50 protein-coding genes, 1 pseudogene and 1 riboswitch (1 of these 52 running past the window's edge) are annotated in these 57,671 nt (G+C 69.7%); of the genes and pseudogenes, 22 read left to right on the top strand and 29 right to left on the bottom strand.

Annotated elements, in window-relative coordinates; translation table 11 throughout:
* Positions 1-537 carry the final stretch of an alpha-amylase family protein gene (locus tag JDV09_RS21615; protein ID WP_221371190.1) on the top strand. 768 nt of this gene lie to the left of the window's left edge, so 537 of the gene's 1,305 nt are visible here — the last part of the coding sequence; the start codon falls outside the window, past its left edge; it ends in the stop codon at positions 535-537.
* 210 nt (positions 538-747) lie between these two features.
* Positions 748-1,752 carry an esterase family protein gene (locus tag JDV09_RS21610; protein WP_221371189.1) on the top strand — a complete coding sequence of 335 codons (1,005 nt, stop codon included), beginning with the start codon at positions 748-750 and terminating at the stop codon, positions 1,750-1,752.
* Positions 1,753-1,821: 69 nt separating this feature from the next.
* Here JDV09_RS21610 and JDV09_RS21605 read toward each other — a convergent pair whose 3' ends face one another.
* A complete protein-coding gene (locus JDV09_RS21605) occupies positions 1,822-3,099 on the bottom strand; it encodes an ATP-binding protein (RefSeq protein ID WP_221371188.1) in 1,278 nt (425 codons plus the stop codon).
* Positions 3,100-3,265: 166 nt separating this feature from the next.
* Between JDV09_RS21605 and lon the strand changes: the two genes are divergently transcribed.
* The 3 genes from lon to JDV09_RS21590 all read left to right on the top strand — a co-directional run bounded on the left by lon (position 3,266) and on the right by JDV09_RS21590 (position 6,689).
* Entirely contained in the window at positions 3,266-5,611 is a 2,346-nt protein-coding gene (gene lon, locus JDV09_RS21600; RefSeq protein ID WP_221371187.1) for an endopeptidase La, read from the top strand.
* Positions 5,612-5,647: 36 nt separating this feature from the next.
* Positions 5,648-5,980, top strand: coding sequence for a TfoX/Sxy family protein (locus JDV09_RS21595; protein WP_221371186.1), 333 nt, complete (start codon positions 5,648-5,650; stop codon positions 5,978-5,980).
* A gap of 61 nt (positions 5,981-6,041) precedes the next feature.
* Positions 6,042-6,689: an endonuclease gene (locus JDV09_RS21590; RefSeq protein ID WP_221371185.1), complete on the top strand. Its 648-nt coding sequence runs from the start codon at positions 6,042-6,044 to the stop codon at positions 6,687-6,689.
* On the opposite strand, the gene JDV09_RS21585 is transcribed toward JDV09_RS21590, so the two are convergent.
* Positions 6,686-8,161, bottom strand: a complete 1,476-nt coding sequence (locus JDV09_RS21585) for an acetyl-CoA acetyltransferase (RefSeq protein WP_221371184.1) — start codon at positions 8,159-8,161, stop codon at positions 6,686-6,688. The two genes, JDV09_RS21590 and JDV09_RS21585, sit on opposite strands and share 4 nt — an antisense overlap.
* Positions 8,162-8,288: 127 nt before the next feature.
* Between JDV09_RS21585 and JDV09_RS21580 the strand changes: the two genes are divergently transcribed.
* Both JDV09_RS21580 and JDV09_RS21575 read left to right on the top strand, forming a co-directional pair.
* Positions 8,289-10,790, top strand: coding sequence for a phosphoketolase family protein (locus tag JDV09_RS21580; RefSeq protein ID WP_221371183.1), 2,502 nt, complete (start codon positions 8,289-8,291; stop codon positions 10,788-10,790).
* A gap of 71 nt (positions 10,791-10,861) precedes the next feature.
* The gene (locus tag JDV09_RS21575) at positions 10,862-11,632 is read left to right on the top strand and encodes a CPBP family intramembrane glutamic endopeptidase (RefSeq protein ID WP_221371182.1); all 771 of its coding nucleotides are present in this window, start codon (positions 10,862-10,864) and stop codon (positions 11,630-11,632) included.
* A 6-nt stretch (positions 11,633-11,638) separates the two neighbouring features.
* Here the strand turns inward: JDV09_RS21575 and JDV09_RS21570 are convergent, their stop codons facing one another.
* The 3 genes from JDV09_RS21570 to JDV09_RS21560 form a co-directional block, all read right to left on the bottom strand.
* Positions 11,639-12,640, bottom strand: coding sequence for a zinc-binding alcohol dehydrogenase family protein (locus tag JDV09_RS21570; RefSeq protein ID WP_221371212.1), 1,002 nt, complete (start codon positions 12,638-12,640; stop codon positions 11,639-11,641).
* 49 nt (positions 12,641-12,689) lie between these two features.
* Complete coding sequence (locus JDV09_RS21565) at positions 12,690-12,992, bottom strand: GlsB/YeaQ/YmgE family stress response membrane protein (protein WP_221371181.1); 303 nt, start codon at positions 12,990-12,992, stop codon at positions 12,690-12,692.
* A gap of 134 nt (positions 12,993-13,126) precedes the next feature.
* On the bottom strand, positions 13,127-14,095 hold the full coding sequence (locus JDV09_RS21560) for an alanine and proline-rich secreted protein Apa (RefSeq protein ID WP_221371180.1): 969 nt from the start codon (positions 14,093-14,095) through the stop codon (positions 13,127-13,129).
* 378 nt (positions 14,096-14,473) lie between these two features.
* Here JDV09_RS21560 and JDV09_RS21555 point away from each other — a divergent pair, with 378 nt between their 5' ends.
* From JDV09_RS21555 to JDV09_RS21545, 3 genes are all read left to right on the top strand, one after another.
* Positions 14,474-15,154 (top strand): SDR family oxidoreductase, encoded by a 681-nt coding sequence (locus JDV09_RS21555; RefSeq protein WP_221371179.1) that lies wholly within the window; start codon positions 14,474-14,476, stop codon positions 15,152-15,154.
* Positions 15,155-15,172: 18 nt separating this feature from the next.
* On the top strand, positions 15,173-16,102 hold the full coding sequence (locus JDV09_RS21550; protein WP_221371178.1) for an LLM class F420-dependent oxidoreductase: 930 nt from the start codon (positions 15,173-15,175) through the stop codon (positions 16,100-16,102).
* A gap of 106 nt (positions 16,103-16,208) precedes the next feature.
* Positions 16,209-17,582 carry a type II NADH:quinone oxidoreductase Ndh gene (locus JDV09_RS21545; protein WP_221371177.1) on the top strand — a complete coding sequence of 458 codons (1,374 nt, stop codon included), beginning with the start codon at positions 16,209-16,211 and terminating at the stop codon, positions 17,580-17,582.
* A gap of 20 nt (positions 17,583-17,602) precedes the next feature.
* Here the strand turns inward: JDV09_RS21545 and JDV09_RS21540 are convergent, their stop codons facing one another.
* From JDV09_RS21540 to JDV09_RS21505, 8 genes are all read right to left on the bottom strand, one after another.
* The gene (locus JDV09_RS21540; protein ID WP_221371176.1) at positions 17,603-18,229 is read right to left on the bottom strand and encodes an urease accessory protein UreD; all 627 of its coding nucleotides are present in this window, start codon (positions 18,227-18,229) and stop codon (positions 17,603-17,605) included.
* The gene (ureG, locus tag JDV09_RS21535; protein ID WP_221371175.1) at positions 18,230-18,934 is read right to left on the bottom strand and encodes an urease accessory protein UreG; all 705 of its coding nucleotides are present in this window, start codon (positions 18,932-18,934) and stop codon (positions 18,230-18,232) included. It abuts the gene before it with no gap.
* Positions 18,935-18,952: 18 nt separating this feature from the next.
* A complete protein-coding gene (locus JDV09_RS21530; protein ID WP_221371174.1) occupies positions 18,953-19,588 on the bottom strand; it encodes an urease accessory protein UreF in 636 nt (211 codons plus the stop codon).
* The gene (locus JDV09_RS21525) at positions 19,588-21,309 is read right to left on the bottom strand and encodes an urease subunit alpha (RefSeq protein WP_221371173.1); all 1,722 of its coding nucleotides are present in this window, start codon (positions 21,307-21,309) and stop codon (positions 19,588-19,590) included. The genes JDV09_RS21530 and JDV09_RS21525 overlap by 1 nt, the downstream gene beginning before the upstream one ends.
* Positions 21,306-21,623: an urease subunit beta gene (locus JDV09_RS21520; RefSeq protein WP_221371172.1), complete on the bottom strand. Its 318-nt coding sequence runs from the start codon at positions 21,621-21,623 to the stop codon at positions 21,306-21,308. The genes JDV09_RS21525 and JDV09_RS21520 overlap by 4 nt, the downstream gene beginning before the upstream one ends.
* A 10-nt stretch (positions 21,624-21,633) precedes the next feature.
* The gene (locus tag JDV09_RS21515; protein WP_221371171.1) at positions 21,634-21,936 is read right to left on the bottom strand and encodes an urease subunit gamma; all 303 of its coding nucleotides are present in this window, start codon (positions 21,934-21,936) and stop codon (positions 21,634-21,636) included.
* 54 nt (positions 21,937-21,990) lie between these two features.
* Entirely contained in the window at positions 21,991-22,395 is a 405-nt protein-coding gene (locus JDV09_RS21510) for a PaaI family thioesterase (RefSeq protein ID WP_221371170.1), read from the bottom strand.
* A gap of 145 nt (positions 22,396-22,540) precedes the next feature.
* Positions 22,541-23,320, bottom strand: a complete 780-nt coding sequence (locus JDV09_RS21505; protein WP_221371169.1) for an iron reductase — start codon at positions 23,318-23,320, stop codon at positions 22,541-22,543.
* A gap of 236 nt (positions 23,321-23,556) precedes the next feature.
* Here JDV09_RS21505 and JDV09_RS21500 point away from each other — a divergent pair, with 236 nt between their 5' ends.
* Genes JDV09_RS21500 through JDV09_RS21485 form a run of 4 tightly spaced genes read left to right on the top strand, consistent with a single transcriptional unit; the run spans position 23,557 to position 27,895 of the window.
* On the top strand, positions 23,557-23,973 hold the full coding sequence (locus JDV09_RS21500) for a BlaI/MecI/CopY family transcriptional regulator (protein ID WP_221371168.1): 417 nt from the start codon (positions 23,557-23,559) through the stop codon (positions 23,971-23,973).
* Positions 23,974-23,987: 14 nt separating this feature from the next.
* Positions 23,988-24,947 (top strand): M56 family metallopeptidase, encoded by a 960-nt coding sequence (locus JDV09_RS21495; RefSeq protein ID WP_221371167.1) that lies wholly within the window; start codon positions 23,988-23,990, stop codon positions 24,945-24,947.
* A 49-nt stretch (positions 24,948-24,996) separates the two neighbouring features.
* Positions 24,997-26,457, top strand: a complete 1,461-nt coding sequence (gene gnd / locus JDV09_RS21490) for an NADP-dependent phosphogluconate dehydrogenase (RefSeq protein ID WP_221371166.1) — start codon at positions 24,997-24,999, stop codon at positions 26,455-26,457.
* Between the two features lies 1 nt (position 26,458).
* Positions 26,459-27,895 carry a GuaB1 family IMP dehydrogenase-related protein gene (locus JDV09_RS21485; protein WP_221371165.1) on the top strand — a complete coding sequence of 479 codons (1,437 nt, stop codon included), beginning with the start codon at positions 26,459-26,461 and terminating at the stop codon, positions 27,893-27,895.
* Here the strand turns inward: JDV09_RS21485 and JDV09_RS21480 are convergent.
* The 3 genes from JDV09_RS21480 to JDV09_RS21470 are packed head-to-tail and all read right to left on the bottom strand — an operon-like array spanning position 27,848 to position 31,497.
* A complete protein-coding gene (locus JDV09_RS21480; protein WP_308124196.1) occupies positions 27,848-28,933 on the bottom strand; it encodes an ABC transporter ATP-binding protein in 1,086 nt (361 codons plus the stop codon). The genes JDV09_RS21485 and JDV09_RS21480 overlap by 48 nt on opposite strands.
* Complete coding sequence (locus JDV09_RS21475) at positions 28,926-30,470, bottom strand: ABC transporter permease (protein ID WP_221371163.1); 1,545 nt, start codon at positions 30,468-30,470, stop codon at positions 28,926-28,928. The genes JDV09_RS21480 and JDV09_RS21475 overlap by 8 nt, the downstream gene beginning before the upstream one ends.
* 4 nt (positions 30,471-30,474) lie before the next feature.
* Positions 30,475-31,497, bottom strand: coding sequence for an iron ABC transporter substrate-binding protein (locus JDV09_RS21470; protein ID WP_221371162.1), 1,023 nt, complete (start codon positions 31,495-31,497; stop codon positions 30,475-30,477).
* A gap of 350 nt (positions 31,498-31,847) precedes the next feature.
* On the opposite strand from JDV09_RS21470, the gene JDV09_RS21465 reads away from it, so the two are divergent.
* From JDV09_RS21465 to JDV09_RS21440, 6 genes are all read left to right on the top strand, one after another.
* Positions 31,848-33,203 (top strand): hemolysin family protein, encoded by a 1,356-nt coding sequence (locus JDV09_RS21465; protein ID WP_221371161.1) that lies wholly within the window; start codon positions 31,848-31,850, stop codon positions 33,201-33,203.
* A complete protein-coding gene (locus JDV09_RS21460) occupies positions 33,203-34,264 on the top strand; it encodes a hemolysin family protein (protein ID WP_221371160.1) in 1,062 nt (353 codons plus the stop codon). Before JDV09_RS21465 ends, JDV09_RS21460 begins: the two co-directional genes overlap by 1 nt.
* A complete protein-coding gene (locus tag JDV09_RS21455; RefSeq protein ID WP_221371159.1) occupies positions 34,257-35,183 on the top strand; it encodes a 3-methyladenine DNA glycosylase in 927 nt (308 codons plus the stop codon). The genes JDV09_RS21460 and JDV09_RS21455 overlap by 8 nt, the downstream gene beginning before the upstream one ends.
* Before the next feature lie 82 nt (positions 35,184-35,265).
* Positions 35,266-37,494, top strand: a complete 2,229-nt coding sequence (locus JDV09_RS21450; protein ID WP_221371158.1) for a malate synthase G — start codon at positions 35,266-35,268, stop codon at positions 37,492-37,494.
* 44 nt (positions 37,495-37,538) lie between these two features.
* Positions 37,539-39,455 (top strand): vWA domain-containing protein, encoded by a 1,917-nt coding sequence (locus tag JDV09_RS21445; protein ID WP_221371157.1) that lies wholly within the window; start codon positions 37,539-37,541, stop codon positions 39,453-39,455.
* Positions 39,456-39,497: 42 nt separating this feature from the next.
* The gene (locus tag JDV09_RS21440) at positions 39,498-41,120 is read left to right on the top strand and encodes a peroxidase family protein (protein WP_221371156.1); all 1,623 of its coding nucleotides are present in this window, start codon (positions 39,498-39,500) and stop codon (positions 41,118-41,120) included.
* A gap of 1 nt (position 41,121) precedes the next feature.
* Here the strand turns inward: JDV09_RS21440 and gcvP are convergent, their stop codons facing one another.
* The 11 genes from gcvP to secA2 form a co-directional block, all read right to left on the bottom strand.
* Positions 41,122-43,986 carry an aminomethyl-transferring glycine dehydrogenase gene (gene gcvP, locus JDV09_RS21435; RefSeq protein WP_221371155.1) on the bottom strand — a complete coding sequence of 955 codons (2,865 nt, stop codon included), beginning with the start codon at positions 43,984-43,986 and terminating at the stop codon, positions 41,122-41,124.
* 167 nt (positions 43,987-44,153) lie between these two features.
* Positions 44,154-44,251: riboswitch (glycine riboswitch) on the bottom strand.
* Positions 44,252-44,273: 22 nt separating this feature from the next.
* Positions 44,274-44,897: a MerR family transcriptional regulator gene (locus JDV09_RS21430; protein WP_221371154.1), complete on the bottom strand. Its 624-nt coding sequence runs from the start codon at positions 44,895-44,897 to the stop codon at positions 44,274-44,276.
* A 227-nt stretch (positions 44,898-45,124) separates the two neighbouring features.
* Positions 45,125-45,619: a bifunctional nuclease family protein gene (locus JDV09_RS21425; RefSeq protein ID WP_221371153.1), complete on the bottom strand. Its 495-nt coding sequence runs from the start codon at positions 45,617-45,619 to the stop codon at positions 45,125-45,127.
* Between the two features lie 93 nt (positions 45,620-45,712).
* On the bottom strand, positions 45,713-46,459 hold the full coding sequence (gene ftsR, locus JDV09_RS21420; protein WP_221371152.1) for a transcriptional regulator FtsR: 747 nt from the start codon (positions 46,457-46,459) through the stop codon (positions 45,713-45,715).
* Between the two features lie 47 nt (positions 46,460-46,506).
* The gene (garA, locus tag JDV09_RS21415; RefSeq protein WP_221371151.1) at positions 46,507-46,977 is read right to left on the bottom strand and encodes a glycogen accumulation regulator GarA; all 471 of its coding nucleotides are present in this window, start codon (positions 46,975-46,977) and stop codon (positions 46,507-46,509) included.
* Positions 46,978-47,126: 149 nt separating this feature from the next.
* Positions 47,127-47,522, bottom strand: a complete 396-nt coding sequence (gene gcvH, locus JDV09_RS21410) for a glycine cleavage system protein GcvH (RefSeq protein ID WP_221371150.1) — start codon at positions 47,520-47,522, stop codon at positions 47,127-47,129.
* 23 nt (positions 47,523-47,545) lie between these two features.
* A complete protein-coding gene (locus tag JDV09_RS21405) occupies positions 47,546-48,382 on the bottom strand; it encodes a DUF881 domain-containing protein (protein WP_221371149.1) in 837 nt (278 codons plus the stop codon).
* Positions 48,379-48,711: a small basic family protein gene (locus tag JDV09_RS21400; RefSeq protein WP_221371148.1), complete on the bottom strand. Its 333-nt coding sequence runs from the start codon at positions 48,709-48,711 to the stop codon at positions 48,379-48,381. Before JDV09_RS21400 ends, JDV09_RS21405 begins: the two co-directional genes overlap by 4 nt.
* Complete coding sequence (locus tag JDV09_RS21395; RefSeq protein WP_221371147.1) at positions 48,708-49,598, bottom strand: DUF881 domain-containing protein; 891 nt, start codon at positions 49,596-49,598, stop codon at positions 48,708-48,710. The genes JDV09_RS21400 and JDV09_RS21395 overlap by 4 nt, the downstream gene beginning before the upstream one ends.
* Positions 49,595-50,221 carry a CDP-alcohol phosphatidyltransferase family protein gene (locus JDV09_RS21390; RefSeq protein WP_221371146.1) on the bottom strand — a complete coding sequence of 209 codons (627 nt, stop codon included), beginning with the start codon at positions 50,219-50,221 and terminating at the stop codon, positions 49,595-49,597. Before JDV09_RS21390 ends, JDV09_RS21395 begins: the two co-directional genes overlap by 4 nt.
* A 10-nt stretch (positions 50,222-50,231) precedes the next feature.
* Positions 50,232-52,604 carry an accessory Sec system translocase SecA2 gene (gene secA2, locus JDV09_RS21385; protein WP_221371145.1) on the bottom strand — a complete coding sequence of 791 codons (2,373 nt, stop codon included), beginning with the start codon at positions 52,602-52,604 and terminating at the stop codon, positions 50,232-50,234.
* A 151-nt stretch (positions 52,605-52,755) separates the two neighbouring features.
* Here secA2 and JDV09_RS21380 point away from each other — a divergent pair.
* Together JDV09_RS21380 and JDV09_RS21375 are read left to right on the top strand one after the other, a co-directional pair.
* Positions 52,756-54,662, top strand: a pseudogene (locus JDV09_RS21380) (ABC transporter ATP-binding protein/permease).
* Between the two features lie 46 nt (positions 54,663-54,708).
* Positions 54,709-56,622 (top strand): ABC transporter ATP-binding protein/permease, encoded by a 1,914-nt coding sequence (locus tag JDV09_RS21375; RefSeq protein ID WP_221371144.1) that lies wholly within the window; start codon positions 54,709-54,711, stop codon positions 56,620-56,622.
* 24 nt (positions 56,623-56,646) lie between these two features.
* Here JDV09_RS21375 and JDV09_RS21370 read toward each other — a convergent pair whose 3' ends face one another.
* The gene (locus JDV09_RS21370) at positions 56,647-57,105 is read right to left on the bottom strand and encodes a PaaI family thioesterase (protein WP_221371143.1); all 459 of its coding nucleotides are present in this window, start codon (positions 57,103-57,105) and stop codon (positions 56,647-56,649) included.
* Positions 57,106-57,183: 78 nt separating this feature from the next.
* Positions 57,184-57,645: a hypothetical protein gene (locus JDV09_RS21365; protein ID WP_221371142.1), complete on the bottom strand. Its 462-nt coding sequence runs from the start codon at positions 57,643-57,645 to the stop codon at positions 57,184-57,186.
* Between the last annotated feature and the right edge of the window lie 26 nt (positions 57,646-57,671).

The raw sequence follows: 57,671 nt of genomic DNA, 5'->3' as shown, positions 1-57,671 counted from the left end.
ACGTTCGTGCCGATGACGTTCATCGGCAACCACGACGTCACCAGGATCGCCAGCCAGCTGGTCGAGCCCGAGCACGTCGAGCACGCGCTGACGATCCTGCTGACCACCGGCGGCACGCCCAGTATCTATGCCGGCGACGAGTTCGCCTACCGCGGGGTCAAGGAGGAACGCTTCGGCGGCGACGATGCGGTGCGGCCCGAATTCGGTTCTCCCGGAGAGGGAGTCGGAGAGCACGGCCGGCAGGTCTGGCGATCCCACCAGCATCTGATCGGGTTGCGGCGGCGCAATCCCTGGCTGCACACCGCGCGCACCACTGCGCTGAAGGTCACCAACCGGGGATACGTCTACACGACGCGCAACGGCGACGACGCGCTGATCGTCGCGCTGAACATCGACGACGATCCGATGGCGGTGTCGCTGACCGATCTGGGGGCCGGGCCCGCCGAGGTCGTCGCCGGCTCGGGTGCTCCCCCGCCGGAGGTCCGCACCGACATCGTGGTCGCGCCGCACGGCTGGCTCGTCGCCGCGCCACGCTGAACCCCTTTCATCACTCTATTCCCACTGGTCACAGCTCCTTTCGGCGGTCGCGAGTCCACGCCGAGTCGTAATCGTTAGCCAACCGCGATATCGAATTGCTGTGTCGAGCACGGATTCCCACCGTCGGAGCCGGTTTCATTACGCCTGCAGCACGACGGCGTATTTGCGAGACATGCTGGTCATGTACAGAAAGGTGGGTTGGTTGCCGTTATGAAGTGGAAAGAGAAGTGGCGAGGCACCGCGAGGGCAGCGGCGCGGCGGACGGCAGTTGCCGCCATGGCCGCGGTCACGTTGCCCGCGCTGATCGGCTTCGCCGGGGGTTCGGCGACCGCGGGGGCGTTCTCCCGGCCAGGTCTTCCCGTCGAGTATCTCGACGTGTTCTCGCAGGCGATGAACCGGGATATCCGGGTGCAGTTCCAGGGCGGTGGGCCGCACGCGGTCTACCTGCTCGACGGTCTGCGCGCCCAGGACGATTACAACGGCTGGGACATCAACACCCCGGCGTTCGAGTGGTACTACCAGTCCGGCCTGTCGACGGTGATGCCGGTGGGCGGGCAGTCCAGCTTCTACACCGACTGGTATCAGCCGTCGCGGGGTAACGGCCAGAACTACACCTACAAGTGGGAGACGTTCCTGACCCAGGAGCTGCCCGCCTGGCTGGAAGCCAATCGTGGTGTGTCGCAGACCGGTAACGCCGTCGTCGGCCTGTCGATGGCGGGCAGCGCGGGCCTGACCTACGCGATCTACCACCCGCAGATGTTCATCTATGCCGCCTCGCTGTCGGGCTTCCTGAACCCGTCCGAGGGCTGGTGGCCGATGCTGATCGGGCTGGCGATGAACGACGCCGGCGGCTTCAACGCCGAGAGCATGTGGGGTCCGTCCTCGGATCCGGCGTGGAAGCGCAACGATCCGATGGTCAACATCAACCAGTTGGTGGCCAACAACACCCGGATCTGGGTCTACTGCGGTACCGGCACCCCGTCGGACCTGGACGCCGGTACGCCCGGCAACAACCTGATGGCCGCGCAGTTCCTCGAGGGGTTCACGCTGCGCACCAACATCAGCTTCCGGGACAAGTACATCGCGGCGGGCGGCACCAACGGTGTCTTCAACTTCCCGCCCAACGGCACACACAGCTGGGGCTACTGGGGTCAGCAGCTCCTGCAGATGAAGCCGGACATCCAACGGGTGCTGGGGGCTCAGCCCGCCTTATAACGACCACCCACCCAGGGAGCCTGCCGTTACCCCCGACGGCAGGCTTCCTGCCGTCCGGGGGTCTCACGGTCACAATCGGGTGCGGGTCTCGATGTCCTCGGTGAACTCGCCGAGCATGGCGTCGGTGAGGGTGGGCCGGGTTTCGGCCACGGCGGCCAGGAAGTCGTCGGTGCGCGCGGGTTCACCACGGCGGAACTCGATCTCGCGCTCGAACGCGCACTGGGCGCCCTTGCGCGCGGCGAACTCGATATCGGCCGGGGTGAACATCTCGGTGGCCTCCACCAGCTTGTCGAGCTCCACCATCTCGGCGGTCGCTCCCAGATACCGATTCCAGATCGCCTTGCGCGCAACGGCATCGGGTGGGCCCACCGGAATGATGTAGTCGAACCGGCCCGGGCGCAGGAAGGCCGAATCCAGCGAGCGCACCGAGTTCGTCGCGCAGATCAGCAGTCGATCATCCTGCTGGCGGAACGTCGGGATGAGCTTCAGCAGCTCGTTGGTCACCCCGTGCGCCGGATCCGACGGTATCCCCGATCTCGAGCCCGCGATCTCCTCGACCTCGTCGATGAACACCACGGCCGCCTCGAGCTCGTTCAGGGTGCTGAACATCTCCCGCAGCGCGGTGGGCATCGTCACGCCGGGTGAGGCGAGCCGGGACGGGAAGATCTCGATGAACGGCCAACCGAGCCGTCCCGCAACGGCTTTGGCGAAGCTGGTCTTGCCGGTGCCCGGTGGGCCGAACAGGATGGCCGCCTTCGGCGGTGACACGCCGTAGCGCGCAGCCATGTCGGGCTGGGCCAGTGGCAGCACGATGCGCCGCTCGATCATCCGCTTCTCGGTCTCCATGCCGGCCATGTTCTGCCACAGGCCGTGCCCGATGATCCGGCCGCCCAGGGCGGAGAGCAGCCCGGAGTCCGACGGCCCGACGTGGTCGACCTTCTCGAAGTAGTGCAGGTCCGAACGCTCCGAGTAGCCCGAGTTGCGCAGCGCGGTGGTGCCGGTCGCCTCGGCGGGCAGCAACACGCTGATGCGCCGTGCGCCGAGCGTGCGCAGCCGGACCTCCAGTTCGGCCAGCAGGGCGCTACCGATGCCGCGGTGCCGCCAGCGGCTGCTCAACGCCACCATGGTGATCCAGGCGCGATCGCCGTTGACCTGGGCGACCGCCATGCCGACGAGCTGGTCGGCGACCACGGCGACGACGGCCGGCTGGCCGGCGCGGGCGGCCGAGACCACCTCCGAGACCGGGAATGCGGGAGCGGCCTCGGTGGGCTCCCTGCTCTGGTCCCAGACAGATATCGCCTGGTCGAGGTCGTCGTCGTGGAAATCGCGTAAGCGCCAAGGGGGCATGCCGACAGATCCTGCGGTCCCCGAAGGGTCCGGACATGCCCCGATCGGGTGGCTGCCCGGGGGATGTGTGCGGCCGACCGCCGGTTCTGCCAGGGGCGAAACCGCCGGCGGGAACAAAGGCGACGCCACCAGGGTTGAGCGCATCAGGATCAACTTTGGAGGATTGATGCCCGAAGTTCTGCAAGTTCCCGTGCTCTTCGTCGGCGAGTCGATCGTGCTGCCCGGAATGGTGGTGCCGATCGAACTGGACGACGAGGCGGCGCGGGCTGCGGTCGACGCCGCGCAGGCCAGCGACTCCGGCAAGCTGCTGATCGCGCCCCGGCTCGGCGACCGCTACCCCACCTACGGGGTGCTCGCCTCGATCGTGCAGGTCGGCCGGGTCCCCGGCGGTGGTGCCGCCGCGGTGGTCCGCGGTGAGAAGCGCGCACAGATCGGCGCGGGCGCCGGCGGTGAGGGCTCCGAGCTGTGGGTCTCGGTGACCGAGGTCGCCGAGGCCGAGGTCACCGACGAGGCGAAGGCCCTGGCCGCCGAGTACAAGAAGCTGCTGCTGGCGATGCTGCAGCGCCGGGAGGCGTGGCAGATCGTCGACGTGGTCAACAAGATCACCGACCCGTCGGCGCTGGCCGACACCGCCGGCTACGCGTCCTATCTCGACGACGTACGCAAGCGCGAGCTGCTCGAGACCGAGGACGTGACCGCCCGGTTGCGCCTGTTGATCGACTGGACCGCCGAACATCTGGCCGAGGTCGAGATCAACGACAAGATCGCCGAGGACGTCCGCGTCGGCATGGACAAGCAGCAGAAGGAGTTCCTGCTGCGCCAGCAGCTGGCCGCGATCCGCAAGGAACTCGGCGAAACGGGCCCCGGCGACGACGGCTCCGATGATTACCGGTCCAGAGTCGAGGCCGCCGATCTGCCCGAGAAGGTTCGTGAGGCCGCGCTGCGCGAGGTCGGCAAGCTGGAGCGGTCCAGCGAGCAGAGCCCGGAGGGCGGTTGGATCCGCACCTGGCTGGACACCGTGCTGGGCCTGCCGTGGAACGTCACGACCGAGGACTCGACCGACCTGACCGCGGCCCGGGAGATCCTGGACGCCGACCACCACGGTCTGGAGGACGTCAAGGACCGCATCGTCGAATACCTGGCGGTGCGCGCCCGGCGTGCTCAGCGCGGCATGGCCGTTGTCGGCGGCCGCGGCTCGGGTGCCGTCATGGTGCTGGCCGGCCCGCCGGGGGTCGGCAAGACCTCGCTGGGCGAGTCGGTCGCGCGAGCGCTGGGCCGTGAGTTCGTGCGCGTGGCCCTGGGCGGGGTGCGCGACGAGGCCGAGATCCGCGGTCACCGGCGCACCTATGTCGGCGCGCTGCCCGGACGCATCGTGCGGGCCATCGGCGAGGCGGGGTCGATGAATCCCGTCGTGCTGCTCGACGAGATCGACAAGGTGGGTTCCGACTTCCGTGGTGATCCGGGCGCGGCGCTGCTCGAGGTGCTCGACCCGGCGCAGAACCACACGTTCCGCGACCACTACCTGGACCTGGATCTCGACCTGTCCGATGTGGTGTTCCTGGCGACCGCCAACGTCGTCGACAACATCCCGTCGGCGCTGCTGGACCGCATGGAGCTGGTGACGATCGACGGCTACACCGAGGACGACAAGGTGGCCATCGCCCGCGACTACCTGCTGCCGCGCCAGCAGGAACGGGCGGCGTTGTCGCACGACGAGGTCACCGTGACCGATGCGGCGCTGCGCAAGATCGCCGCCGACTACACCCGCGAACCGGGCGTGCGCCAGTTCGAGCGGCTGCTGGCGAAGGCACTGCGTAAGGCGACCACCAGGCTGGCGGGCGGCGAGATCACCGGTCTGGTCATCGACGAGCCGGATCTCGTCGAGTACCTGGGCCGGCCCCGGTTCACCCCGGAGTCCGCCGAGCGCACCGCGGTGCCGGGCGTGGCGACCGGTCTGGCGGTCACCGGCCTGGGCGGCGACGTGCTCTACATCGAGGCGGGCGCCGACGGGTCGGAGGGCGAGGCCTCGCTCACGCTGACCGGTCAGCTGGGCGACGTGATGAAGGAGTCGGCGCAGATCGCGCTGTCCTACGTGCGCAGCCACGCCGCGGAGCTGGGAGTCGATCCCACCGCGCTCGACCGCCGCATCCATGTGCACGTGCCCGCGGGCGCGGTGCCCAAGGACGGTCCGTCGGCGGGTGTGACCATGGTGACCGCGCTGGTCTCGATGGCGACCGGCCGCCCGGTGCGCGCCGACGTCGGCATGACCGGCGAGGTCACGCTCAACGGGCGGGTGCTGCCGATCGGCGGTGTGAAGCAGAAGCTGCTCGCCGCTCAGCGCGCCGGTCTGTCAACGGTTTTCATCCCGCAGCGCAACGAGCCGGACCTGGATGACGTGCCAGCCGAGGTGCTGGCCGCACTGGACGTCAGGCCGATGACCGACGTGGCGGAGATCGTCGCGCTGGCACTGGAATCCGTGGCCGCACCCGGGCGGGTCGCGACGGCGGCCTGACACGCGGGGGTGAAGGTGCGGCGCTAGCGTGGGTGGGTGGCCTACGACGTCGAACTGGCCGACCGCGTCCGTGAACTCCTCGCCGCCGAACGTGGCGTCGAGGCGAAGCCGATGTTCGGCGGACTGGCGTTCCTGATCAACGGCAACATGTCGGTGGCGGTCAGTTCCCGGGGCGGTCTGATGGTCCGGCTGCCACCCGCCGACGCCGAACGGCTGCTGGCGCGTCCGCACGTCGAGCCGATGATCATGGCGGGCCGCCAGACCCGGGGCTGGCTGCGGGTGGCCACCGGAGGTCTCAAGACCAGACGGCAGCTGGCGGCCTGGGTCGCCCGCGGAATCGACTTCGCCAAGGGCCTGCCGCCGAAGTAGCCCCGGATAACCGACCGATACCCGGTTGTCTACGGGCCGCCGGTTCGGGTACTCCCGTCATATGGAATCGCCGTCGGCACAGCACGTCGTGGAGCGCCTGCTGGCCCGGGCCGGCCGGACCTACGCCGCGGAAGCCGGCATCCGGATGCGCGACAAGCCGATGCCGCTGTTTCAGCTGCTGATCCTGTGCATGCTCGCCAGCAAGCCGATCAGCGCGGCAATCGCGATGCGGGCGGCCCGGGAACTGTTCGCGGCCGGGCTGCGAACCCCGCACGCGATGCTCGACGCCGAACGCTCAACGCTGATCGCGGCGTTCGGCCGCGCCCACTACGTGCGCTACGACGAGAGCTCGGCCACCAGGGCGGTCGCCATCGCCGCCGCGGTCAACGACGAGTACGGCGGCGACCTGCGCAGACTGGCCACCGCCGCCGGCCGCGACATCGGTGAAGCCAGGCGGCTCCTGCACCGGTTCACGGGTATCGGCGACACCGGCGCCGACATCTTCCTGCGCGAGGTGCAGGACACCTGGACCTGGGTGCGGCCGTACTTCGACCAGCGCGCCAGAGATGCCGCGGCCGGCCTCGGCCTGCCCGACGACCCGGCCGAACTGGCCGCGCTGGCACCACGGCAGGCCGCGACGCTGGCCGCTGCGCTGGTGCGGGTGTCGCTGGATCACGACCTGGCCACCGAGGGCCTGAGCGGCGGCTAGCGCAGCGCGGCCGTGCCGTCCGGGTGAACCTGCACCGGCGCACCCGCGATGTCGTCGCGCACCGTCGTCTCGGCGTCCGTCGGGTCGGTGATCACGGCGAGCACCCGGGCATCCTCGGGCGTGCGCACCGCCAGGAACGCCTTCTCCGGTCGCCCGTCGCGGTCGACCGGCGTGGTCCACGACTCCACCGTGCCCACGCCGGTCCACTCCACCAGCGCGGTGCGGGTGGGCTCCCGGTCGACGGTGGATTGCACATCCTCCCAACGGAATTCGTGGGTGGGCGGCTCGGTGCCGTACACCCCGAAGCTGTGTTTGGTCAGATAGCCGCCGTTGGCGGTGATCAGCCCACGCGTTCCCGGCCGGGCGGTCAGCAGCTCGGCCATCGTGGCGATCGAGTGGCTGACGTAGTTGTTCCACGGACCGCCGGCGAAGGTGAGCCCGCCGGTCACCGTCAGCGGGCGGCCCGGATCCCCTACCGGCAGCCCGAGCTCGCGCGCGGCGACCTGCACCGCCGACGGGAAGCAGGAATAGACGTCGACGAGCTCGACGTCGTCGACGGATGCGCCGGCCAGCTCCAGGGCACGCCTGCCGGCGATCCTGATCGCCGGTGAGCCGTGGAACTCGGCCCGCTCCCCGATCGCGTAGGTGTCGTGCGCGTCGGTGCCGGCGTACGGGAACACCCAGCGCTCCGTGGGGATCTGCAGATAGGTGGCTTTCTCTACCGAGGTCAGGATCAACACCGCGGCCTGATCGACCATGTTGTTGGAGTTCATCAGCTTGGTGTACGGCCAGCTGATCATCCGGTTCGCCGGCGAGGGCTGCCAGATCTGCTCGGCGCTGAGCGCCTCCCGGCTCCATGCGTGCGGATTGGTCGCGGCCACGGCGCTGAACTGCGACCAGAGTTCGCCGATGCGCCGCCGGTGTTCGTCGGGGGTTTCCCCGGCGGCGATGCGGACCGCCTGTTCGAACATCGGATACACGTAGGCGGGCCGGTCGAGTTTGATCCGGATCTCCGCGGGCCCGGCCATCGGCACACCTTCGTCGGAGCCGGGCGCGACGGGCACCGATTCGTCCTGGCGGGTCCAGTCCGGTTTGGCTCCGCGGGCGCGCATCCGGCTCCTGGTCCGCCACGTCTCGGAGCCGCCGATGAGGACCACATCGGCGGCCCCGTGCTGGATGTCCAGGCAGGCCAGGTTGACCAGCGTCTGCGGGACGTTGCCGCCCACCCCGGTGTAGCGGGTGACCGCCTTGTCGGCCCGGATCCGCTGTGCGAGAAGAAGACCCGGATCCCGGTAGCGCCAGGACAGCAGTTTGACGATGCGCACGGCGTCGACGGCCTCGAGCACCCGCGGGTCGGCGGCGGCGCGGGCGGCATGCACCATCAGGTCGATCGGCTCCACGGCGGGGTTCTCGTCGCGCTGGCTCACCTGGCCGTAACCGACGAGTACCGGGGTCCTGGGGTCGAGGGGCATGCAGGGGGCCTTTCCTGGTCGGTGAGACGCCCACGATATTCGGTGCGAGAAGAAGTTAACGATCTGGATATGGGGATGCCATCGTCTACCGGTTGGGCAACCGCCGAATGCGCGGTTGGATGGGGAGATGACCACCACCGGTTCCGAGAGCACGTCGACGAACACCTGGAAGGCCGTGGAGCGCACCCCGCTCACCGACGAGCTGGTCACCAAACTCGACCGCTGGTGGCGGGCGGCCAACTACCTGTCGGTCGGCCAGATCTATCTGCTGAGCAATCCCCTGCTGCACACCCCGCTGTCGCGCGACGACGTCAAACCCCGCCTGCTCGGGCACTGGGGCACGACGCCGGGCCTGAACTTCATCTACGCGCACCTCAATCGGGTGATCGAGGAGCGCGGGCAGTCCACGATCTACATCACCGGCCCCGGCCACGGCGGTCCCGGACTGGTGGCCAACGCCTATCTGGACGGCACCTACAGCGAGGTGTATCCCGACATCACCCAGGACGCCGAGGGGATGAGGCGGCTGTTCCGGCAGTTCTCGTTCCCCGGGGGCATTCCGTCGCATGTGGCGCCCGAGACCCCGGGCTCGATCCACGAGGGCGGCGAACTCGGATACGCGCTGTCGCACGCCTATGGCGCCGCGTTCGACAATCCGGACCTGCTGGTCGCCACGGTGATCGGCGACGGTGAGGCAGAGACCGGGGCGCTGGCCACCGGCTGGCACTCCAACAAGCTCACCAACCCCGCCCAGGACGGTGTGGTGCTGCCGATCCTGCACCTCAACGGGTACAAGATCGCCAACCCGACGGTGCTGGCCCGGATCCCCGAGGAAGAGCTGCGCGCCCTGATGGTGGGTTACGGCCACAATCCGTATTTCTTCGAGGTGGCCGACGGCGGCGACGCAACCGCCGAGCACGCCGACGCCCACCGGCGGTTCGCGACGCTGCTGGAAGACGTCCTCGACGAGATCGCCGCCATCAAGGCCAGGGCCGCCGGCGGTGACGATTCCCGGCCGGCGTGGCCGATGATCGTGTTCCGTACGCCCAAGGGGTGGACCGGCCCGGACTACATCGACGGCAAGAAGACCACCGGATCGTGGCGGGCGCACCAGGTGCCGCTGGCCAACGCCCGCGACACCGCCGAGCACCTGGGTGTGCTCGCCGACTGGCTGGCCTCCTACCGGCCCGGGGAGCTGTTCGACGCCGACGGCAGGCTGCTGGCCGACATCGCCGAGCTGGCCCCGTCCGGCCACCTGCGGATGAGCGACAACCCGCACGCCAACGGTGGGCTGCTGCTCAGGGACCTGCGGCTGCCCGACTTCCGTGATTTCGGTGTCGAGGTACCCGCCCCGGGCGCCTCGATCGCCGAGGCCACCCGGGTGCTCGGACAGTGGCTGACCGAGGTGGTCAGGCTCAACCCCGACAACTTCCGCATCTTCGGCCCCGACGAGACCGCGTCGAACCGGCTGCAGGCGGTGTTCGACGCCACCGACAAGCAGTGGAACGCCGAGCTCATCGGGCCGGAGGTCGACGAACATCTCGCCCGCGTGGGCCGGGTGGTCGAGATGCTCTCCGAGCACCAGTGCCAGGGCTGGCTCGAGGGGTACCTGCTGACCGGCAGGCACGGGCTGTTCAACTGCTACGAGGCGTTCATCCACATCATCGACTCGATGTTCAACCAGCATGCCAAGTGGCTGAAGGTGACCGACCACATCCCGTGGCGCCGGCCCATCGCCAGCCTGAACTACCTGCTGAGCAGCCATGTGTGGCGCCAGGACCACAACGGGTTCTCCCATCAGGACCCCGGCTTCATCGACCACGTGGTCAACAAGAGCGCCGGCGTGGTGCGGGTGTACCTGCCGCCGGATGCCAATACCCTGCTGTCGACCTATGACCACTGCCTGCGGTCGCGCCAGTACGTCAACGTCGTGGTTGCGGGCAAGCAGCCGCACCCGAACTTCCTGACGATGGAGCAGGCGGTGGCGCACTGCACCCGGGGGCTGGGCATCTGGGAATGGGCGGGATCCGAGGTGCTGGGTACCGACCCCGACGTGGTGATCGCCGCGGCCGGCGATGTGCCGACGCTGGAGGCGCTGGCGGCCGTCGACATGTTGCGCACCCACCTGCCCGACCTGAAGGTCCGGTTCGTCAACGTGGTCGACCTGATGCGGCTGCAGGACGAGTCCGAGCATCCGCACGGGATGTCCGACCGCGACTTCGACATGATCTTCACCAGGGACAAGCCGATCATCTTCGCCTACCACGGCTATCCGTGGCTGATCCACCGGCTGACCTACCGGCGCGCCGGGCACAACAACCTGCACGTGCGCGGCTACAAGGAAGAGGGCACCACGACGACGCCGTTCGACATGGTGATGCTCAACGACCTCGACCGCTACCACCTGGTGATCGACGTGATCGACCGGGTGGAGTCGCTGGGTTCGACGTGCGCCACGCTGCGCCAGCAGATGGCCGACAAGCGGATCGCCGCCCGCGAGTACACCCGCACCCACGGCGACGACATCCCGGAGGTCAGGGACTGGGTGTGGCCTGCGGCGCGCCGGTTGGGTGTGGCGGCGGCCACCGGCGTCACCGGCGCCACCGCCACCGGCGGCGACAACGAATAGTGCGCCGACTTCAGTGACTTGAGCCACAGCGGGCAGGCGTCGACGCTGCGGGCCGGTAACCTGGAGCGGTTATGTCTGACGTCAGCGCGGCCGCCGTAGCGGGAGAGCAGCATCATCCGTGGCTCGCGCAGCTGTCTGCGCTGCACCACGTCCGGATCTACGTGGACATCGCGGTGGTCGTCGTCGTGCTGGCCCTGACCAACCTGCTGGCGCATTTCACCACTCCGTGGGCCAACGTCGCGGTTGTTCCGGCGGCGGCGATCGGATTGGTGTGGCTGATTCGTCACCGGGGCCTGGGCTGGTCCGAACTCGGGCTCGGTCGCGAACACTGGAAGTCCGGTCTCGGGTACGCGCTGGCGGCGGTCGGGCTGGTCGGCGCGGTGATCGCGGTGGGCGCCCTGCTGCCGTGGACGCGGCCGATGTTCCTCAACAACAACTACGCGACGCTCTCGGGCGCGCTGATCGCGTCGATGATCATCATCCCGCTGCAGACCGTGATTCCCGAGGAGTTGGCGTTCCGCGGGGTGCTGCACGGTGCGCTGGACCGGGCGTGGGGGTGGCGCGGGGTGGCCGCCGCCGGCTCGCTGCTGTTCGGGCTGTGGCACATCGCCACCTCGATGGGTCTGACCGCCAGCAACGTCGGTTTCACCAAGATTCTCGGCGGCGGTGTCTTCGGCATGGTTGCCGGTGTGGTGGGGGCCGTGCTGGCCACCGCCGCGGCCGGATTCGTGTTCACCTGGCTGCGCCGCCGCAGTGGCAGCCTGATCGCGCCGATCGCGCTGCACTGGTCCCTCAACGGACTCGGGGCGTTGGCCGCCGCGATGGTGTGGCACCTGTCCTGAGCCGTTTCAGACGATCAGCACCGCCGCTCCCGACACCCGCCCCGCGCTCAGGTCGCCGAGGGCCTCGTCGGCGCGGTCCAGCGGGTACTGCGGGCAGGTGACTTCGAGCCGGTGACGTGCGGCGAACTCCAGGAAGGCGTGGGCGTCGGCCCTGGTGTTGGAGGTGACGGAGCGGATCTGGCGCTCCTGGAACAGGTGGTGCTGGTAGTTCAGCACCGGGATGTCGCTGAGGTGGATCCCGGCGATCGCCAGCGTGCCGCCGCGGTCCAGCGCCTCCAGGGCGGGTAGGACCAGGTCGCCGACCGGCGCGAAGAGGATTGCGGAATCCAGCGGCACCGGCGGCGGGTCGGCGGCGCCCTGCACCGAGGCGGCGCCCAGGTCCCGGGCGAGCTGCCGGGCCGCGTCGCCGCGGGTCATCACGTGTATCTCCGCACCGCCGGCGAGCGCCACCTGGGCGGTCAGGTGGGCGCTGCCGCCGAACCCGTAGATGCCCAGCCGGCCTCCCGGTGGCAGCTCCGCGCGCAGCAGCGACCGGTAACCGATGATGCCCGCACACAGCAGAGGCGCCAGCTCGGTGTCGGCGTACCCGGCCGGCAGCGGCAGGGCGAACGCCGCGGGCACCGTGGCGAACTCGGCATAGCCACCGTCGGCGTCCCACCCGGTGTAGCGCGACTGCGGGCACAGGTTCTCCCGGCCGCGACGGCAGTACTCGCACTCGCCGCAGGTGTGGCGCAGCCACGCGATGCCCACCCGGTCGCCCACCGCGAGCTCGGTGTCCACACCCGGCCCGATCTGGACGACCTCCCCGACCACCTCGTGGCCGGGGACGACGTCGCGGCGATGCACCGGCAGGTCACCCTCGGCGACGTGCAGGTCGGTGCGGCACACGCCACAGGCGCGCACCGCGACCAACAACTCACCCGGCCCGGGGCGCGGGACGTCGACGGTGGTACGCACCAGCGGGGTGCTGGACATCGGGCCTGGGCGGCGTACCTGCCAGGCACGCATCGTGGAGTCGCTCACCCTCCCACGATGCCACGGGTCACCGGTGCGGGCGTCAGGCCTTCTTCTGGAACAGCCCGACGATCCAGAGCAGGATGACCGCGCCCAGGATGGCCGTGAACAGGGTGAACCACCAACCACCACCGGCGGTGTCGAGGAAGAAACTCAGCAGGAACCCGCCGATCAGGGCACCGACCACGCCGATCACGATGTTCATCAGGATGCCCGAACCGGAGCCCTTGACGATCTTGCCCGCGATCCACCCGGCGATGGCGCCGATGATGATGTAACTGATCCACCCCACGCTCGTCAGGGTGGAGGAGCGTGCGAGGAAATCGGTAGCCGCAACGATGTCCATGAAAAGTCTCCCGCCTGTCACCAGCCGATACCCGGAGCGGGCGCAACCGGGCTATGTCCTAGGTATACGCCCGCTGGGTAACGGTTGGGCGGTGCATACGGAAACGATCGGGCGAGAGGTCCCGTCCTGTCCCGCTACGCCGGCGGCAGCATTCCCGGCGCGGTGGCCGGGTCGACCGGAACGGGCACACCGACCCCGGCGGGTGCTGGCGGCGGCGGCGGCGCGTTCGGATCCGGCGGCGGCGCGTTCGGGTCCGGCGGGGGCGCGTTCGGATCCGGCGGCGGCGGAGGTGGCGGAGGTGGTGGCGCCCACGGCCGGATCGAGCTGGCCAGCGCGACCGCGTCGGCCTGTGGGATCGGATTGTTCGCGGTACCCAGCCACACCACGAACCAGCGTTCCGGCGCCCGCTGGCCGCGGGGGGTGCCCGCTGGGGTGGGCGCGCCGACGACACCGGCCCAGATCTGCCCGTTGGGCTTGTTGGTGTCGGTGAACTTCACCTCGTAGTAGGACGCGACGCCGGTCATGCCGTCGGCGTCGAGCGGGACGACCTGCTGGTTGATCCTGGTGCCGGGGAACGGCATGAAGAACTCGCCCATGTCCGAGGACAGCCGCTGGGCGGCCTTGGTGTTGTCGTCCTCGGCGCCGGCGAACAGCTTCAGGTCCAGCCGGCCGAGCAGCACGCTGGTGTCGTTGGGCGGTTCGGCGCCGTCCGGGGTGACCTTGGTCAGCAGGGCCTGCCCGTAGGACAACTGGGTGGCGTCGGCGACCTCCCACCCGGGTGGCACCACGTAGCTGAACCCGCCTGCGGCGTTGTCGACACGCCCGGGCTCCGGCGGCGGTGGGGCGTTCGGGTCGGGCGGGGGCGCGTTCGGGTCGGCCGGCGGCGGCGCGGGCGCGTTCGGGTCGGCCGGTGGCGGCGACTCCGGCGGTGGTGCGCCCTCGACCGCGGTGTCCGGCGGTGGTGGCGGCGGGGCAGGGGCGGGTTGGGCTTGGGCGACCCCGGGCAGCGTCAAGGCCGCCACGGTGGCGCCCGTCAGCGCCACCAGCCCGAGGGACTTGGGCAGACCCCTGCGTCGGCGAGGGTGTGCGTCCGGCTGATCCATGGAGAAGAAACTACCGTGTTACCACCGTGACGCAAGTGTGAGTTGCTGAAAATGTTTTCAGCTGAGATCTTGCTGTAAGCACAATATCAGCTGTTCAGAGGATATTAATGAAGTAACTGGCAGCACAAAGGCCCCCACCCGTGTGGCGCGGGGGTCTGCGCCTCGTCGGAGCTGCAGGGGCGAACGATCGCTGCGGCTTCCTTCTCCCTTCATCGCGCCGGCCGAACGTGTCGTTACCCACATGTGTCACCGGCCGCCCGAGGGGTCGGGCGCGCCGAACGCCCGCACCTTGCTACTGTCCGGTAACACTTGCTACTGTCCGGTAACATTGGCCGGACCCGCTGGGGTTCAGCGTTGAACACGACAGGAGGGCCGACGATGGATGTGTTGATCACGGGCTGCGACACCGATCTGGGCCGGACGATCGCGGAAGGCTTCTGCGCGGCCGGGCACACCGTGGTGATCGCGGGTGCCCATCGCGAAGAACTCGAGGTCCTCGCGAAGGAACTCGAGCTCGCCGAGGGCCGGGCGATCGTGGTCGACAACACCGACCCCGCCGCCATCGCCGCAGCGCACGGCCAGTTCCCCGCCCACCTGGACACCATCGTCAACGTCCCGGCCCCGGTGAGGCAGGGCGGCGATCCCCGTACCTACACGCTGGCCGACCACGCCGCGGAGTGGCGCGGGCTGTTCGATGCCGCGGTGGTCTCGGCGATGTTGACGGTTCAGGTACTCGGTGACCATCTGCGCTCCGGCGGCTCCGTGGTCACGGTGATCCCCGATCCGGCGGTCGAAGGCAGTGCCGGCGCCGCGGTCAAGGCCGCGGTCTCGGAGTGGACCGCGGGTCAGGCCCAGTCCTTCGGCACCCGGGGGATCACGGTCAACGCGGTCGCCGCCGGACGTGGCGCCGAGCGGGGCTACGACGGGCTGGACAGTGCGACGCCGACGGTCAGCGCCGAGATCGCCCGGCTGTCGCTGTTCCTGACCACCCCGGCCGCCCGCCACATCACCGGGCAGACGCTGCACGTCAGCCACGGGGCGTTGGCGCACTTCGGCTGACGGTCTACGGTCGATGGAGTGAGCATTCGTCTCGGACTCCAGATCAACAACTTCAGCTACGGCACCGGGGTCGGTGAGCTCTTCCCCACCGTCATCGCCCAGGCGCAGGAGGCCGACGCCGCCGGCTTCGACGCCGTCTTCGTGATGGACCACTTCTACCAACTGCCCGGGATCGGCACGCCGGATCAGCCCATGCTCGAGGCGTACACGGCGTTGGGCGCGCTGGCCACCGCCACCGAGCAGGTGCAGCTGGGCACGCTGGTCACCGGCAATACCTACCGGAACCCGACCCTGCTGGCGAAGGCGATCACCACGCTCGACGTGATCAGCGCCGGCCGGGCGGTGCTGGGCATCGGCACCGGATGGTTCGAGCTCGAACATGATCAGCTCGGCTACGAGTTCGGCACCTTCACCGACCGGTTCGACAAGCTCGGCGAGGCCCTGCAGATCATTCTTCCGATGCTCAAGGGCGAGCGGCCGACGTTCTCCGGCAGGTACTACCGCACCGAGCAGGCGATGGCCAATCCCCTTTTCCGCGAACACATTCCGCTGATGATCGGTGGCAGCGGCGAGAGGAAGACGATCCCGCTGGCGGCGCGACACTTCGACCACCTCAACGTGATCGCCGACTTCGACGAACTGGCCCGCAAGGTCGCCGTGGTCAAGCAGCGGTGCGAGGAGATCGACCGGGATCCGGCCACGCTGGAGACCAGCATGCTGGTGGGCGCGGTCGTCGGTGAAGGCGTCGGCCCGGAGCTGATCCCTGAGGACGTCAGGCAGCGCGTGGTCGCGGGCAGCGCCGAGCAGGTCGCCGAGCTGATCAAGGCCAAGGTGCTCGACGCCGGCATCGACGGGGTCATCGTGCACATCCCGACCCAGGTGGTCGGATTCCAGCCCGGGCAGATCACCGCGCTGGGCGAGGCGCTCAAACCGCTCGTCGCCGGGTGAACAACGGGTGCGGTGGTTCAGCTCACCGCGCTTGCCGGGAGGGCTCCCACTAACCTGTTCGTTGTACGAGGTAGATGAGGAACGGCTACGTCCGCAAGGAGCAGCAATGAGCCATCCCGGAGCCACGGTTTCCGATCGGCACAAAGTGGTCATCATCGGGTCCGGATTCGGCGGATTGACCGCGGCCAAGACGCTCAAGAAGGCCGACGTCGACATCAAGATGATCGCCCGCACCACCAATCACCTGTTCCAGCCGCTGCTGTATCAGGTTGCGACCGGCATCATCTCCGAGGGCGAGATCGCGCCCGCGACCCGGGTGATCCTGCGCAAGCAGAAGAACACCCAGGTGCTGCTCGGCGACGTCACTCACGTCGACCTGGATGCCAAGACGGTCCGCTCGGAGTTGCTCGGGCACACCTACGTCACGCCCTATGACAGCCTGATCATCGCGGCCGGCGCCGGGCAGTCCTACTTCGGCAACGACCATTTCGCCGAGTGGGCCCCGGGCATGAAGTCGATCGACGATGCGCTGGAGTTGCGCGGCCGCATCCTCGGGGCCTTCGAGCAGGCCGAACGCTCCAGCGACCCGGTGCGCCGGGAGAAGCTGCTGACCTTCGTCGTGGTCGGCGCCGGGCCGACCGGCGTCGAGATGGCCGGGCAGATCGCCGAGTTGGCCGACCACACGCTGAAAGGCACATTCCGGCACATCGATTCGACCAGGGCCCGGGTCATCCTCCTCGACGCGGCTCCGGCCGTGCTTCCCCCGATGGGCGAGAAGCTCGGCAAGAAGGCGGCGGCGCGGCTGGAGAAGATGGGGGTGGAGATCCAACTCAACGCCATGGTGACCGACGTGGACCGCAACGGCATCACGGTCAAGGACCCCGACGGCACCATCCGGCGGATCGAGGCTGCGTGCAAGGTCTGGTCGGCCGGGGTGTCGGCCAGCCCGCTCGGTCGCGACCTCGCCGAGCAGTCCGGCGTCGAACTCGACCGGGCCGGACGCGTGAAGGTGCTGCCGGACCTGTCGGTCCCGGGTCACCCGGACGTATTCGTCGTCGGCGACATGGCCTTCGTCGACGGGGTTCCCGGCATGGCCCAGGGCGCGATCCAGGGTGGCCGTTACGCCGCCAAGGCGATCGTCGCGGGGATCAAGGGCGCCGACCCGGCGGCCCGTGAACCGTTCAAGTACTTCGACAAGGGCTCGATGGCCACGGTGTCGAAGTTCAGCGCGGTCGCCAAGATCGGCAAGATCGAGTTCGGCGGGTTCATCGCGTGGCTGGCCTGGTTGTTCCTGCACCTGATCTATCTGGTCGGGTTCAAGACCAAGATCGTCACGATGCTGTCGTGGACGGTGACGTTCCTGGGCCGCAGCCGCGGTCAGCTGACCATCACCGAGCAGCAGGCCTACGCGCGGACCCGCATCGAGGAACTCGAGGAGATCGCCGCGTCGGTACAGGACAGCGAGAAAGCCGCGAGCTGACACCACCGGCGGGCGCCGGCTCAGAGCCGGTCACCCTGCCAGGTGCTCAGACATCCGCCCCCGGCGAGGGCCAGCGTCACGCCGGGACCGTCGGCGGTGTTGTGCGGGTAGTTCAATTCGCTGACATACGCCAGCGGTGCGGCGATCTCGTCGTCGGCGATTGACCCCCGGCCCAACTCCACCCGGTGCCTCAGCAACGGAGCCCGGTCGGCGTCGGCGTGCAGCGAGCCCGACCAGAATCCTTCGCGCTCACCGGATCTGCCGATCTGTACCCGTTCCCGGAACCGGATGCTGCCCGCCTCGGTGAGGCTGAGCCGGGTGGTGGTGATGTGCCGTGACGACGCGGCGACGATGGTCGGCTGCGGGTCGATGTCCAGCTCCCCGGCCACCTCCAGCGTCCAGGACGCCTGCGATTCGGCGGTCACCGGACCCGGCAACGTCATCGTGGCCGCGACCGTGCGCAGCGTCAGCCGGGCACCGGGCTCCACCACGACGCGTACGTGGATCGAGTCACCGCCCAGCGGAGTCTGCGCCGACGACACCAGGTGCACGGTGTCGACGCCGGTGCGGCGCGCGGCGATGCCGCCCGTGCATTCGATGTGCGGCGAGCGCCCGGGCCGGGCGACGAGGACGACGTCTGACCGCACCTACACCGCCTGGGCGACCCGCAGCTGCTCGCGGACCCACCCGAGCACCGCGGTGGCGGCCGGATCCTCGGTCAGCGAGATCAACGCGGTGGGCCGACCGCCACGGACCGCCGCGGCGTCGCGGCGCATCACGTCGAGGTCGGCGCCGACCAGCGGGGCGAGGTCGGTCTTGTTGACGACCAGCAGGTCCGAGAACGTGACCCCGGGGCCGCCCTTGCGGGGCACCTTGTCCCCGCCGGCCACGTCGATCACGAAGATCTGCACGTCGACCAGGCCCGACGAGAACGTCGCGGTGAGGTTGTCGCCGCCGGACTCGACGAGGATCAGGTCGAGCGTGGTGCCAGGCCCGGAATGCGACGCGATCAGATCGTCGATCGCGTCGAGGTTGGCGGTGATGTCGTCGCGGATCGCGGTGTGCGGGCAGCCGCCGGTCTGAACGGCGGCGATCCGGTCGTCGGGCAGCACCGCGTTGCGGCGCAGGAAGTCGGCGTCCTCGGTGGTGTAGATGTCGTTGGTCAGCACCGCCAGCGAAAGCTCGTCGCGCAGCTGCCGGCACAGCGCAGCCACCAGCGCGGTCTTCCCGGAGCCGACCGGACCGCCCACCCCGATCCGCAGCGGCTCCCCCGGCGTGCGCACCCGTCGGGGCCGCTCGGTGTGGTCATGGGGCCGGCCAGCCGAGTCGGACGAGAGGAAATGCGGGGGCATCGGGTCAATCCTTACTTCTCACGACGCGAACAGCGGGCGATCGCGTTCGATGTGGCGCTGAGCGAGGACGTCCAGCAAGGGGTCGGACAGGTCGGCGAGTTCCTTGGTGGCCTCGGCAGCCGTCTGCTCGCACAACTGTGAGAGCCCGAACGTCACCGCCGAGACGTCGCCGGGGTCCAGCGCCAGCAGCCGCTGCGCGGCCGTCGCGGCGCCCGTCATCGTGGTGTAGACGACCGACAGGGCGGTGTGTTCGGGGGCCAGGCCGCTGGCCCGGCCCACCGCACCTGCGGCCACCGCGAGATGTGGTGTCGCACCGAGTTCGGCCCAGTCGTATTCCGGCCAGACCCGGCGGGCCAGCCGCAGCAGCCCGCGCCCCTGCGCGCGGGAGGCCTGCCGGGCCGCGGGAGCCGGTGTCCGGGCGTCGGTTTCGGCGTCGCCCTGCGGCACGTCGAGTGCTCCTCCGTGCACCGCGGCGGCCAACGACGCCGTCACCAGCCCCTGGGTGCGGATCCGGCGGCGCAGGTACGCACGCAGTGTCGGCAGGTCCCCCACCAGACCGCTGGTCACCGCTTCCTCGACACCGCCGGAGTGTACGTGGCCGCCGGTCGGCAGCCGGGAATCGGCAAGCGCGAGAAGGGTGGTCAGCTGGGACATCAGAACAGGAAATACCGCTGTGTCATCGGCAGTTCGGCGGCCGGCTGCTCCTGCCACACCTCGCCGTCGATGCGCACCGTGAACGTATCGGGGTCGACCTCGATGTCGGGAAGCGCGTCGTTGAGCGGCATCTGGGCCTTGCCGATGCTCCGCACGTCGGTCACCGGAACCAGCCTGCGGTTCACCGCGATGCGGTCGGCCAGGCCGTCCTCGACCGCCTGCGGCGCGACGAAGTGCACCGAGGTCGCGGCCGCCGCGGCCGGGGCCGCGCCGAACATCGGCCGCGGCAGCACGGGCTGCGGCGTCGGGATCGATGCGTTGGCGTCGCCCATCGCGGCCCAGGCGATCATGCCGCCCTTGAGCACGGCGTGCGGACGCACCCCGAAGAACGCCGGCTCCCACAGCACCAGGTCGGCGAGCTTGCCGACCTCGACCGAGCCGATCTCGGAGTCCAGACCGTGCGCCACCGCCGGACAGATCGTGTACTTCGCGACATAGCGCCGGGCGCGGGCGTTGTCGGAGACGGTATCCCCCGGCAGGAAACCGCGGCGCCGCTTCATGACGTGGGCGGTCTGCCAGGTCCGTATGACCACCTCACCGATACGGCCCATCGCCTGGGCGTCGCTGCCGATCATCGAGATGGCGCCGATGTCGTGCAGCAGGTCCTCGGCGGCGATGGTCGACGGGCGGATCCGGCTCTCCGCGAACGCCAGATCCTCGGGCACGCTGGGGTTCAGGTGGTGACACACCATCAGCATGTCCAGATGCTCGTCGAGGGTGTTGACGGTGTGCGGACGGGTCGGATTCGTCGAACTGGGCAGCACGTTGGCTTGCCCGGCGACGGTGATGATGTCGGGTGCGTGCCCGCCACCGGCGCCCTCGGTGTGGTAGGCGTGGATCGAGCGGCCCTTGATCGCGGCGAGGGTGTCCTCGACGAATCCGGCCTCGTTGAGGGTGTCGGTGTGGATGTTGACCTGCACCCCGGAGGCCTCGGCGACGGTCAGGCACGCGTCGATCGCGGCCGGGGTGGTGCCCCAGTCCTCGTGCAGCTTGAAACCGGCTGCACCGCCCCGTAATTGCTCCCACATCGCCTCTGAGCTGACGGTGTTGCCCTTGCCGAGCAGGGCGATGTTGAGCGGCCAGGTGTCCAGCGCCTCCAGCATCCGGGCCAGGTGCCAGGCGCCGGGGGTGACGGTGGTGGCCTTGCTGCCCTCGGCCGGCCCGGTGCCCCCCGCGACGATCGTGGTGATCCCGCCGCCCAGGGCCTCCTCCATGATCTGCGGGCAGATCAGGTGGACGTGGCAGTCCAGGGCGCCGGCGGTGACGATGCGTCCGTTGCCCGCGATGATCTCCGTCGACGGGCCGACGACCAGGTCCGGGTGCACTCCCGACATGATGTCGGGGTTGCCGGCCTTGCCGATCGCGCTGATGCGGCCGTCGCGGATGCCGATGTCGGCCTTGATGATTCCCCAGTAGTCGAGGATGACCGCGCCGGTGATCACCGTGTCGGGGGCGCCCTCGGCGCGGGTCGCACGCGACTGGCCCATCGACTCGCGCAGCACCTTGCCGCCGCCGAAGACGGCTTCGTCACCGGCCAGGCCCGGCCCGCCGCTGCGATCCTCGGTGATCTCGATGAACAGGTCGGTGTCGGCCAGCCGGATCCGGTCGCCGGTGGTGGGGCCGAACAGTGCGGTGTAGCGGGCGCGGGACAGCTCGCTCATCGACCCTCGTCCAGCCTGCCCGGAGGGGTGAGGCTGAGCCCGTACACCTCGCGGCTACCGCCCAGTGGCACCAGGCTGACCCGTTGGGCCACGCCGGGCTCGAATCTGATCGCGGTGCCGGCCGGGATGTCGAACCGGTATCCGTGCGCGGCCGCGCGGTCGAACAGCAGGGCGGAGTTGGCCTGCGGCACGTGGACGTGACTGCCGACCTGGACCGGCCGGTCCCCGGTGTTGACGACCTCGAGCTCCAGGCGTGCCGCGCCCGCGTTGATCTCGATGTCGCCGTCGCCGAACAGGATTTCCCCAGGAATCACAGCTACCGCCTCACGGAATCGGGTGGTGCACGGTGACGAGCTTGGTGCCGTCCGGGAAGGTGGCCTCCACCTGCACGTCGTAGAGCATTTCGGGAACGCCCTCCATGACCTCGTCGCGGCTGAGGACCTCGCGGCCGCTGACCATAAGCTCGGCGACCGAGCGACCGTCGCGGGCGCCCTCGAGGATGTGATCGGTGATCACCGCGACGGCCTCCGGATGGTTGAGCTTGAGGCCGCGGCCCTGCCGACGGCGGGCCAGCTCGGCTGCATAGGAGATCAGCAGCCGTTCCTGTTCATGCGGGGTCAGGCGCATAGTGCGCGATACTGCCACGGCGCGCGGCAGTCAGCAGCGTTCACGCGCCGCCGGTCATTCGGTCGGCAGGTTCTGCAACCGCACCTGCCCCCGGGCCACCACCCGGTCGTTCTCGTCGGCGATGGTGATCAGCCACAACTGCTGGCGCCTGCCGCGGTGGATCGGTGTCGACGTGGCGATGACGGTTCCCGTCGAGATCGCGCGCAGGAAGTCGGTGTTGTTGTTGACCCCGACGACGGTGCCGCCGCCGTTCTCGGTCAGCCACGTGTGCCCCGAGACGCTGGCCAGGCTCTCGATCACCGCACAGTAGACGCCGCCGTGCACGATTCCCCAGGGCTGCAGCAGCTTGTCGGTGATCTGCAGCCGGGCCCGGCCGCCGTCGGGGGTGACCTCGAGGAAGGTCAGTCCGAGCTCGGAGTCGAAACCGTCGCCGAGGCCGGGGGGTACGTCTGTGCTCACGGCTTGTGTTTACACGCTCGCTACGCCGCGCAGCCACGGGGGTCGGTGCGGCGGCCGGGGGTCTCTGCAGCCCTCAGGACTCCGGCGCGGTCCGCTGGTTCGAGTTCGCAATCCGGACAGCAGAATAGTAGGCAAGGCTGCTGCCCTAATTCATCAAGACCTTCCCCGGAAGGGTCCGCGATGTGCCGCGTACCGGCACCCCGAAGCCGACGAACGCATCGAGCACGGCTTGGCCGCGCCGCATGCCGACCGCCTCGCTGGACCCCGCGAGCAGCGGGACCCGGGTGGCGGCGCCGACCACCGCGCCGCCGACGATGTGCCACATCGCCGGTACCGTCATCGCGCCAGCGCCGACCGCCGCGAGCCTGTCGAACAGCGGCGCGAGTGCGCGATGGCTGCGGTGTGCGGCCCAGGTCGTCAGCGCGGCCTCGCTGGGCAGCGCCACGATCCCGTCCCGGGCCGCGTGTCCGACGCCGACGGTCCTGCGGCCGGCGAAGAACGGGTCGTCGGGCAGTGCCCGTACGGTGGGGTCCGCCACGCCGACCCAGTCGATGGCCCCCTCGGAGTCGACGTGCACCCACAGGTTCTCCGGTCCGGTGTCCCACGCGCGACCCTCGAGTACCAGCAGTGGCACCACCCGCCCGATGACGACGTCGGCGAAGGTCGTGGCGATCTGCTGGGCGGCGGCCGCGGCGCTGCCGGTCTCGGCCAGTCCCGCCGCGAACATGGCCGGCAGCCGGTCGGTGGTGAGGACCTCGGCCAGTGGCCACCAGCGTCGCCGGGACAGGTCGCCCATCACCGCCACGCCGAATACGCGCGGGCTCTCGCGGTACAACTCGCGCAGGCGGCGACTGGACTGGTGGATCGGCAGCGGGCGGGTGATCGTCATGCTCGAGATGAGCGGATCGTCGACGACGACGGGCATGGAACCTCCGATCGGACAACTAAATTAGGGTAGGCTTACTATAGTTACGGAGGGCGAAGGAGCGATGCCCTGTGACCGGACTCACACGACAGCTCGAAAGCACCGGTGACCGGCATGGCGACGGTCTGGCCAGGGGTGCCCGAGGGGGCCTTTCACCTGCGCGGAATTTGGATACGACGCTTGGTAGTAATCGCGTAGTAGGCTTTCAGCTACAGCCGGTAGGAGATGAACGCACGATGGCCAAGCTGACACGGCTCGGGGAGCTGGAGCGCTCCGTGATGGACCACCTCTGGTCCACCGGGGAGCCGCAGACGGTGCGCCAGGTGCACGAGGCGCTCGCCGCCCGACGCGATCTCGCCTACACCACGATCATGACGGTGCTGCAGCGGCTGGCGAAGAAGAACCTGGTCGTCCAGCACCGCGACGACCGCGCCCACCGCTACGCCCCCACCCACGGCCGCGACGAGCTGGTGGCCGGACTGATGGTCGACGCACTCGACCAGGCCGCCGATTCGGGGAGCCGCGAGGCCGCGCTGGTGCATTTCGTGGAGCGCGTCGGTGCAGACGAGGCCGCGGCGCTGCGTCGCGCGCTCGCCGAACTCGAGGACAAGGACCGCGCCACCCCGCCCGCTGGCGATCCGGGTACCGCCTGAGAGACACTGACAGCGTGTCCGCGCTGGCCTTCACCATCGTCGCTCTGCTCCTGTCGGGGCCGATGCCCGCGATGCTGGCGCGAGCCACCTGGCCGATGCGCGCTCCGCGCGCGGCGATCGTGCTCTGGCAGTCGATTGCGCTGGCCGCCGTGCTGTCGGCCTTCTCGGCGGGCATCTCGATCGCCAGCCGGCTTTTCGAACCGGGTCCCGACGGCCGCCCCACCGCCACCCTCACCGGCGGAATCGCGACCCTCGGCTGGCCGCTGTGGGGTGCGTACGTGGTGGTCCTGGCGCTCACGCTGACGATCGGTGTGCGGCTGATCGGCGCGGTGATCAACGTCGCCATCGCGACCCGCAGACGTCGCGCCCGCCACCGGACGTTGGTGGACCTGGTGGGGGCGTCGCACCACCCCGCGCACCTGCCCGCACCCTGTCCGGCGCCGCTGGCCGGCGGGTTGCGCATCCTCGACGTCGCCGAACCGCTCGCCTACTGCCTGCCCGGCGTGCGCAGCCGCGTCGTGCTCAGCGAGGGCGCCCTGAACACGCTGTCGGCCAGCGAGATCACCGCGATCCTGACCCATGAACGCGCCCACCTGCGGGCCCGCCACGACCTGGTGCTCGAGATGTTCACCGCGGTGCACGCCGCCTTCCCGCGCTGGGTTCGCAGTGCGCACGCGCTCCATGCGGTGCGGCTGCTGATCGAGCTGCTGGCCGACGACGCCGCCGTGCGCAGCGCGGGTCCCACTCCCCTGGCGCGCGCACTGGTGGCGTGTGCCTCCGCGCGGGCCCCGCGTGGCGCGCTGGCCGCGGGCGGACCCACCGCCGTGATCCGGGTGCGGCGGCTGGCCGGGCGGCCCAACAGCCGGATCCTCGCCGCGGGTGCCTACGGTGCCGCGGCGGGCGTGCTCGTCATCCCGACCCTGGCGCTGGCGGTGCCCTGGCTGACGGAGCTGCATCGGCTGTTCATCGCGTAGAGGTGTTGTCCCACGGTCCCGCACGACCCCATAACGAAAGGCTGCCCGCATGAACGATCCGACCTCCCCTTCGACCGGAACCGCGCAGATCGGGGTCACCGGACTGGCCGTGATGGGGTCGAACATCGCGCGCAACTTCGCCAGGCACGGCTACACCGTCGCGCTGCACAACCGGTCGATCGCCAAGACCGACGCGCTGCTCGCCGAGCACGGCGCGGAGGGTTCGTTCGTGCGCAGCGAGACCATCGCCGAGTTCCTCGACGCGTTGGAGAAGCCGCGCCGGGTGCTCATCATGGTCAAGGCCGGTGACCCGACCGATGCGGTGATCAACGAGCTCGCCGACGCCATGGAAGAGGGCGACATCATCATCGACGGCGGCAACGCCCTCTACACCGACACCATCCGCCGGGAGAAGGCGATAGGTGAGCGGGGACTGCACTTCGTCGGCGCCGGGATCTCCGGTGGTGAGGAGGGCGCCCTCAACGGGCCCTCGATCATGCCCGGGGGTCCCGCCGAGTCCTACGAATCCCTCGGGCCACTTCTCGAGGAGATCTCCGCGCACGTCGACGGGGTGCCGTGCTGCGCCCACATCGGGCCCGACGGTGCCGGGCATTTCGTGAAGATGGTGCACAACGGCATCGAGTACTCGGACATGCAGCTCATCGGCGAGGCCTACCAGCTGCTACGCGACGGCTTGGGCATGTCGGCGCCGGAGATCGCCGACGTCTTCGACGAGTGGAACTCCGGGGACCTGGACAGCTTCCTGGTCGAGATCACCGCCGAGGTGCTGCGCCAGATCGACGCCAAGACCGGCGAGCCGTTGGTCGACGTGATCATCGACGAAGCCGAGCAGAAGGGCACCGGCCGCTGGACGGTGAAGTCCGCGCTGGACCTCGGCGTCCCGGTGACCGGCATCGCGGAAGCGGTGTTCGCCCGCGCGCTGTCCGGATCGGTCGCACAGCGCAGGGCCACCACCGGCCTGGCGTCGGGTCGGCTCGGGGACAAGCCCGCCGACGCAGCGCAATTCATCGAGGACGTGCGCCAGGCGCTGTACGCCTCGAAGATCATCGCCTACGCCCAGGGCTTCAACCAGATCCAGGCCGGCAGCATCGAGTACGACTGGGACATCACCCCCGGGGTGCTGGCCACCATCTGGCGCGGCGGCTGCATCATCCGGGCCAAGTTCCTCAACCGCATCAAGGACGCGTTCGACGCGGACCCGGAGCTGCCGTCGCTGATCGTCGCGCCGTACTTCCGGTCCGCGATCGAGGCCGCCATCGACAGCTGGCGCCGCGTCGTGGTCACCGCCACGCAGTCGGGCATCCCGATCCCCGGGTTCTCCTCGGCGCTGTCGTACTACGACGGTCTGCGCACCGAACGCCTGCCCGCTGCGCTCACCCAGGGGCTGCGCGACTTCTTCGGCGCGCACACCTACGGGCGCATCGACGCCGATCCGGACAAGCGCTTCCACACCCTGTGGAGCGGCGACCACACCGAAGTCGAGGTCTGACATGCGGTTTCTCGACGGTCACCGGCCGCCATACGACCTGACCTACAACGACGTCTTCATCGTGCCGGGCCGCTCCGACGTCCCGTCCCGCTTCGACGTCGACCTGTCCAGCGTGGACGGCTCGGGTACCACCATTCCGGTCGTGGTCGCCAACATGACCGCGGTGGCCGGGCGCCGGATGGCCGAGACGGTCGCCCGCCGCGGCGGGATCGTCGTACTGCCGCAGGATCTTCCGCCCGCGGCCGTCGGGCACACCGTCGAGTTCGTCAAGAGCCGCGACACCGTCGTGGACACCCCGGTGACGCTGTCCCCCGACGCGTCGGTGTCCGACGCCAGCGCACTGATCCACAAGCGCGCGCACGGCGCCGCCGTGGTGGTCTTCGAGGACCGGCCGATCGGCCTGGTCACCGAGGCGTCCTGCGCCGGCATCGACCGCTTCACCCGGGTGCGCGACGTGGCGATCACCGACTTCGTCACCGCACCGGTCGGGACCGATCCGCGCAAGGTGTTCGACCTGCTCGAGCACGCACCCGTCGACGTGGCCGTGCTCACCGAGGCCGACGGCACGCTGGCCGGCGTGCTCACCCGCACCGGCGCGGTCCGTGCGGGCATCTACACCCCGGCCGTGGACCGGCTGGGACGGCTGCGCATCGCCGCCGCGGTCGGGATCAACGGCGACGTCGCCGCGAAGGCCCGCGACCTGGCCGAGGCCGGGGTGGATCTGCTCGTCATCGACACCGCACACGGTCACCAGCAGAGGATGCTCGACGCGATCGCCGCGGTGGCCTCGCTGGATCTGGGCCTGCCGCTGGCCGCGGGAAACGTGGTCTCCGCTGCGGGCACCCGCGACCTGATCGAGGCCGGTGCCTCGATCGTCAAGGTCGGGGTCGGCCCCGGCGCCATGTGCACCACCCGGATGATGACCGGCGTCGGGCGCCCGCAGTTCTCCGCCGTCGTCGAATGCGCTGCGGCGGCGCGCGAAGCCGGCGGACACGTGTGGGCCGACGGCGGTGTCCGCCATCCCCGCGACGTTGCGCTGGCCCTGGCGGCGGGGGCGTCCAACGTGATGATCGGCAGCTGGTTCGCCGGCACCTACGAGTCGCCCGGCGACCTGATGCGCGACCGTGAGGACCAGCCGTACAAGGAGAGCTACGGGATGGCGTCCAAGCGCGCCGTCGCGGCCCGCACCGCGGCCGACGGAGCGTTCGATCGGGCCCGCAAGGCCCTGTTCGAGGAGGGCATCTCCACATCGCGGATGGATCTGGATCCCTTCCGCGGCGGTGTCGAGGACCTGATCGACCACATCACCTCCGGCGTGCGCAGCACGTGCACCTACGTCGGGGCGGACACGCTGGCCGAACTGCACGAGAAGGTGGTGCTCGGCGTGCAGTCAGCGGCCGGCTTCGCCGAGGGCCACCCGCTGCCCACCGGCTGGTGACGGGTAGGCCAGCACGTCGCCGGTGACCTCCACGGCGACGTCGGTGCCGGGGTCCGGTCCGGTGTCACCGGGGCTGCGCAGCGCGAGTGCGGCGCCGCCGGCCAGTTCGACGTGCACCACGGTGTCGGCGCCGTAGAACCGGCACGCCGTCACCCGAGCGGGCACCCCGCACGATCCGGTGCCGATCCGCAGCTGTTCGGGGCGCAGCGCGACCACCGTAAGACCGTCGGGCACCGGCAGCCGGGCCCGCAGCACGCCCAGCGGCGTGTGCACCACACCGGATGCGGCCATGCCGGCCAGCTCGACGGTGGTGCCGATGAACCGCGCGTTGGCCAGGCTGGTCGGCTGCGAGTACAGCTGTGCCGGCGTGCCGTGCTGGGCGATCGTTCCGTCGATCAGCAGCGCCACCGAGTCCGCCAGCGACAGCGCCTCGGCCTGGTCGTGGGTGACCAGCAGCGCCGTGGTCCCGGTGTCGCGCAGGATCGCCGCGATGTCCTCGCGCACCCGTACCCGAAGGGCCGCATCCAGGGCGGCGAACGGCTCGTCGAGCAGCAGCACCCGGGGCCGGGCGGCCAGCGCACGTGCCAGCGCCACCCGCTGCTGCTGCCCGCCCGAGAGTTGATGGGGCCGCGCGTCGGCCAGGCCGTCCAGTCCCACCACCGACAGCCAGCGCGCCACGGCAGTGCCGGGCCGGCTGCGGGCGGCCCGGTCCATCCCGAACGCGACGTTCTCGGCGACGCTGAGGTGCGGGAACAGCGCCCCCTCCTGCGGCATCAGGCCCACCCGCCGCCGGTGCGCCGGCACCGCGGCCGACTCGCCGGCGACGGTCTGTGCGCCGATGCGCACGGTCCCGGCGTCGGGATCCTCGAACCCGGCCAGGATCCGCAGCAGGGTGGTCTTGCCGCAGCCGGACGGCCCCAGCACCGCGGTCAGCGTCCCCGCCGGCACCTCCAGATCGACGCCGCAGAGCACGCGACGCCCGCCGAAGGCCTTGTGGATGCCGTGCGCCGCCACCGTCGAGGCGTCGGCCTCAGTCACTGCGCACCTCGCCCGCTGTGGTGCTGGACATGCCGAGCAGCGCGGTGGGGATCGCGGCGAACACCAACAGGGCCGCGGCATACGGTGCGGCGGCGGCGTAGTCGCTGACCGAGCTGTGGTTCCACAGTCGGGTGGCCAGGGTGTCGGTGCCGGTGGGACGCAGCAGCAGAGTCACCGGCAACTCCTTCATGCAGGTCAGCAGCACCAGTGCGGCACCGGCTGCGATCCCGGGAAACGCCACCCGGGCCGTCACCGAACGGAATGCCTGGAGTGGTGTGCGGCCCAGTGCGCGCGCCACTTCCTCCAGCCGAATGGGTGCCGACTCGACCGCGGCGCGAACCGATCCGATCGCCAGAGGCACGAACAACACCGTATAGGCGAGGATCAGCAGCGGTTCGCGCTGATAGATCGGCCGCAGCACGAGCACCCCGAGCGACACCATCGAGATCGCGATCACGATGGCCGGAAGGCCGTGTGCGACGTAGCTGGCCGCCTCCAACGCGCGAGTCGCCCGGTCTCGGTGCCGGGCGGCCAGGACGCCCAGCGGCAGCGCGGCCGCCGTGGCGCTCAGCGCGGCGGCCACCGACAGCCACACCGTCGCGCCCAGCGCGGCGAACCACTCGGCCCAGTCCCAGCGCGGCCCGGCCGTCAGCAGCCACCCGGCCAGCGTGAGCGCCGGGACCACCACCGCCGCCGCCAAGACCGCCGCCGGCACCAGCAGGGCGACCACGTTCCACCGGCCCAGCCGGCTGACCGGGGCGGGTCGCGGAGCGCCCCCACCCAGCCGGGCGGCCGCGGCCCGTCCGCGGGCCCGGCCCTCGGCCACCACGAGCACGACCGCGAACACGATCAGCACCAGCGACAGCACCGCTGCCCGGGACGGGTTGAAACCAGATCGATAGGCCCCGTAGATCACCCACGTGAACGCCTCGAACCGCATGGCCGCCACCGCGCCGAAGTCGCTGAGCACGTACAGCGCCACCAGCAGCGCGCCCGCCGCGATCGCGGCCCGCGCCTGGCGCAGCGTGACCCTGAACAGCACCGCGACGCCACCCAGCCCGAGCGACCGGGCCACCTCCTCCTGGGCAGGGTCGACGCGGGCCAACGCGGCCGTCGTGGTGAGCAGCACCAACGGGTAGCTCACCAGCGTGAGCACCAGCGCCGAACCCCAGAACCCGGCGATGCCGGGGGCGGCCGACACCCAGAGGTAGGCAAGTAGATAGCTGGGCATCGCCAGCGGAAGCGTCAGGGCGACGGCCAGCGCTCGCCGGGCCACCACGTCGGTGCGGCTGACCAGCACCGCCAGCCCGACGCCGAGCACCACACACGCCGCGGTGACCACGCTGACCAACAGCAGCGAGCGGCCGATCAGCGCCGCGGTGCGCGGCTGGAGCAACTCGTCGGCGACGAACGACCAGCCCCGGTCGAGGGCGCGTTCGCCGAGATAGACCAGCGGTATCAGGGTGGCCGCCGCCACCACCGTGGCCGCGACGAGCAGCGGCGCCGGCGGGCGGCGCCGGCCGGTGGTCAGCGCCATCGCGTCAGTTCGTCAGCAACCCGGTCCGGACCAGGAGCTCCTGGGTCGCCTCGATGTCGTCGAGCTGCGACAGGTCCACCGCCGGGGGGTTCAGGTCGCCCAGGGCGGGCATCTCGGCCGACGGCGAGACACCGGCGATCAGGGGGTACTCGGCGGTCTCTGCGGCGAAGTACCGCTGGGCGGGCTCCCCCACCAGATAGGCGGCGAAGGCCTGCGCCCCTTCGGGATTGGGCGCCGACTCGAGTACCCCCACCCCGGCCACGTTGATCAGCCCGCCGGGGTCGCCGGCGGCCATGAACTGGTTGCGCGCGGTCACCGCAGCCTCGCCCTTGGCGTTGATCAACTCGTAGAGGTAGTAGTGGTTGACCAGGCCGAGAGCGACCTGGCCGGTGTCCACGGCGTCGCGTACGGCGACGTTGTTCTCGAAGGCCTGTGGGTCCTGGGCCTTGAACGCGCGCAGCCACTGTTCGGCACCGTCGTCGCCGCGCAGCACCCGCAGCGCCGTCACGAATGCCTGCCAGGATGCATTGCTCGGGGCGAAGCCGATCTTGCCCCGCCATTCCGGAGTCAGCAGTCCGTCGATCGTGTCGGGAGGGTTGGGTGCCAGGGTCGGGTTGTACACCAGCACCCGGGCCCGGCCGGACACCCCGACCCAGGTGCCGTCGGCGGCGGAGAACTGAGCGGGAACCGCCTGCAGGGTCTCCGGCGCGACCGGGGCGAGCAGGCCCGCCTTGGACACCGCGCCGAGCGCGCCGGCGTCCTGGGAGAGGAACACGTCGGCGGGCGACCTGTCGCCTTCGGTGATCAGTTGGGCGGCAAGCTCACCCGAGCCCGCATAGCGCGTTTCGACCTCGATGCCGGTGTCGGCGGTGAACTGCTTGATCAGCGGGCCGATCAGCTCTTCGCTGCGGCCGGAGTACACCACGATCTTGTCGGAGTCGCCGTCGCCGGCCCCGGAACCGCACGCGGTGAGGGCCACCATCGCCGCGAGCGCTCCGAGTGCGCCGGCCCATCGTGAGATCGACATCGTGTCGCAGTCCGCCTTTCCGTCGCCTTGGTCTCCGGCAGGTTCGCCCGTAGCCGGTCTGGCCCCGAACCTACCATCGGATAAGGTTAGCCTTACTGAAATTCTCGTCAGCGAGGTGTACCCCGTCGGTCGGATAGCATGTGCTGACCACCACCCCGTACGAAGAAGGAAAGGGATCAGGTGCCGCAGGCACTGGACGGACGCCCATCCGAGGCGGCCGTGATCGCCGAACAACCCGAGCACGAGTCCACCGAGGCGGAGCCGTCCTCTAGTCGGCCGGGCCCGCGGCCCGGCGTCCCCGCTCAGCCGACGATTCGGCTCCCCCTCTCCTACCGGTCGGGAGCATCGCGGTGAACCTCGCGATGTCGCTGCTCTCGCTGCTGGCGTTCGTCCTGCTCACCGCTGGAACGGCGGTGTTCGTCGCCGCCGAGTTCTCGCTCACCGCGCTGGAACGCAGCACCGTCGAGGCCAACGTCCGCACCGGCGACCGCCGCGACAAGTTGGTGCAGCGGGCCCACCGCACGCTGTCCACGCAGCTCTCGGGTGCGCAGGTGGGCATCTCGATCACCACGCTGGCCACCGGTTTCCTCGCCGAGCCCGTGGTCGCGCGACTGATCGAACCGGCGGTGGCCGCGGTCGGGGTGCACGAGCGGTTCACCTCCGGCATCGCACTCACGCTGGCGATCCTGATCGCCACCTCGATCTCGATGGTGTTCGGCGAGCTGGTGCCCAAGAACCTGGCGGTGGCCCGCCCGGTGCCGACCGCGCGCTGGGCCGCACCACCGCAGCTGCTGTTCTCGATGGTCTTCACACCGCTGATCCGGCTGACCAACGGCACCGCGAACTGGATCCTGCGGCGGATGGGGATCGAACCCGCCGAGGAACTGCGCTCTGCGCGCTCGCCGCAGGAGCTGGTCTCGCTGGTGCGCACCTCCGCCGAGAGTGGATCGCTGGATCCGGTGACCGCGGTGCTGGTGGACCGCTCGCTGCAGTTCGGTGACCGCACCGCCGAGGAACTCATGACGCCCCGGTCCAAGATCGACACCCTCGATTGCGACGACACCGTCGTCGACCTGTCCGAAGCGGCCATCCGGACCGGTCATTCGCGCTTTCCGGTGATCGACGGGGACCTTGACGAGACGATCGGCGTCGTGCACGTCAAGCAGGTGTTCGCCGTCCCGCACGCGCAACGCGCCACCACCCGGCTGGCCGACCTCGCGCAGCCGGTCACCAAGGTGCCCTCGACTCTCGACGGCGACGCGGTGATGTCCGAGGTGCGCGCCAACGGGCTGCAGGCCGCGCTGGTCGTCGACGAGTACGGCGGCACCGCCGGCATGGTCACCGTCGAGGACCTGATCGAGGAGATCGTCGGCGACGTGCGCGACGAACACGACGTCGAACCGCCCGACGTGGTGGTGGCCGGCCGCGGATGGCAGGTCTCCGGGTTGCTGCGCATCGACGAGGTCGCCGAGAACACCGAGTTCCGGGCGCCGGAGGGCGACTACGAAACGATCGGCGGCCTGGTGCTGGAAAAGCTCGGGCACATCCCCGACGAGGGCGAATCGGTCGAGCTGACCGCCTTCGACCCGGACGGTCTGGTGGAGGACCCGATCCGTTGGCTGGCGACCGTGGTGAAGATGGAGGGCAGGCGCATCGATCTGCTGGAGCTCACCGAGTTGGGCAGGCGCGAGGAGGAGCCGCACTGATGGGTGACGTCTTCGGCATGCTGCTGACATTCGTGCTGCTCGGCGCCAACGCGTTCTTCGTGGCCTCGGAGTTCGCGCTGATCTCCGCACGCCGCGACCGCCTCGAGGCACTCGCCGAACAGGGCAAGAAAAGCGCGGTCACGGTGATCCACGCCGGCGAGCGCCTGTCGCTCATGCTGGCCGGCGCGCAGCTGGGTATCACCGTGTGCTCGATCCTGCTGGGCCGGGTCGCCGAACCGGCGGTGGCGCATCTGCTGGAGAAGCCGTTCGGGCTGCTCGGGATCCCGGACGCCCTGCTGCACACGGTGTCGTTCCTGGTGGCGCTGTCGATCGTGGTGACGCTGCATGTGCTGCTGGGCGAGATGGTGCCGAAGAACATCGCGATCGCCGGCCCGGAGTCCAGCGCGATGTTGCTGATCCCGGTGTATCTGGTCTACATCCGCGCCGCGCGACCGTTCATCGCGTTCTACAACTGGTGCGCCAACGCCACGCTGCGCACATTCGGCGTGCAGCCCAAGGACGAGCTCGACGTCACCGTGTCGACCGTCGAACTGTCGGAGATGATCGCCGAGTCGCTGTCGGAGGGCCTGCTCGATCCCGAGGAGCACAGCCGGCTCACCCGGGCGCTGCAGATCCGCAACCGGGTGGTCGGCGACGTGGCATTGCCGCTGCACCAGATCCACGCCGTCCCGGTCGCCCAGGAAGGCGCGGGGCCGACCGTCGGCGCCATCGAGCAGGCGCTCGCCGAGACCGGGTACTCCCGATTCCCGGTGGCCGACCCGCAGGGCACCTACATCGGCTATCTGCACATCAAGGACGTGCTGCCGTTGGTGGACGATCCGCTCAACGGTCGGGCGGTACTGGATTCGTCGATGGTGCGGCCGTTGCCCCAGCTGCCCGCGTCGATGCCGCTGCCCGACGCGCTGTCGCGGCTGCGCCGGCTCAACTCGCACCTGGCGCTGGTCACCGCCGCCGACGGCACCGTCACGGCCATGGTGGCACTGGAGGACCTGGTCGAGGACCTGGTGGGCACCGTGCGGGACGGCACGCATCGTGTCTGATGCGCGGCCCGCCGCGGAATCCGATGCGCGGCCCGCCGCGGAATCCGATACGCGGGTGCTGCCCGAGCCGGAATGGCGGGAGCGGGCCGCAGCGCACCGCAGGCGCGCCGATGCCCTGCTGGAGCCGCACCTCGCGCGCCGCAGGGCCGGGGTGCCTCACCCGGTCTTCGACTTCCTGTTCACCTACTACAGCGTCCGGCCCGGTCAGCTGCGGGTCTGGCACCCCGGCTACGGCACCGTACTGGCCGGCGCGGCGGCGCGCGGCTACCTCACCCGGTCCGGCTACGGACCACATCCGGCAGGCGCCACCGTCGAACGTGAACATCTTCACGCCCGCATCGGCACTGTGAGCTTCATCGCCGACCTGCTGGGCGCCACCGCGGCGCGGCCGCCCCGGTTCAACTGTTTCGGCCTGCACGAGTGGGCGATGGTCTACCGGGCTCCGACGGTGCGTCACAGCGCCGTGCCGCTGCGCCTCGGCGCGGCCGGTACCGATGCGGTGGTCGATTCGATGCCGTTGCGGTGCAGTCACTTCGACGCTTATCGCTTCTTCACCGAACCCGCCGCGCGGCGCAACGCCCAGCAGCTCACCCGGCAGAGCCAGAGCGCGGTCGAACAGCCCGGCTGCGTGCATGCCGGGATGGATCTGTACAAGTGGTCGGTCAAGCTCGGAGCACTGATCGAATCCGGCCTGGTGCTCGACTGCCTGCAGCTCGCCGTGGACGCCCGCGTGCTGGACATGCGGGCCAGCCCCTACGATCTTCGCGGCTTCGGGTTCGAGCCCATCGCGGTCGATACTCCCGGTGGTCGGCGCGAATACGTCCGGGCCCAGGAGGCGGTCAGCGAACGGGCCGCACCCCTGCGGGCGCGGCTGCTGGAGCGCTGTACTGGGCTTCTGGACACCGCCACCGGCGATTAGGCCTGTTACCGGTGGGTAAGCTGGATCGACGACACTGCAGACGGCATGACGCGACAGCGCGCGTGCAGGCGAGGGAGGAATCATGACCGATCGCGTGACGGTGGGTAACCTGCGCGTCGCCCCCGTGTTGTACGACTTCATCAACAACGAGGCGCTGCCCGGCACCGACATCGACCCCGACACCTTCTGGTCGGGCGTCGACAAGGTGGTGGCCGACCTGACGCCGCAGAACCAGGAACTGCTCGCCCGTCGCGACGACCTGCAGGCGCAGATCGACCGGTGGCACCGGGCCCGGGTGATCGGCGGGTTCGGCACCGAGGAGTACAAGCAGTTCCTCGGCGACATCGGCTACCTGCTGCCGGAGCCCGCCGATTTCACCATCACCACCGCCGGGGTCGACGACGAGATCACCAGCACGGCGGGTCCGCAGCTGGTGGTGCCGATCCTCAACGCCCGGTTCGCCCTGAACGCCGCCAACGCGCGGTGGGGTTCGCTGTACGACGCGTTGTACGGCACCGACGTGATCCCGTCCGACGACGGCGCCGAGGCGGGCGCCGGCTACAACCCGGTGCGCGGCGACAAGGTGATCGCCTACGCGCGTCGCTTCCTCGACGGCGCCGTGCCGCTGGCGTCGGGTTCGTGGTCGGACATCACCGGGCTCACGGTCGGCGACGGACAACTGGCGGCCACCCTCGACGACGGCGGCTCGGTGGGCCTGGCCGAACCGGAGAAGTTCGTCGGCTACACCGGAGATGCCGAATCGCCCAAGTCGATCCTGCTGGTCAACCACGGCCTGCACATCGAGATCGACATCGACGCCGACTCCCCCGTCGGCTCGACCGACAAGGCCGGGATCAAGGATGTCGTGCTGGAGTCGGCGATCACCACGATCATGGATTTCGAGGACTCCGTCGCCGCGGTCGACGCCGACGACAAGGTGCTCGGCTACCGCAACTGGCTGGGCCTGAACCGCGGCGATCTGGCCGAAGAGGTCAGCAAGGGCGACAAGACGTTCACCCGCGTCCTCAACGAGGATCGCGTCTACACCCGGCCGGCCGGCGGCCCTGACGGGCCCGGCGAGCTGACGCTGCCCGGGCGCAGCCTGCTGTTCGTGCGCAACGTCGGCCATCTGATGACCAACGATGCGATCGTCTTCGACGCCGACGGCCAGGACGGCCCGGAGGTTCCCGAGGGCATCCAGGACGCGTTGTTCACCAGCCTGATCGCCGTCCACGGACTGAAGTCCGACGGCGACGGTGACACCGGGAACGGCCCGCTGGCCAACAGCCGCACCGGCTCCATCTACATCGTCAAGCCCAAGATGCACGGACCCGACGAGGTGGCGTTCACCTGCGAGCTGTTCAGTCGCGTCGAGGATGTGCTCGGGCTGCCGCCGAACACCATCAAGGTCGGCATCATGGACGAGGAACGCCGCACCTCGGTGAACCTGAAGGCCTGCATCAAGGCCGCCGCCGATCGCGTGGTCTTCATCAACACCGGCTTCCTGGACCGCACCGGCGACGAGATCCACACCTCGATGGAGGCGGGTCCGATGATCCGCAAGGGTGCCATGAAGTCCACCGCGTGGATCAAGGCCTACGAGGACCAGAACGTCGACATCGGGCTGGAGACCGGCCTGTCGGGCCGGGCCCAGATCGGCAAGGGCATGTGGGCGATGACCGAGCTGATGGCCGACATGGTCGAGCAGAAGATCGGGCAGCCCAAGGCCGGCGCCACCACCGCGTGGGTGCCGTCGCCGACGGCGGCCACCCTGCACGCCATGCACTACCACGAGGTCGACGTGTTCGCGGTGCAGCAGGAGCTGGCCGGCAAGCGGCGCGGCACCATCGACGAGCTGCTGACGATACCGCTGGCCGAGGAGCTGGCCTGGGCGCCCGAGGAGATCCGGGAGGAGGTCGACAACAACTGTCAGTCGATCCTGGGCTATGTGGTGCGCTGGGTCGACGCGGGTGTCGGTTGCTCGAAGGTGCCCGACATCCACGATGTCGCGCTGATGGAGGATCGGGCCACGCTGCGCATCTCCAGCCAGCTGCTGGCCAACTGGCTGCGCCACGGTGTGATCACCGCCGACGACGTCAAGGCCAGCCTGCGCCGGATGGCCGCCGTCGTGGACCAGCAGAACTCCGCAGACCCGGACTATCGGCCGATGGCGCCCGACCCGGAGAACGACATCGCGCTGCAGGCCGCTCAGGAGCTGATCCTGGCCGGCGGTGAGCAGCCCAGCGGCTACACCGAGCCGATCCTGCATCGGCGACGGCGAGAGTTCAAGGCAGCGAACAACGTTGGCTGACCCGATGGCACCCGAGCCGACCCCGACCGGCAGTATTGGCAGGCATGGGTAGACACAGCCTCCCCGACCCCGACGACAGGCCGGGTCGTTCCGACGAGCCGGCCACCGAACGGTTCGAGTACGGCGCCGATGCGTCCGGGTTCGAGACCCAGGATGCGGGATCCGAGTCGGCCGGAGCGGACTCCGCGCCGCCGCCGCAGTCCGGACGCGACTGGGACAGCGGCGAATGGACCGGCAGCCACCGCGCGCTCACGCCGGCCCGCCGTGGGGTCAGCATCGGTGTCATCGTCGCCCTGGTGGCCGTCGTGGTGCTCGTCGGCGCGGTCATCCTGTGGCGCTTCTTCGGTGATGCGTTGTCCAGTCGATCCGATGTCGCCGCCGCACGGTGCGTCGACGGAGAGTTGGCCGTCGCCGTCGTCGCAGACCCCGCCATCGCCGAACCCGTCGCGGCGCTGGCCGAGAAGTACAACCAGACCGCCGACCCGGTCGGTGACCGGTGCGTCAAGGTCGGTGTCACGCCGGCGGACTCCGATCAGGTGGTCAGCGGCTTCACCGGCGACTGGCCCGGCGAGCTCGGTGAACGCCCGGCCCTGTGGATGCCCGCCAGCTCCGTGTCGGCGGCCCGGCTGGAAGCCGCAACCGGGACGCAGACCATCAGCGACAGCCGCTCGCTGGTCAGTTCGCCGGTCCTGCTCGCGGTCTCACCGCAGCTGAAAAGTGCGCTGACCGAACAGAACTGGGGCACGTTGCCGGGCCTGCAGACCGACCCGGCCGGCCTGGACGGGCTCGGCCTGCCGGGCTGGGGCGGGCTGCGCCTGGCGTTGCCGTTGACCCAGGACAGCGATGCCTCCTATCTGGCGGCCGAGGCGGTCGCCGCTGCGGCGGCACCGGCGGGTGAACCGGCCACCGCGGGGCTCGGTGCGGTGAGCACGCTCATCGGTGCAGCGCCGGAGCTCGCCGAGCCCGACGCCGACGCCGCGATCGCCGCGCTCGTCGATGCCACGGACCCGGCCGGCGCCGCCGTGCACGCCGTGGTCATCACCGAGCAGCAGCTCTTCCAGCACGCCGCTGCACTGCCCGACGCCGAGACCAAGCTGGCCGGTTGGCTGCCCCCCGGACCGACGGCGACCGCGGACTTCCCCACCGCACTGCTGGACGGCGACTGGCTGTCACAGGAACAGGTCACCGCGGCAAGCGAGTTCGCCCGTTTCATGCGCAAGCCCGATCAGCTCGGCGAACTCGCCAACGCCGGTTTCCGGGTGGAAGGGATCGCCCCGCCCGAAAGCCCGGTCGTCGACTTCGCCCCGGTCGGACCGCCGCTGAACGTGGGCGACGAAGCGCTGCGGGCCACGATCGCCGACACCCTGACCGCACCCGCACAGAGCCCGGCGGTCACGATCATGCTCGACCAGTCGATGCCCGCCGAGGAGGGCGGTAAGTCGCGGCTGGCCAACGTCGTCGATGCGCTCGAGGCCCGGATCCAGGTGCTGCCCGCCGATTCCGGTGTCGGGCTGTGGACCTTCGACGGTGTCGCTGGCCGCTCCGAGGTGGCCGGCGGCGCGTTGTCCGAGCAGGTCGGCGGGCGGCCCCGCTCGGAGGCGCTGACCGCTGCGCTGGATGCCGAGACATCGTCCAACGGCGGCGCGGTCTCCTTCACCACGCTGCGCCTGGTCTACACCGATGCGTCGGCCAAATATCGAGAGGGCGAGAAGAATTCGGTCCTGGTGATCACCGCCGGCCCGCACACCGACCAGTCCCTCAACGGCGCCGGTCTGCAGCAGTACATCACCGGCGCCTTCGACCCGGCTCGCCCGGTGGCGGTCAACGTCATCGACTTCGGTGACGACGCCGATCGAGACACCTGGGAGGCCGTCGCGGAGGCCACCGGCGGCAGCTATCAGAATCTGGCGAGCTCGGCCTCGCCGGAACTGGCTGCCGCGATCGCCTCGATGACGTCCTGACAACTCTGTTCCGGCAGGCCTCCTGGCTCTATCCTTAGGGCCATGACCGGGGGGTTCTGGCGCAAGAACGGCGTCAAAAAGGGCGTGCGGATCCAGCTGACGACGAGTTTCGGGCCGGTGTGGCGGCTGCTGGCCCGCATACCCCGGCTCGGCCCGGCGGTCAACCGCTGGCTGATCAACCAGCTCGTCTACACGATGAAGACCCGCCCCGGGGCACTCAGCACGAAGTCGGACTGGACGTCGTGGGAATCGCTGCACGACCGCACCTGGAGCCAGCGGCACCTGGGCCCCGACCGCAAGTTCAACGAGGGGCAACCGGACCCGGACGTGGTCGCCGAGTTGTTCCGGCGCAGCGGTGCCGAGCCCGAGTCGGCCAGATCGGCGCTGCTTTTCCCGTTCTTCGCACAGTGGTTCGTCGACGGCTTCCTGCGCACCGACCCGGATGACGTGCGCAAGAACACCTCCACCCACGACATCGACCTGAGCCAGCTCTACGGCCAGACCCCGGACGTGACGCGGATACTTCGGGAAAGGAACGGCGGGCGCGGGCGGCTGGCCGTCGAACCGTCCCTGCTGCCCGCAGAGTTCCCGCCGTACCTGTTCGACCGGGACGGCAAGCCCAAGAAGGAGTTCGCGAATCTCGAGATCCTCTTCGGTAAGGGGGACCTGAAGGCCGCCGGCATGAGCGGCGCCTCCGAGGAGCTGCGCAACAAGCTGTTCGCACTGGGCATTCCGCGGGGCAACATCCACTACGGCTTCGTGATGATGAGCACGCTGTTCCTGCGCGAGCACAATCGCATCGCCGGGCTGATCAGTGCCGACCATGAGGACTGGTCCGACGACCGGGTCTTCGACACCACCCGCAACACCCTGATCGTGGTGCTGCTGAAGATCGTCGTCGAGGACTACATCAGGCACATCACCCCGATCAAGTTCCCGCTGTTCGTCGAGCCGGGCATCGGCGCCGACCAGCGCTGGTACCGGCAGAACTGGATGTCGGTGGAGTTCAACCTGCTCTACCGCTGGCACTCGCTGGTGCCAAGCCAGGTGACCCTCGGCGGGAACAGGCAGACGTTCGCCGATCTCTGGTGGGACACCCGGCCGGTCACCGAGTACGGCCTGGCGGCCCTGTTCGACGAGGCGTCGCGGCAGCCCTGCAGCACGATCAGCCTGCTCAACACCGATGCCTCGATGCTGGACATCGAGAAGAAGTCGGTCGAGATCGGGCGTGTGACGCAGCTGGCCTCCTACAACGACTACCGCGAGGCGTGCGGGTTCCCCAGGCTTGGCTGCATCGATGACCTCAGCTCCGATCCGCGGGTCCGTGAGGCGGTCGAGGGGTGCTACCCCGACGGCATCGACCGGGTGGAGCTGTTCGTCGGCCTGTTCGGCGAGGACATCCGCAAGGGCAGCATGCTGCCACCCCTGATGAGCGCGATGGTGGCGGTGGACGCGTTCTCCCAGGCCCTCACCAATCCCCTGCTGGATCCCGAGATCTTCACCGAGGACACGTTCTCCCCGGCCGGCATGGCGGTGATCAAGTCGACGAATTCGCTGGCCCAGCTCGTCGTGCGGAACACCGAGAACGAAGGGCCGGCCCCCCGGGTCAGCCTGGCCCTGCAGCGGCCGTGGCTACGCCGCGCGGCCGCCCTGGTGCGCCGCTGATCTACGCGAACGCCTCCACCGGTGGGCACGAGCAGATCAGGTTGCGGTCGCCGTAGGCGCCGTCGATGCGCCGTACCGGTGGCCACACCTTCGGCCGGAACGCCTTGCCCAGCGGGTAGGCCGCCTGTTCCCGGGTGTACGGATGGTCCCACTCGTCGACCAGCAGGCACTCGGCGGTGTGCGGTGCGCCCCGCAGCGGGTTGTCGTCAATAGGCCACTGTCGGGCCGCCACTTTGTCGATCTCGGCGCGGATGGCGATCATCGCGTCGCAGAACGCATCGATCTCGTCGAGCGACTCGCTCTCGGTGGGTTCCACCATCAGCGTCCCAGCCACCGGGAAGCTCATCGTCGGAGCGTGGAAACCGAAGTCCGCCAGCCGCTTTGCCACATCATCAACGGTGACGCCGGTGTTCTTGGTGATGGCGCGCAGGTCCAGGATGCACTCGTGGGCGACCATCCCGTTCTCGCCCGTGTAGAGCACCGGGTAGTACTCGTCGAGGCGACGGGCGATGTAGTTCGCCGACGCGATCGCGACCAGCGTCGCGGCCCGCAGGCCGGGTGCGCCCATCATCCGCAGGTACGCCCACGTGATGGGCAGGATCGAGGCCGAACCGTAGGGCGCCGCCGAGACGGTGTGGGCGTCGGGCAGTTCGTCGGCCAGCGGGTGGCCGGGCAGGAACGGTGCCAGGTGCGAGCGCACCGCGACCGGGCCGACCCCCGGCCCGCCGCCACCGTGCGGAATGCAGAAGGTCTTGTGCAGGTTCAGGTGGCTGACGTCGCCGCCGAACCGGCCCGGCCGGGCCAGGCCGACGAGCGCGTTGAGGTTGGCCCCGTCGACATAGACCTGCCCGCCGGCATCGTGCACCGCCGCGCAGATGTCGGCCACGTCGTGCTCGTAGACGCCGTGGGTGGACGGGTAGGTGATCATCAGCGCCGACAGCCGCCCGGCGTGCTCGGCGACCTTCGCGCGCAGGTCGTCGAGGTCGACGTCGCCGTTGGACCGGCACGCCACCACGACCACCTTCATGCCGGCCAGCGCAGCCGACGCCGCGTTGGTCCCGTGCGCGCTGGACGGGATGAGACACACGTCGCGGCCGGGCTCACCGCGCTGGGCGTGGTAGGCCTGGATGGCCAGCAGCCCCGCGTATTCGCCCTGCGACCCGGCGTTGGGCTGCAGCGAGACCGCGTCGTAGCCGGTGATGCCGGCCAGCCACGTCTGCAGGTCGGCGATCAGCTTGCGCAGACCGGGGGTGTCCGACGCCGGAGCGAACGGATGCTGGCGGGCGAACTCGGGCCAGGTGATGGATTCCATCTCGGCCGCCGCGTTGAGCTTCATCGTGCAGGACCCCAGCGGGATCATGCTGCGGTCCAGCGCGATGTCCTTGTCCGCCAGCGAGCGCAGGTAGCGCATCATCTCGGTCTCGGTCCGGTACTTCACGAACGCCGGATGGGTGAGGAAATCGGACGTGCGGGTGGCGATGCCGGCGAACTCGGGTGCTGCACCGCCGGCGCCGGGCTGTGCCCCGAAGGCGGAGAGCAGCGTCCGGACGTGCTCATCGGTGGTGGCCTCGTCGCAGGCCATCGACACGTGGTCGTCATCGACCAGCCAGACGTTGATTCCGCTCTGTTTGGCGCGGGCCCGCACGTCACTGGCCCGCCCGGGCACCCGTGCGAGCACGGTGTCGAAGAATGCCGGATGCACCACGTCGACGCCGGCGGCCGACAGTCCCCGCGCCAGCGCATCGGCCTGGCCGTGCACCCGGCGCGCGATCGCGGTCAGGCCGCCGGCGCCGTGGTAGCTCGCGTACATCGCCGCCATCACGGCCAGCAGGACCTGCGCGGTGCAGATGTTGCTGGTGGCCTTGTCGCGGCGGATGTGCTGCTCCCGGGTCTGCAGCGCCAGCCGGTAGGCCGCCGCGCCATCGACGTCCTTGGACACCCCGACCAGGCGCCCGGGCAGCTGGCGGGCGTGCTTGGCGTGCACGGCCAGATAGCCGGCGTGCGGACCGCCGAATCCCATTGGCACACCGAAGCGTTGGGTGCTGCCGAAGGCCACGTCGGCGCCGATCTCGCCGGGCGGGGTGATCAGCGTCATCGCCAACAGGTCGGCGCCGACGGCGACCAGGGCGCCGCGGTCGTGCGCCTGCTCGACCAGCGCCGACCAGTCCACCACCGAGCCGGACGCACCGGGCAGCTGCACGACGACGCCGAAGAACTCACCGTCGGGCAGCCCCTGGCGCAGATCGGCGGTGACGATCTCGATGCCCAGCGGCTCGGCCCGGGTGGCCAGCACGGCCGCGGTCTGTGCGTACAGGTCGTGGTCGACGGCCAACCGATTGCTCGATCCCCGCACCGCGCGGTGCATCAGCGTCATCGCCTCGGCGGCGGCGGTGCCCTCGTCGAGCATCGAGGCGTTCGCGACCTCGAGCCCGGTCAGGTCGCACACCATGGTCTGGAAGTTCAGCAGTGCCTCGAGCCGGCCCTGGCTGATCTCGGGCTGGTAGGGCGTGTAGGCGGTGTACCAGGCGGGGTTCTCCAGGATGTTGCGGGTCAGCACCGGCGGCGTCAGGGTGTCGAAATAGCCCTGGCCGATCATCGACACCGCGACGGTGTTGGAATCGGCCAGCGCGCGCAACTCGGCGAGCGCCTCGGCCTCGGTGGCTGCCGGCGGCAGATGCTCGAGGCCGGGTGCGACGCCGTCGGTGCCGAGCGGATCGAGGATGCCCGCCGGCAGCGCCCTGGCCGCCAGCTCGTCGAGCGAGTCCACGCCGATGGTTTCCAGCAGGGTGGCGACGGCGGAACCGTCGGGTCCGATGTGGCGGTCGACGAATCCCGGCTCGGAGGGGGTGGAGCGGTGATCGGACACAGGCAGACATCTCCCGACGACGTCGCGGGCGCGAGGAGCGCAGGCGAACGGGCTCCTCCCCCTCTGTCGTCGGCCCGGCCCGGGCTGCCTGAGAGATTCGGCCGGCGCGGACGGTGACGGCCTTTCCCCATGGGCGGGTGCTGGCGCACCGCTTTCCAGAGGCATCGGGGCCTCATGCGGTCCTGGGGCCTGAGAGGTTGACGGAGAGGTGTTGCTCCTTCGGCGTCCGCGGCTGGCTGCCACGAAACTCTCCCGCGCAAGGGCGATGCGCGCCCGAGTCTACCCGGCTAACCGATCTTGCGGTCGCGGTGCTTGCGGCGCGACGCCAGCTCGTCCTCGGGGGCCGAGATCGACTCGCCGCCGTCGGCGCGTTCGCCGGGGAAGTCGGCGATCGCACCGGTCAGCTCACGCATGGCGCCCGACACCGCGATGCCGAACACGCCCTGGCCGCCCTGCAGCAGATCCACCACCTCTTCGGCCGACGTGCACTCGTAGACCGTGGTGCCGTCGGAGAACAGCGTGATGTTGGCCAGGTCCTGCACGCCACGCTGCCTCAGGTGATCCACCGCGACGCGGATGTTGTGCAGGGAGATGCCGGTGTCGAGGAGCCGCTTGACGATCTTGAGGACCAGGATGTCCTTGAACGAGTAGAGCCGTTGGCTGCCGGATCCGGCGGCGCCGCGGATCGACGGCACCACCAGCGAGGTACGCGCCCAGTAGTCGAGCTGACGGTAGGTGATCCCGGCGATCTGGCAGGCGCTGGGCCCCCGGTAGCCGACCAGTTCGTCCGGCACCGAGTCATCGGGGAAGAGCCCCGCCTGGACCGGCTCGCTGGCCGTCCGAGGAGGGGTGTCCGCCTGCGGGGCGCCGGTGTCGAGTTCCAGCTGCTCCTGTCGTGGCGTGTCGCCCACTTGTCGATTCCTCTCGCCGATCGAACCCGCGTCCGTTGACCTGCGTGGGCGCACATTTACCCAGCCCCCCAGCTGTGATCGAGCATACGCTCGACGGCTGCTCGTGACTGCCCGTCGGGACCAAGTATGGCTGCCCAATTCGGGCCGGGAGGAAACGCGCCCGCGTGTCGAACGCGACGAGACGCATCCGTGACCATGCCCGCCCTGGTCAGCGGTGGGCCGTCGGGTCAGGTCGCCTTGAAGTCGTCGGGTGAGACGCTGTCGAGGAACTCCTTGAACTTCTCGACCTCATCCTCGCGGACCGTGCCGTCGGCCTCGTCGTCGTTCTCGTCCGGGATCAGCAGGCCCGCCTCGGCGAGCACCGCCTCCTCGACGTAGATCGGCACGCCCACCCGCAGGGCGATGGCCACCGAATCCGACGGCCGCGCCGACACCTTGATGTCGCGGTCGAACACCAGGTCCGCGTAGAACGTCCCCTCCTGCAGATCGACGATGCGAACCTCCTTGAGCGAATGGCCAAGGGCGGCAATGACATCTCTCAGCAGGTCGTGGGTCAGCGGGCGGGGTGGCTCGACACCCTGCTGTTCCAGTGCGATGGCCGTGGCCTCGGACTGGCCGATCCAGATCGGCAGGTAGCGGTCACCGTTGGACTCCCGCAACAACAGGACGGGCTGGTTACGGGGCTGCTCGACTCGAATGCCGACCACACGAACCTCACCCATATGTGCCTGCCCTCCGCACCGGTGTGTTGCTGTCACGCACCCGGCCGGCGAAGGCCGGATGCGACGGGACTCCCGTGACGGCGAGTCTAGTCCTCAGCGATCGAGTACGTCGCGCACGGCGGACTTGATCAAGGACGTGTGCAACGTGATCGCCAGCGCCGCCACCTCACGGGCCAGGTCGTCGGCACGGTCACGGGCACCGGCCTTGCCGCCCTTACCCACCGGTCCGGCGATCTGGGCGATGAGGTCCGACTGCCGGTCCGCCGCGGAACGGAACGCCCGCAGATGGCGCGGCTCGACGCCGTACTCGGCCAGCGCGCGGGCACACTGCGCGATCACCACCGAGTGCTCGTCGAAGAATGCGGTCCCGGCGCCCTTGAAGATCGGCGTGATCACGCCCGCCTTGACCAGCGAGGTGAGCAGGTCGTCGTCGACCCCGGAGCGTTCCAGCAGGTCCTCGCGGCTCAACCGCACCTGTGTCGGACCGACCGCGGTCCGGCCGAGCCGGGCCTGTTCGCCGGTGACCGTCGTCAGGCGCGGCGCTCCGTAACCCGGTGCGCTCTGCGGCAGCTCACCGTCGGGCTGGGCGTCCAGCTGCGCCTTGATCACCTTCAACGGCAGGTAGTGGTCGCGCTGGGCGGTCAGGATGAACCTCAGCCGGGCGCAGTCGTAGGCGGTGAACCGTCGGTAGCCCGATGCGGTGCGCTCCGGGGTGACCAGCCCCTCGGTCTCCAGAAAACGGATCTTGGAGATCGTGACCTCGGGAAACTCCTCGCGCAGCAGATCGAGCACGGCCCCGATCGACATCCCGTTCAGCGCGGGTGTGTCGGGTTGTGTCATCGGCTCGTCCGCGCTGCGCTCGTGGTGTCGTTACTGTTCGTCGGCGGTCAGCCGGCGCCGCCCTCGTCGCCTTTCGGCCCGGTCAGGAACACCAGGCGGAACTTACCGATCTGCACCTCGTCGCCGTTGGCCAGCACGGCCGAATCGACGGGTTCGCGGTTGACGTAGGTGCCGTTGAGGCTGCCCACGTCGACGACCTGGAACTCGCCGCCCTCGAGCCGGAACTCGGCATGGCGGCGGCTGACCGTGACGTCATCGAGAAAGATGTCGCTGTCGGGATGCCGGCCGGCTGACGTGGTCGGCTGGTCGAGCAGGAAACGCGAACCCGCGTTCGGGCCCCGCTTGACGACCAGCAACGCCGAACCGACGGGCAGGCCCTCGACCCCCGAGACCGCGCTCTCGCCGCCCGCGGCCGGCGGAGCGTCGAGCTCGTTGAGGAAGTCGGCGCGGAAGACGGATGTCGTCTCCACGGTGACTTCCTCGGAGTCGGCTCCAGAGTTGAAGTCCTTGTCCGTCACCCACTGCTCCTCACTGGCTGGCGTGGCGATCTACCGGCCTGTTGGCCGCTGCGCCGCTGGTATCGACCGTACCGTGCAGGGGACCGCGTTGTGGTCACCACCGCCGGATCGGCTCGTCGGTCTTTGGTCGGGACGACCCTAACAACACCTCACTCGGTGGCGTGGGAGCGGTAGGCATCCGCGTCGAGCAGACCGGCCAGTGCCTCGGCCAGGCCGCCCGCCTCGGCCTGCAGCTCGACCAGCCAGCCCTCGCCGTAGGGGTCGGAGTTGACCAGCTGCGGGTTGGCCTCCAGTTCGCCGTTGACGGCAACGACTTTCGCGGTCAACGGCGAGTACAGGTCCGACACCGACTTGGTCGACTCCACCTCGCCGAACGAATCGCCCGCCGTCACCTCCGTCCCGACGTCGGGCAGCTGGACGAAGACGACGTCGCCCAGCGCGGCCTGGGCGAAGTCGGTGATGCCGACGCGGACCGTGTCGTCGCCGGTGCGCTGCACCCACTCGTGCTCGGCGGTGTAGGCCAACTCCGCGGGAATCTCGCTCACGGCGCTCCTCAATCTCTGGTCGGTCACTTGACGGGCTGAGCGTATTGGCGGGGTTTCGGTTGTCGCAAGGCGGTGACGTCGACCCGGTCGGACTGTTCTATCACCATCGTGCCGCCGACGCGTTCGATGCTGTCCATCGCGCCGCCCGGGATGTTCATCGCCGCCGCGAGCGTCGGCGGATCCCCTATCGCGAGAACCGAATATGCCGGGCTGAGGGTGGTGGAGTCGACGGTCAGGCCACCGGGCGCGCCGACGATCCAGGTGTCCACCCCGACCCGCACCGCCACCTGCCGACCGTCGTTGCGGCCCCGGATCTCCATCGCCTCGGCGCCGGCGGCCCGCAGTTCGTTGACCACATCGAGCATCGTCTCGGCGGCGACCCCGGTCGCTGGATCCTGGATGGTCAGGGTGACTCCGGGCCCGGTCGCGGGCACGGTGCCGATCATGATCGACAGCGCCGCCAGGCGCGCCCTGGCGTTCTCGATCGCCGCCTGGTCGCTGCTGCCGGAGGCCTGCAGCTGGGCCAGCGTCTGCTGCAGGTCGGCCACCTCGGTGTTCAGCGCGGCCTCACGCTGCTGGAGCGAGTCGAGCAGCACCAGCAGGTCGGCCGGACGGGCCGAATCCAGCGCGTCGCCGGAGTCGGTCTGACGCACCTGGGTGGCGATCGCGACGCCCAGCAGCAGGCAGAGCAACACCGCCAGCACCCCGAACACCCGCTGGGACCGGCCGCCGCGCACCACGCCGCCGGCGCCCGCGCCGTGCGGCTCGCCGGTCTGTTGCGGCGGTTCTTCGCGCGGCAGTTCGTGCCGGCCGTGGTGGTCGTGCTGGTCGTGGCGCCCGGGTGGCTGCTCGCCGGTCATGCGCCGAACAGCCGCCGGCGCAGCGCGGCGGCGTTTCCGAAGATGCGGATGCCGAGCACCACGATGATCGCGGTGGACAGCTGGGTGCCGACCCCCAACTGGTCGCCCACGTAGACGATCAGCGCGGCCACCAGAACGTTGAAGACGAACGACACCACGAACACCTTGGAGTCGAAGATGCGTTCCAGGTACGCGCGCAGGCCGCCGAACACCGCATCGAGTGCGGCGACGACCGCGATCGGCAGGTAGGGCTGGACCACCTCGGGGACGCTCGGGTGAAACACCACGCCGAGCGCGATGCCGACGACGAGGGCGATGATTCCGATCAATTGGGACCAATCTGTTTGGCGAAGTTGATGTCTCGAACCGACGCCGCCGGCAGGGCCAGCCCTTCGCCGCCTGCGACGTTGACGCCCACCCCGTAGGAGGTCTCCAGCAGCCGCAGGCGCTGCAAGCCGGGGCTACGGTCGAAGGCGTCCTGCATCGCGTGCGGCGGGCCCACTGCGAGGACGACGTAGGGGCTCGAGACCGGTTGGTTGTCGACCAGGATGCCGCCCCCGGCCTGCCGGATGGTCACATTCGGGCCGATTCGCACACCTCCTACCGAGATCGCTTCGGCGCCGCTGCTCCACAACGAGTTGACCACCAGCTGAAGGTCGCGGTCCAGGATCACCTGCCGGCTGCCCTCGATGCGCTGCTTGGAGACGTCGGTGAGATCCGGCGACGCGCCCGGGTCGGTGACGGTCACGGTGACGCCGGGGCCGATGACCGGTGTCGCCGCGGCGGCGTAGCCGGCGGTGTCCAGCTCGGCGAGCAGCTGCCTACCGATGGCGTCGCCCTCCAGGCGGCTGCGGCGCGCGGCGTTCACCTCGGTGATCAGTGCGTCGCGACGAGCGGCGGCCTGGTCGGTGGCGGCCTCGGCGGAGCGTACGCTGCCGGCCAGCACCTGCTGGGTTTCGCGGACCCCCGGCGCGGTGGCCCGCGCCTGGGACCAGGCCAGTGCGAACACCGTCGCGATCAGCACCGCCGCGACCACCTGCCAGGTCCAGTCCCGCGCCCGCGCCCGGGGCCGGCGGTCCGCCGCGGCCGCCGCGGCGTAGCCGGGGTCCAGATGATCGGTGAGCAGCGAGCGCAGCAGCGACGGCACCGGTATCAGCGTCGGCGCCCCCGGCCGATGTGTGTTGCGACCCGAATCGAATCCCCCCAGCGTGCTCACGAGCCCGGTGATCCCGTCGGCATCGTACGCACCACCATGACCACCTGGACCAGGTAGAGCAACCCGGACCACAGATACATCGCCAGGCCCCAGATCAGAAAGCCCCAGCCGACGGCCAGGACGACCCTGCTCCACAGCGCGTCGTACTGCCCGAGCAGCACCAGCGGCAACCCGGACATCAGCGCGAACGTCGCTGCCTTGCCGACGTAGGTGACCGGCAGCGCGGACAGGCCGCGGCTGCGCAACACCGGCAGTGTGGCGGCCAGCGCCAGGTCGCGGCCGAGCAGCACCACGACCAGCCACCACGGCAGCACACCCGCAACCGCCATCGCCACCGGCACGACGACCATGTAGATGCGGTCCACCGCCGGGTCCAGCAGCTCGCCCAGCCGGGAGGACTGGTTGTCGAACAGCCGGGCGATCTTGCCGTCGGCCCAGTCGGAGGCGCCGCTGAACATCAGCACCCCGACTGCCCAGCCGTGCGCGTGCGCGACCAGCAGCAGGTAGAGGAAGACGGGCACGAGCACAAGCCGGATCACCGACAGCGCGTTCGGCACCGTCAGCACCCGGTCGCGCTGCCGGTCCACCCCGGGCCCCTCCGGATTCACCGAAGTCTCGGCCATGCTCTAGAACCTAGCGGAACACCCCGGGCAGGCTCAGCGCCGACAGCGTGTCGTCGGCCAGCGGGTTGTCGTGGACCATGTAGGTCCACGTCGAGGTGGGCCGCGCCAGCTTGGACAGGTCGACACCCGGTTCGTCCTCGATGGACGGCGCGGTGTCGAACGTCTGCTGCGCGGCCTCGATGGCGTCGGCGGCCAGCGAGGCGAACGCGTCGACGGCCAGCCGGTGGAACTCGTCGAGCGGGTTCTGCCGGCCCAGCGCACGCAGGTGGATGCTCTCCCGGATGTCGGCGAGGAACGCCAGGTGATCGGCCCAGCCGCGGTCGAGGTGATACAGCATGATGAGCCGGCAGATCTTCGTGAGCTTCTCCTCGGCCGCCGCGTCGTCGCCGTCACCGAGCTGCTCGACGAGTTCCTCGTAGCGTTCCGGGGACAGCTCGGCGAGCTCGTCGCGCGCGCTCGCGGTCCGCAGCAGCGTGTCGCGACGCTCGACCAGGATCGCGCGCTGCTGCGCGATCAGCTGGTTGTAGCGCCAGGTGTTGGCGTGCACGTCGAGCAGCCGGCCCTCGGCGATGCGCTGGGCGTGCTCGAGCAGGCTGGCCGCCTTCGGGCTGACCACCCGGCCGTTCTCGTCGCAGTCCAGCGGTAGCTTGCTGTCCTCCAGGTGCGAGACCACCACGTCGTCCTCCCAGCTGGAGAAGAACACCGTGGACCCGGGGTCGCCCTGGCGGCCGGCACGGCCGCGCAGCTGGTTGTCAAGCCGTTCGGTGTGGTGGCGCCCGGTGCCGATGACATGCAGGCCGCCCAGCTCGGCCACCTCGTTCTTCTCCGCGGCGTCGTCGCCGGCCTCGGACCCGCCCAGCCGGATGTCGGTGCCTCGGCCGGCCATCTGGGTGGACACCGTCACCGCGCCGAGCTTGCCGGCCTCGGCGATGACGGCCGCCTCCTCGGCGTCGTTCTTCGCGTTCAGCACCACCGCCGGAACCCCGGCTTTGACCAGCCGTTCGTGCAGGTCTTCCGATTCGGCGACGTCGCGGGTACCGACCAGGACCGGCTGGCCGGTCGCGTGCACCTCGGCGATGTGCTCGACGATCGCGTCGTTCTTCGCGGCGGCGGTGACATACACCCGGTCGGTCTCGTCCTCGCGGATGTTGGGCCGGTTGGGCGGAATCGGTGAGACGCCGAGCTTGTAGAACTGGCGCAGCTGCTCGCCGGCGGCCAGCGCGGTGCCGGTCATGCCGCACACCCGCGGGTAGCGGTCGATCAGCGCCTGGACGGTGATCGTATCGAGCACCTCACCGGTCTCGGTGGTCTCGATGCCCTCCTTGGCCTCCACGGCGGCCTGCAGGCCGTCGGGCCAGCGCTGCAGCGTGGCGATCCGGCCGCGCGAGGCGTTGATCAGATGCACCGCGTTGTCGCGGACGATGTAGTGCACGTCGCGTTGCAGCAGCACGTGGGCGTGCAGCGCGACGTTGATCTCGGTCAATGTGGTGGCGACGTGCTCCTCGGAGTAGAGGTCGATGCCGCCGAGCGCGGCCTCCAGCTTGCGCGCCCCGGTGTCGGTCAGGTGCACGTTGCGGCTGTCGGTGTCGGTGGCGAAGTCGGTGCCCTCGTCGAGCTCGCCGACCATCCGGATCAGCTCCACCCGCGGGGTCTCCCGGTGGCTGGTGCCCGCCAGCACCAGCGGCACCAGCGCCTCGTCGACCAGCACGGAGTCGGCCTCGTCGATCAACGCCACGTCGGGGTTCGGCGACACCAGGTCCTCCACATCGGTGACGAGCTGGTCGCGCAGCACGTCGAAGCCGATCTCGTTGACCGAGGCGTAGGTGACGTCGCAACGGTAGGCAGCGCGCCGCTCGGCGGCGGTGGAGTCCGCGGTGATCCAGCCGACGGTCAGCCCCATCGCCTCGATCAGCGGTCCCATCCATTCGGCGTCGCGGCGGGCCAGGTAGTCGTTGATGGTGATGACGTGCACGCTGCGGCCGGCCAGCGCGTAACCGGTGGCGGCGATCGCGCCGGACAGCGTCTTGCCCTCGCCGGTGGCCATCTCCACCACATCGCCGGCGAGCATCCGCAGCGCGCCGAGTAGCTGCACGTCGAACGGGCGCAGCCCGGTCGCCCGTTCGGAGGCCTCCCGGGCGATGGCCAGGAACTGCGGGATGTCGGCCGAGTCGGCCAGGTCCTCGAGCTCGAGCAGCGTGGCGGCCTTCGCCAGTTGTTCGTCGTCGAGATCGGCCGCTTTGTCGTGGAATTCCGCGGACTGGCGCACCTGCGTCAGCGAGCGGTCCTGCTCCCGTTCGGCGCTGGCGCCGAGCAGTTTCCAGAATCGGTTGGACAGCCGACCCGACTTGGGTTTCGCGGGCGTCTTGGATGAGGTGTGGGCCACACGATCACGGTACGCGGCCGTTTTGCGCACGCTCGCGGCGCTCTGGCGACTTCTTCCCGGACGGGCGGGGCCCGCTGCGGTAGCTTCGCCGCAGGCAGGCTCGCGTGCGGAGGGGAGGTCGCCCGGTCATGGACACCGTGGGCAGCACCCCGTGACCGGCCAGCCGTTCCAGCCCGCCCTGGACTGGAGCCGGGAATGGTGGCACTCGCTGCAGTGGATCGCCACCACGTTCCTGCTGACCAGCCTCTGCCTGCTGGTGGTGCTGGCCGCGATCGGCCGGTTCACCGAATGGGGCAGACAGTTCTGGCGCATCACCGGCGCCTACTTCACCGGGCGGCGCAGCGCCACCGCCTGGCTGCTGGTGGCGGTTCTGCTGCTGTCGGTGATCGTCTCGGTGCGCATCAACGTCCTGCTCACCTACTACGTCAACGATCTGTTCACCGCTCTGCAGGTGGCGTTTTCGGGCGGTACCCCGGAGGCCGATGCGAGCCGGGCCGGCGGCATCGCCGGCTTCTGGGCGGCGATGGCGGTGTTCGCGGTGCTGGCCTGCTGCTTCATCGTCCGCCTGCTGCTCGACATGTACCTGACCCAGCGGTTCATCATGCGGTGGCGAATCTGGTTGAGCCGCAGGTTCATCGACGGCTGGCTCGGCGACCTGGCCTACTACCGGGCACAGTTCGCCAGCAGGCCGATCGACAACCCGGACCAGCGCATCCAGCAGGACGTCGACGTCTTCACCACCGGCGTCGGCGGCGACGCGAACAACCCGATCTACAACTCGAGCAACACCCTGCTGTTCGGCGCCGTCGAGGCGGTGCTGTCGGTGCTGTCGTTCGGGGTGATCCTGTGGCGGCTCTCCGAACCGGTCACCCTCGGCGCCCTGACGCTGCCCCGGGCGCTGTTCTGGATCGTGCTGGTCTACGTGCTGGTGGTCACCGTCGTGGCGTTCGCGATCGGACGGCCGCTGATCCGGCTGAGCTATCTGAACGAGCTGCGCAACGCCGGGTTCCGCTACGCGCTGGTCCGGGTCCGCGACGCCGGTGCCGCGATCGGCCTGTACCGCGGTGAGCCCGCCGAGCGGTCGCTGCTCAAGGGCCGGCTGGACGCGGTGATGGACAACTACCGCCACTGGCTGAACCGGATGATGCTGTTCTTCGGCTGGAACATCTCGATGAGCCAGGCGATCAACCCGCTGCCGTGCTGATCCAGGCGCAGGGGCTGTTCGCCGGGCGGATCTCGTTCGGCGACGTGTGGCAGTCCGCCAACGCGTTCGCCGAGATCCACAACTCGCTGTCGTTCTTCCGCATCGCCTACGACCAGTTCGCCAGCTACCGCGCGTCGATCATCCGCCTCGACGGCCTGGCCGACCAGAACGCCCGGGCCGCCGCGTTCGGCGCGGTGCGGATCGCGGACGCCGAGGACGGCGCCGTCGATGTCGATCGCGTGGAGGTCCGTCGCCCGGACGGCACCCTGCTGTTGCACAGCCTGGACCTGCGGGTGCAGCCCGGCGACGGGGTGGTGATCACCGGAGCGTCCGGCATCGGGAAGTCGGTGCTGTTGGCCAGCCTGGCCGGGCTGTGGCCGTTCGCCTCCGGCGCGGTGCGGCTGCCCGGCGGCCGCGACGGCGTGATGTTCGTCCCGCAGCTGCCCTATCTTCCGCTCGGTGACCTGCGGTCGGTGGTCGGATATCCGCGCCCCGACGAGGTGGACGACCGGGCCGTCCAGCAGGCGCTGATCGACGTCGCGCTGTCTCATCTTGTGCTGCGGCTCAACGATGTCGCCGAATGGGCCAAGGTGCTGTCGGTGGGCGAACAGCAGCGCATCGCGTTCGTCCGGTTGCTGCTGCACAGGCCCGCCGCGGTGTTCCTCGACGAGTCCACCTCGGCGCTGGACGAGGGGCTCGAGGCGATGCTCTACCAGCGGCTGCGGGAGGGGCTGCCGCGGGCCGTGGTGATCAGCGTCAGCCACCGGGCCAGCGTGCATCCGTTCCACGACAGCAGGCTGGATCTGGTCGGCGACGGCCGCTGGCGGCTCACGCGACTCGCGGTGCCGGGTTGACCGGCTCCAGCACGCTACATCGAGGTGCGCACGGTACCTTGCCCGAATGGAAACCTTCACCCCGACGCTGGACTGGGGTAATGAGCTTCTGACGTCGCTGATCTGGATCGCCAAGGCCTGGGTGATCTCGGCGGTGGCGAGCATGGTGGTGCTGGTGTTGTTGGGCCGTTTCACCACGTGGGGCCGCCAGTTCTGGCGGGTCACCCGCGGTTACTTCACCGGCCCGTCCAGCATCAAGGTGTGGATCTGGCTGGGTGTGCTGCTGTTGTCCGTGGTGGGCGGTGTCCGCCTCGACGTGTTGTTGAGCTACCAGGGGAACGACATGATGACCAGCCTCCAGGTCGTCGCGGGCGGGCTGCAGGCGAACGACAACGCGATCAAGGACTCCGGCCGTAACGGCTTCTACCTGTCGATGCTGATCTTCGCGATCCTGGCGTCGATGCATGTGGCCCGCGTCATGCTCGATCTTTTCCTGGCGCAGCGGTTCATGCTGGCCTGGCGCGCCTGGCTCACCGATCGGATGACCGGCGACTGGCTAGATGGCAAGGCCTACTACCGGTCGCGCTTCATCGACGACTCGATCGACAACCCGGATCAGCGCATCCAGGCCGACATCGACATCTTCACCACCGGTGTCGGCCCGCAGTACAACAACCCGAACTACGGCTCGGAAAGCACGCTGCTGTTCGGCGCGGTCTCGTCGATCATCTCGATGTTCGCGTTCGCCAAGATCCTGTGGGACCTGTCCAGCGACCTGACACTGCTGGACATCACCGTCCCCCGTGCGTTGTTCTGGCTGGTGCTCGTCTACGTGATTTTCGCCAGCGTGATCGCGTTCTGGATCGGCCGGCCGATCATCAGCCTGGCGTTCCTCAACGAGAAGTACAACGCCGCGTTCCGCTACGCGCTGGTGCGACTGCGTGACGCCGCCGAGGCGGTCGCCTTCTACCGCGGTGAGGACGCCGAACGCGGCGTGCTGCGCAACCGCTTCGCGCCGGTGGTGTCGAACTACAAGCGATACATCAATCGCAGCATCGGCTTCAACGGCTGGAACCTGACGATGAGCCAGATCATCGTGTTGCCGCCCTACCTGCTGCAGTTCCCCCGCTTCTTCGCCGGCGAGATCCCGCTCGGTGCCATGACGCAGTCGGCGTCGGCGTTCGGCAGCATCCAGAACGGGCTGTCGTTCTTCCGCAACGTCTACGACTACTTCGCGGCCTATCGCGCCGCGATCATCCGTCTGCACGGTCTGGCTGTCGCCAACGAGGAGGGCCGCGACCTGCCGTCGTTGACCGCCGAATCGTCCCGCAACGACGGCGTGCAGCTGCGCGCGGTGCAGGTGAGCACCCCCGACGGCCGGGAGTTGATCCGCAACCTGGACCTGTCCCTGATCCCCGGCGACGCGCTGATCGTGACCGGCCCGTCTGGGGTGGGAAAGACCACGCTGCTGCGCAGCCTGGCCCAGCTGTGGCCGTTCACCACCGGGACGTTCATCCGGCCGGGCGAGGATCACCAGACGATGTTCCTGTCCCAGCTGCCCTACGTGCCGTTGGGCGATCTGCGCACCGTGGTGTCCTACCCGTCGCATGCCGGGACGCTCGACGACGGGCTGCTGCGCAGCACCCTGACCGCCGTCGCGTTGCCGCAGCTGGCTGGCCGGCTCGACGAGGTGGCCGACTGGGCCAAGGTGCTCTCCCCCGGCGAGCAGCAGCGTGTGGCGTTCGCGCGGGTGCTGCTGACCAAGCCGAAGGCGGTGTTCTTCGACGAATCGACCTCGGCGCTGGACGAGGGCGTGGAGCTGATGCTCTACCAGTTGGTGCGCGAGCGGCTACCGGACACGATCCTGGTCAGCGTCAGTCACCGCAGCACCGTCGAGCAGCATCACACCCAGGAGCTGCAACTGCTCGGCGACGGCCGCTGGCACCTCGGCGGTGTCGGCGAGGAGCCCGCACTGGTCTGAGGCCGCGCCTGGGAAGGATGCGTTTCACGATTGGCGGGAACGCCAGCGTTTCCAGACCGCCTGACCCGTGGCGCGGACCTTGTCGTCGTAGCGCAGTTCGGCCGCGCAGACGATCTCGGGTTCGGTGGACTTGACGACGACGGCGCGGAGCTCGACCGCGCTGTCCAACGGGCTGGGACGCAGATACCGGACGTCGATGCCGGACGTCACGAAGGGCAGGAGGGCGCCGGGCGGAGCATCCCAGCCCTGAATCGACGCCTCGTGCATCACGCATGCAGCGGTGTGGCAGTCGAGCACTGTGGCGATGATGCCGCCGTTGAGGAATCCCAGTCCGTTGTCATGTTCGGGCCAGGGCATGAAGGTCGCGGTCACGAAATCCGCTGCGAGGTAACTCTTGAGCCGCAGACCCCGGGAATTTGCGGGTCCGCAGCCGAAGCAATTGGCGGTCGGAAAGAGCCGGTCCTGAATGGCGGTCGCATCCACAAACATCCAGTATGTGCCACACCCGAGGCCGGCAGACGGAAATCGCCTGCCGCAGCTGTCGCCACACCCAACGGCGCCTCAGAACGGTGGTGGGTCGTTGCCGTAGTCGGGTTGTTCGGGTGGGTGGGACAGTGGCTGGAGTAGGTGGTCGATCCGCTCCAGCCGGGCGGCCCATTGCGCTCCTCCGGGTGTGGCTAGTAGGGCTGCGCGTTTGGCTCGGCGCTCTTCGGCGGCTTTCTGGGCGGCGGCGCGGTCGAGTTCGCGTTGCAGCGCGTTGAGGTGGCGTTCGCGGGTGATGTAGGCGGCGTGGTTTTGGGCGCGGGTGCGTCGGCGGGTGGGCATCATCAGTTCCCGCCCCGGGGTGCGCGGCGGCGGGTTCGGCGCCGGTGCGGGTGGTGGATCGGCGGTGGTGGTGTTCCAGGACGGGAACAGCAGCGCGGAGAACGGTTTGGTGGTGTAGGTGTGCCCGGTCGGGGTGGTGACCTGCAGCGTTCCGTCGGGCAGTTGCACCTCTTTCCAGCCCTGCCAGAAGGTTTTCATTAGATGGTGCAAACGGCATTTGCAGC

Origin of the sequence: Mycolicibacterium xanthum (genome assembly GCF_019710635.1) — a bacterium.
GTDB classification, from domain to species: domain Bacteria; phylum Actinomycetota; class Actinomycetes; order Mycobacteriales; family Mycobacteriaceae; genus Mycobacterium; species Mycobacterium xanthum.
Note: the sequence above shows the minus strand (reverse complement) of the source record. Positions and strands in the feature narration are given on the sequence as shown.

Excerpts from the sequence above, each read along its gene's own strand:
- JDV09_RS21610 (WP_221371189.1), top strand. The coding sequence starts at position 748 with ATGAAGTGGAAAGAGAAGTGGCGAGGCACCGCGAGGGCAGCGGCGCGG.
- JDV09_RS21605 (WP_221371188.1), bottom strand. The coding sequence starts at position 3,099 with ATGCCCCCTTGGCGCTTACGCGATTTCCACGACGACGACCTCGACCAG.
- lon (WP_221371187.1), top strand. The coding sequence starts at position 3,266 with ATGCCCGAAGTTCTGCAAGTTCCCGTGCTCTTCGTCGGCGAGTCGATC.
- JDV09_RS21590 (WP_221371185.1), top strand. The coding sequence starts at position 6,042 with ATGGAATCGCCGTCGGCACAGCACGTCGTGGAGCGCCTGCTGGCCCGG.
- JDV09_RS21585 (WP_221371184.1), bottom strand. The coding sequence starts at position 8,161 with ATGCCCCTCGACCCCAGGACCCCGGTACTCGTCGGTTACGGCCAGGTG.
- JDV09_RS21580 (WP_221371183.1), top strand. The coding sequence starts at position 8,289 with ATGACCACCACCGGTTCCGAGAGCACGTCGACGAACACCTGGAAGGCC.
- JDV09_RS21575 (WP_221371182.1), top strand. The coding sequence starts at position 10,862 with ATGTCTGACGTCAGCGCGGCCGCCGTAGCGGGAGAGCAGCATCATCCG.
- JDV09_RS21570 (WP_221371212.1), bottom strand. The coding sequence starts at position 12,640 with ATGCGTGCCTGGCAGGTACGCCGCCCAGGCCCGATGTCCAGCACCCCG.
- JDV09_RS21565 (WP_221371181.1), bottom strand. The coding sequence starts at position 12,992 with ATGGACATCGTTGCGGCTACCGATTTCCTCGCACGCTCCTCCACCCTG.
- JDV09_RS21560 (WP_221371180.1), bottom strand. The coding sequence starts at position 14,095 with ATGGATCAGCCGGACGCACACCCTCGCCGACGCAGGGGTCTGCCCAAG.
- JDV09_RS21555 (WP_221371179.1), top strand. The coding sequence starts at position 14,474 with ATGGATGTGTTGATCACGGGCTGCGACACCGATCTGGGCCGGACGATC.
- JDV09_RS21545 (WP_221371177.1), top strand. The coding sequence starts at position 16,209 with ATGAGCCATCCCGGAGCCACGGTTTCCGATCGGCACAAAGTGGTCATC.
- ureG (WP_221371175.1), bottom strand. The coding sequence starts at position 18,934 with ATGCCCCCGCATTTCCTCTCGTCCGACTCGGCTGGCCGGCCCCATGAC.
- JDV09_RS21530 (WP_221371174.1), bottom strand. The coding sequence starts at position 19,588 with ATGTCCCAGCTGACCACCCTTCTCGCGCTTGCCGATTCCCGGCTGCCG.
- JDV09_RS21525 (WP_221371173.1), bottom strand. The coding sequence starts at position 21,309 with ATGAGCGAGCTGTCCCGCGCCCGCTACACCGCACTGTTCGGCCCCACC.
- JDV09_RS21515 (WP_221371171.1), bottom strand. The coding sequence starts at position 21,936 with ATGCGCCTGACCCCGCATGAACAGGAACGGCTGCTGATCTCCTATGCA.
- JDV09_RS21505 (WP_221371169.1), bottom strand. The coding sequence starts at position 23,320 with ATGCCCGTCGTCGTCGACGATCCGCTCATCTCGAGCATGACGATCACC.
- JDV09_RS21500 (WP_221371168.1), top strand. The coding sequence starts at position 23,557 with ATGGCCAAGCTGACACGGCTCGGGGAGCTGGAGCGCTCCGTGATGGAC.
- gnd (WP_221371166.1), top strand. The coding sequence starts at position 24,997 with ATGAACGATCCGACCTCCCCTTCGACCGGAACCGCGCAGATCGGGGTC.
- JDV09_RS21485 (WP_221371165.1), top strand. The coding sequence starts at position 26,459 with ATGCGGTTTCTCGACGGTCACCGGCCGCCATACGACCTGACCTACAAC.
- JDV09_RS21475 (WP_221371163.1), bottom strand. The coding sequence starts at position 30,470 with ATGGCGCTGACCACCGGCCGGCGCCGCCCGCCGGCGCCGCTGCTCGTC.
- JDV09_RS21470 (WP_221371162.1), bottom strand. The coding sequence starts at position 31,497 with ATGTCGATCTCACGATGGGCCGGCGCACTCGGAGCGCTCGCGGCGATG.
- JDV09_RS21460 (WP_221371160.1), top strand. The coding sequence starts at position 33,203 with ATGGGTGACGTCTTCGGCATGCTGCTGACATTCGTGCTGCTCGGCGCC.
- JDV09_RS21450 (WP_221371158.1), top strand. The coding sequence starts at position 35,266 with ATGACCGATCGCGTGACGGTGGGTAACCTGCGCGTCGCCCCCGTGTTG.
- JDV09_RS21445 (WP_221371157.1), top strand. The coding sequence starts at position 37,539 with ATGGGTAGACACAGCCTCCCCGACCCCGACGACAGGCCGGGTCGTTCC.
- JDV09_RS21440 (WP_221371156.1), top strand. The coding sequence starts at position 39,498 with ATGACCGGGGGGTTCTGGCGCAAGAACGGCGTCAAAAAGGGCGTGCGG.
- JDV09_RS21425 (WP_221371153.1), bottom strand. The coding sequence starts at position 45,619 with ATGGGTGAGGTTCGTGTGGTCGGCATTCGAGTCGAGCAGCCCCGTAAC.
- ftsR (WP_221371152.1), bottom strand. The coding sequence starts at position 46,459 with ATGACACAACCCGACACACCCGCGCTGAACGGGATGTCGATCGGGGCC.
- JDV09_RS21405 (WP_221371149.1), bottom strand. The coding sequence starts at position 48,382 with ATGACCGGCGAGCAGCCACCCGGGCGCCACGACCAGCACGACCACCAC.
- JDV09_RS21390 (WP_221371146.1), bottom strand. The coding sequence starts at position 50,221 with ATGGCCGAGACTTCGGTGAATCCGGAGGGGCCCGGGGTGGACCGGCAG.
- JDV09_RS21375 (WP_221371144.1), top strand. The coding sequence starts at position 54,709 with ATGGAAACCTTCACCCCGACGCTGGACTGGGGTAATGAGCTTCTGACG.
- JDV09_RS21365 (WP_221371142.1), bottom strand. The coding sequence starts at position 57,645 with ATGAAAACCTTCTGGCAGGGCTGGAAAGAGGTGCAACTGCCCGACGGA.